Origin of the sequence: Acidovorax sp. NPDC077693, from assembly GCF_044542805.1 — a bacterium.
GTDB lineage: Bacteria > Pseudomonadota > Gammaproteobacteria > Burkholderiales > Burkholderiaceae_C > Acidovorax.
Map to the genome: position 1 here is coordinate 55,904 of NZ_JBITVD010000019.1, position 57,671 is coordinate 113,574.

Here is a 57,671-nt window from a genome sequence, read left to right on the forward strand (position 1 = left end):
GGCTGCGAGGCTTTTTGCCAGTCCAGCAGCGCATCGGTGGCCTGCTGGTACCAGGCGTACGCGTCCTGGGGCCGGGCGGGGTCCAGCAGCTCGATCAGGGTCTGGTGGCCCAGGTCGGACAGCAGCATGAAGCCGCCCGCCTCGTCCCAGGCCAGGATCTGCGGCACGTGCAGGCCTGCGGCGGCCAGAAGGGCCTGCACCTGCACGAAGGGCCGGCAGTTTTCCTTGTCCGGCGGCGCGTCCATCACGATGCGGCTCACGCCGCTGACACTGTCGATGCGCAGGTAGCGCCGAAAGCTCGCATCCGCCGAGGCGGGGCGCAGGGTGTGGGGCAGCAACTGGTGGGGCCCCACCAGCGGCGCGAGCCACGCATCGAAGGCGCTGTGGCGGGCTGCGTCAGGCCAGGCGACGGCCGTGGCGGCGGGGGCTGAGCCGCCCGGCGAGGCGGGTGGAACGGCGGGCAGGGAGGGGGATGGGTGGCTCATGGATAATCCGATTTTACAAACCGCTGTGGGCTCCCCTGCCGCGGTCTTCCTTTTGTCCGCCCTCTGCCCACCGCCCCACGTGCCACGCAGCCAGCCTTCTCCCGCGCAGACCCCCTCCCTCCGGACCCGGCCCGCCTCGGCACAGGCCGCTCGGTTGCGCCCGCCCGTGCCGCGGGCCCTGGCCTATGGCGTGGCGCTCGCCTGGTGCGGCCTGCCCCTGTCCGCCCTGGCCCAGGCCGGCACGGCGCCCGCCGGCAGTGCCTGGGATGCGCCGCCCGCGCTGCGCAGCTCGCCCCTGCTGCAGGAAAAGATCCCGGACGCGGTGCGGCCCCAGTTGCCCGTCTTCGTGCGGGGTGACCACATCAGCGGCCAGACCGACTTGAACGCGGTCATCGAAGGCAATGCCGAGCTGCGCCGGGGCGACACCGTGATCCGCGCCGACCGGCTGGACTACGACGTGCCCGAAGACTTGGCCAAGGCCCGGGGCCAGGTGCGCGTGAACCGCGCCGGCAACGTCTACGAAGGCACGGCGCTCGAGCTGCGCGTGGATGCGTTCGAGGGCTTCTTCAGCGACGCGCGCTACCGCTTTCTGGCCACGCAGGCGCACGGCGAATCCAAGCGGGTGGACTTTATCGACAAGGACCGCGCGGTGGTGCACAGCGCCACCTACACCACCTGCCAGGTGGGCGACGAAGCCAGCTGGCAGCCTGACTGGGTGCTGCGCGCCAGCGTCATCCGCATCGACAACGAAGAGTCGGTGGGCACGGCCGAGAACGCGGTGCTGGAGTTCAAGGGCGTGTCGCTGCCGCCCATCCCGTACATCAGCTTTCCGCTGTCGGACAAGCGCAAGTCGGGGCTGCTGCCGCCGACCATCGGCCTCGACAGCCGCGACGGCGTGGCCTATTCGCAGCCCTACTACTGGAACATCGCCCCCAACCGCGACGCCACGCTGCGCGCGGCGCTGATGACCAAGCGCGGCGCCAACCTGGGCGGCGAGTTCCGCTACCTGGAGCCCAGCTACAAGGGCCAGATCAGCGGCGACGTGATGCCCGGCGACCGGCTGCGCGACCGCATGCGCTGGAGCTATTCGGGCCAGCACCAGGGGATGCTGGATACCGGCATCGGCGGCGTGGGGCTCAACATCAACGTCAACCGCGTGAGCGACGACAACTACTGGCGCGACTTCGGCCGCGCGTCCGAGCCGCTGCGCCAGCGCCTGCTGCCCAACGACGCCAGCCTGTCGTGGGGCTCCAACGACATGAGCGCCTCGGTGCGCACCCTCAAGTGGCAGACGCTGCAGGACGTGAACTCGCCCATCGTGCCGCCGTACGACCGCATGCCCCAGATGCAGTGGCGCTACGTGCCCTCGCAGCTGGGCGGCGGCTTCGATGCCACGGTGGAACTGGACACCACGCGCTTTCAGGCGGCCCGGGCGCTGACCAACCAGCCCAACGCCGACCGCAGCTATGCCATGGCGGCGATCAGCCGGCCGTTTCTGGCGCCCGGCGGCTTCATCACGCCGCGTCTGCAGCTGCATGCCACCACGTACCAGTTCGACACGGGCCTGAGCAACGGCGACCGCTCGGCCAGCCGCACGCTGCCCACGTTCAGCCTGGACAGCGGCCTGGTCTTCGAGCGCGACGCGGCGTACTTCGGCCGGTCGTTCCTGCAGACGCTGGAGCCGCGCGCCTTCTACACCTACACGCCATACCGCGACCAGAGCCGCCTGCCCGTGTACGACACGGCCGCCAACGACTTCAACTTCGCGACCATCTACACCGAGAACGCGTTCGGCGGCAACGACCGCATCGCCGACAACAACCTGCTGACGCTGGGCGTGAGCACGCGCCTGCTGGACCCGAACACCGGCGCCGAGGCCGCGCGTTTCGGCATTGCGCAGCGCGTGCGGTTCTCCGACCAGCAGGTGACGCTGCCCGGCGGCGCGCCCGTGAGCGAGCGCCTGTCGGACGTGCTGCTGGGCGCGGGCATCTCCTGGACGCCGCAGTGGGGCTTTGACTCCACCGTGCAGTACAACCCCAAGACGGGGCGTTCGATCCGCTCGACCATCGGCGCGCGCTACAGCCCGGGCAACTACCGCACCGTGAGCGCCGCCTACCGCCTGCAGCGCGGCACCAGCGAGCAGATCGACATCGGCTGGCAATGGCCCTTGAACGACCTGTGGGGCGACAAGGGCCAGGACCTGGGCCGCGGCCGGGGCCAGGGCGGCAACCGCTGGTACACCGTGGGACGCCTGAACTACAGCCTGCAGGACCGAAAGCTCGTGGACACCGTGGTGGGCCTCGAATACGACAGCTGCTGCTGGATCGGCCGCGTGGTGCTCGAGCGCCTGCAAAGCGGCGTGACCACCTCCAACACCCGGCTGCTGTTCCAGGTGGAGTTCGTCGGCTTCTCCCGCCTGAGCCTGGGCTCCAGCCCGCTGGAAACCTTCAAGCAACATGTGCCGCGTTACCAGTACCTGCGCGAGCAGGTCAGTACGCCCAGCCGTTTCACCAACTACGACTAGGCGCTCGTGCGCCCCGGTCACCTCTTACGCTCCACACCATGAACCAACGAGCATTTGCCCTGGCCTTGGCGGCCGCCCTGGTTTCCCTCATGGCCCAAAGCGCCGCCGCGCAGGGCCTGCGGCCTTCAGGGGCTGCTGCGGGCACGGGGCTGTCGCGCCCGGCCGCCACACCGTCGATCACGCTGCCGCCTGAAAGCAGCGCCAGCGGCACCAGCAGCGCCGGCCCGCGCGCTGCGGACTACATCGTGGCGGTGGTGAATTCCGAGCCGATCACCAACAACGAAGTGCGCTCGCGCCTGGCCCGCGCCGAGGCCCAGCTGGCGCAGCAGGGCGGCGCCCAGCCCCCGCGCGACGTGCTGGCGCGCGAGGTGCTCGAGCGGCTCATCGTCGAGCGCGCGCAGCTGCAGCAGGCCAAGGAGTCCGGCATCAAGGTGGACGACTTCGCCGTGTCGCAGGCCGAGCAGGGCGTGGCCCGCCAGAACAACATGACCACCGACGAGCTGTACCGGCGCCTGGCCCGCGACGGCATGGGCAAGGAGCGCTTTCGCGAAGAGCTGCGCAACCAGCTGCTGCAGCAGCGCCTGCGCGAGCGCGAAGTGGAAGCCCGTGTGAAGGTCAGCGACCTGGACATCGACCAGTACCTGCGCGAGCAGCAAAAGGGCATGGACGTCGCGTCCATGGAAATCAACCTGGGCCACGTGCTGGTCCTGGTGCCCGAGAACGCCAGCCCCGTGCAGGTGGCCGAGCGCCAGGCACGCGCCCAGCGCGCCGCCGACCGCGTGCGGGCCGGCGAGGACTTCGCCACCGTCGCGCGCGAACTCTCCGACGCACCCGAAGGCCAGCGCAACAACGGGCTGCTGGGCCTGCGCCCTGCCGACCGCTACCCCGAACTGTTCGTGAACTCCACGCTGGGCCTGCCGGTGGGCGGCATCGTGGGCCCCGTGCGGTCGCCCGCGGGCTTTCACGTCCTGAAGGTGGTCGAGCGCGTGACCGCCGGCGTGCCCACCACCGTGACGCAGAGCCACGCACGCCACATCCTGCTGCGCACCAGCCCCCAGTTGACCGAAGCCGCCGCCGCGGCGCGCCTGGCCGACTACCGCCGCCGCATCCTGGCAGGCCAGGCCGACTTTGCCGCGCTGGCGCGCGAGCATTCGCAGGACGGCAGCTCCAAGGAAGGCGGCGATCTGGGCTGGGCCAACCCGGGCCGCTACGTGCCCGAGTTCGAACAGGCCCTGAACGCTTTGAAGCCCGGCGACATCAGCGAGCCGCTGGTCTCGCGCTTCGGCGTGCACCTGATTCAGCTGCTGGAGCGCCGCGAGGCCAAGCTCACGCAGCGCGAGCAGCGTGACATGGCGCGCGACACGGTGCGCGAGAAGAAGCTCGACGAGGCCTACGCCACCTGGGCGCAGGAACTGCGCGGCCGGGCCTACGTGGAATACCGCGACCCGCCGCAATGAAGAATCAGTGCATCCCCCTGAGGCGGTGCGCGCCTCGGCACCGCAGCCAGAGACAGCGGCTCTTCGGGCACGTCCAAGCCTGCGCAGGCAGGCTTGGAGCCGCGGCCCTCAGCCCCTTCTCTCCCATCGCTGCGCGACTCGGGGAGGAGGGGGACGCCGCCAGCGCACGCCAGCGAAGCGCAGCCTGCGCTGCCTGTGCTGCCAAGCGGCCCTTGCGCGGCGGCCGCTGGTCTGCGCGCCCTCGTCACAGCTCGCACATCGACCACACACGCGAGCCCATGGCATGAAACACATTCCCCGCAAGCGCTTCGGGCAGCACTTCCTGTCCGACAAAAGCATCATCGAAGACATCGTGCAGGCCATCGCGCCCCAGCCGGGCGACCCGATGGTCGAGATCGGCCCCGGGCTGGCGGCGCTCACGCAGCCGCTGGTGGAGCGCCTGGGCCGGCTCACGGTGATCGAGCTGGACCGCGACCTGGCCCTGCGCCTGCGGCTGCACGGGCAGCTCGACGTGATCGAGTCCGATGTGCTCCGGGTCGACTTCACGCAGCTGGCGCAGGACTTTCGCGCCAAGGCGGGCCAGCCCGACCTGCGGGTGCGTGTGGTCGGCAACCTGCCGTACAACATCTCCACGCCCATCCTGTTCCATCTGCTCGAACATGTGGAGGTCATCCAGGACCAGCACTTCATGCTGCAAAAGGAAGTGATCGACCGCATGGTGGCCCGCCCCTCGACCAGCGACTACGGCCGCCTGTCGGTGATGCTGCAGTGGCGCTACGCGATGGAGAACGTGCTGTTCGTGCCACCGGAGAGCTTCGACCCGCCCCCGCGCGTGGACAGCGCCGTGGTGCGCATGGTCCCGCACGCCGAGCCCGCAGCGCTGTCGGTGCCCCTGCTGGAAGAACTGGTGCAGGTGGCCTTCAGCCAGCGCCGCAAGCTGCTGCGCCACACCCTGGGCCGCTGGCTCGAAGCCCGCCAGTTCCCCGGCACCTTCGACACCCAACGCCGCGCCGAAGAAGTGCCCGTGGCCGAATACGTAGCCCTGGCGCAAGTTTGCTCTTGAATTGATAGCTGATAGCGCTTGCTGGACAAGCAGTAGCTGCCAATTTGACTAGTATTCGAGGAGTCTTAACGGCTCAGGCTGGCCGCGCAGCGGAGCAGCAGGCACGCCCACCAACGTCGCACCGGTCCCGACGCGATGCCAAACCCGTCGGTCAAACGTCAACAGGTTTGAAGCAGGCACGCGCTGCAGTCGTGTACGCTGATTTCGTCACTGACGCCGAAACTGGCGCGGCCAAGGCGAGAGACACCGCGCAAGGGCCGCCCCGTCGCGCTGGTGTCGTCCCCCTTCCCGAACGGCGCAGCCGTTCGAGAGGAGGGGCTGAGGGCCGCGGATCCAAGCCTGCCTGCGCAGGCTTGGACGAGCCCGAAGAGCCGCCGCCTCTGGCGGTGGCACCGAGGCGCAGCGCCTCAGGAGGATGCCCCTGCTACGCGGCGCTGAGCCAGTACCCGGAGTTGAAGGGGCTGCTCATGCGCAGCGCCATGGGCGAGACGTCCACGAGCTTGTCGGTCGGCATCTTCTCGCCGGAGGGATCGGTGGCAACAGCTGCTGCTGCGCTGCCGATGTCTATGACCTCGACACCCGGGGTGCCGTGAGCCTCGTTCGCCCGTTCTGCTTGGCTGGTGGATGCAGAACGGGCTACAGAAAAGAATAGAAACACCGGAAGGGGATCTTGCGGTCGCCCCAGTAGTCGGCAGCGTCCCGGAAGATGTCGAGCAGTTGCTCGCGGGCTTCCTTGTCGAACTTGCCGGTGGCGGGGATCTGCTCCAGCACCACGATGAAACCAGGCTGCGGGCCTGATTTGTGCAAGGGGTCTGTCATGCAGTCGTACAACGCGTCGAAGTTCTTGCCGAAGTGCGACGGGAAGGTGAATTGCCCGGCAATCAGGTCCAGCACATCCTGCTTGGACTGCGCGTGGGCCAGGTTGGCGTACAAGAAATGGTGACCCATGGAAGTGGCTGCATCCTGCAGGTCCTGCACGCGGAAGGCGCGGATGGACTGCACGATGTTGGTGCGCACGCCACGCAGTGGCGTTTCCAGGTCTTTACGAAGTGGCGTCTGCATCTCCGCTACTCTTTCTTTAGAAAGTCCACAAACTTCTGGCATCTCGCAGGGCTGCGAGGGCCAGCCTGCGATGGGTGAATTCAATGGGATACGGTGCAGGTTGCCAAGTTTCATTTGGCAGGTGTGCACCGCAACGGGTGTCATTTGGCGATTTCGCGAAAACTGGCGTAGTGGTCGCTGGTGTAGTAGCAGGCGTCCGGCGTCCGGGGCTTGCCACCGCACACGATGCGCCGGGCTCCCCGGTCGCGCGATCCTGGCGTTCTGACGGTGTATTCGCGGTAGTAGCCCCGCTGGTGGGCGGGCAACAGCCGCTCGCGATTGCCGAAAACCGATCCATCCTTGTCGTACGGAAACGGCCCGCCCTCAAGGATCAGCGCATACGTCGCTCGCCCTTGGGGCGGCAAGTCGGCCAGTGCAATGGGGGTGATGGACCCGTCTGTGGACGGGGATTTACGGGCGTGCCCCGCAACCGGGGACAGCACGAACGCAACACCCAGAACACACAAAACCCCTGCTTTGCGCGCCCGGGTGGCTACAGCCTTCAGCATCAACGAAACCTTTCACACGACTTATGCAATCCTGGACAGGCAAATCGCCTATCCCTGAAAACGCACTTCATGCCCCCTTGTTTGCATAAGTCCAGACTCCAGAAACCTACGGGTTAACCCGAAATTTCGACCCGCTAGTGTGACTCAATGGCCCCCAAAAAGCAAGCGTCTGCACAAAACTTGGGCAGACGCTGAAAGGGGGTGCAAGTGTTTTAAGTTAGCACTTGCTATCGGTTGGTGACTTACCGCAACGCGTTGGCATCGGCCACGGTCAGTGCGGTCATGTTCACGATGCGGCGCACGGTGGCGCTCGGCGTCAGGATATGGACCGGCTTGGCGGCGCCCAGCAGGACCGGGCCGATGGCGATACCGCCGCCCGCAGCTGTCTTGAGCAGGTTGTAGGCGATGTTGGCCGCGTCGATGTTGGGGAAGACCAGCAGGTTGGCGTCGCCCGTCAGTTCGCTGCCGGGCATGACGGCCGCACGGGCCTTGCCGTCCAGCGCCACGTCGCCGTGCATCTCGCCGTCCACCTCCAGCCACGGAGCCTGCTGGCGCAGCAGCTCCAGCGTCTGGCGCATCTTGATGGCGCTGGGGCTGTTGCTGGTGCCGAAGTTGGAGTGCGACAGCAGCGCGGCCTTGGGCTTGAAGCCAAAGCGCATCATCTCCTCGGCGGCCAGCGCGGTGATCTCGGCCAGCTCCTGGGGCGTGGGGTCGTAGTTCACGTGCGTGTCGACCAGGAACACCTGGCGGCCGGGCAGCATCAGGCCGTTCATGCAGGCGTACACCGGCACGTCCTGTTCGGTGCTGTCGGCGCCGCCCGCGTGCTTGCCGATCACCTGGTCGATGTACAGCAGGTGGTTGGCCGTGGTGCCCCAGGTGCCGCAGATCAGGCCGTCCACCTCGCCCTTGTGCAGCATCATCGCGCCGATCAGCGTGAGGCGACGGCGCATCTCGATCTTGGCGACCTGCTGGGTGATGCCCTTGCGCTCGGTCATGCGGTGGTAGGTCTGCCAGAAGTCGCGGTAGCGGTGGTCGAAGTCGGTGTTGACCACGTCGTAGTCCACGCCTTCCTTCAGGCGCAGGCCGAACTTCTCGATGCGCTGGGCGATGATGGCCGGCCGGCCGATCAGCGTGGGGCGCGCCACGCGCTCGTCCACCACGATCTGTGCGGCGCGCAGCACGCGCTCTTCCTCGCCCTCGGCGTACGCCACGCGCTTGCGCGCGGCGGTGCGGGCTGCATCGAAGATGGGCTTCATCGTCGTGCCGGAGGCGTAGACGAAGGCCTGCAGGCGGTCGCGGTACGCATCCATGTCGGTGATGGGGCGCTGCGCCACGCCGCTGTCGGCCGCCGCCTGGGCCACGGCCGGGGCGATCTTCATCATCAGGCGCGGATCGAACGGCTTGGGGATCAGGTACTCGGGGCCGAACGACAGCTTCTCGCCGACGTACGCTGCGGCCACCACTTCGCTCTGCTCGGCCTGGGCCAGCTCGGCAATGGCGTGCACGGCCGCGATTTCCATCTCATCGGTGATGGTGGTGGCGCCGCTGTCCAGCGCGCCGCGGAAGATGTACGGGAAGCACAGGACGTTGTTGACCTGGTTGGGGTAGTCCGAGCGGCCCGTGGCCATGATGATGTCGCTGCGCACGCTGTGCGCGAGCTCGGGCATGATTTCGGGGTTGGGGTTGGCCAGCGCGAAGATCACCGGGCGCTCGGCCATGGTGGCCACCATTTCGGGCTTGAGCACGTTGCTGGCCGACAGGCCCAGGAACACGTCGGCACCGGCGATCACCTCGGCCAGCTTGCGCGCGTCGGTCTTTTGCATGAACTGGCGCTTGTCGTCGTCCATCAGCTCTTCGCGGCCTTCGTACACCACGCCGGCCAGGTCGGTGACGAACACGTTCTTGCGCTGCACGCCCACCTTGAGCAGCAGGTTCAGGCAGGCCAGCGCCGCGGCGCCCGCGCCGCTGGTCACGAGCTTCACATCCTCGATCTTCTTGCCCGCCACCTTGAGCGCATTGACCATGGCCGCCGCCACCGTGATGGCCGTGCCGTGCTGGTCGTCATGGAAGACCGGGATCTTCATGCGCTTGCGCAGCTCGCGCTCCACGTAGAAGCAGTCGGGCGCCTTGATGTCTTCGAGGTTGATCGCGCCGAAGGTGGGTTCCAGCGCCGCGATCACTTCCACCAGCTTGGCGGGGTCCTTCTCGTCGATCTCGATGTCGAACACGTCCACGCCCGCGAACTTCTTGAACAGGACGCCCTTGCCCTCCATCACCGGCTTGGAGGCCAGCGCGCCGATGTCACCCAGGCCCAGCACGGCCGTGCCGTTGGTGATGACGGCGACCAGGTTGCCGCGTGCGGTGTAGCGAAACGCGTTGGCCGGGTCCTTGACGATCTCTTCACAGGGGGCGGCCACGCCGGGCGAGTAGGCCAGCGCCAGGTCGTGCTGGTTCACCATCTGCTTGGTGGCGGCAATGGCGATCTTGCCGGGCTTGGGAAACTCGTGGTACTCGAGAGCGGCACGGCGCAGTTGGGCGCGCTTGTCGGATTCGTTGTTGTTGTTCTCGTTCTGGGCCGTGGTGTTCTCGGGCATTCAGTGTCTCCAACTCAGGGGTGGGTGCAAAAAAACCGGGCTGCAGCGGCTCCGCGCGGGCTGTCAGCTTTGTAAGGGTCCGCGATTGTAGGACGATGCCGGTAAAAACCCTAGTAAGCGGATCTGCTTATGCGGGTGCATCAGTGATGACCTGCGCCGCTGCAATCGGCGCCCCCATGAAAAACGCCCCGCAGCCGAGGGGCTGGGGGCGCTGCAGGGTCAAATCAGCGGGTATCTGCGCTTATCTGCCGGCATCACCGGCTGCTGGGAAACGCGAACACCGCGCCCTCACGCACACCGGCGCTGGGCCAGCGCTGCGTGATGGTCTTGCGCTTGGTGTAGAAGCGCACGGCGTCGGGACCGTAGGCGTGCAGGTCGCCGAACAGGCTGCGCTTCCAGCCGCCGAACGAGTGGTAGGCCACGGGCACGGGCAGGGGCACGTTCACGCCCACCATGCCGACCTGGATGTGGTCGGTGAAGTAGCGGGCGGCTTCGCCGTCGCGGGTGAAGATGCAGGTGCCGTTGCCGTATTCGTGGTCGTTGATGAGCTGCATGGCCTCCTGCAGCGTCTTCACGCGCACCACGCCCAGCACGGGGCCGAAGATCTCTTCCTGGTAGATCTTCATGCCGGGCTTGACGTTGTCGAACAGGCAGGCGCCCAGGAAGTAGCCCTCTTCATGGCCCGCCACCTTCATGCCACGGCCATCGACCACCAGCGTGGCGCCCTCGGCCACGCCGCTGTCCACATAGGCAGTCACCTTCTCGAAATGCGGCTTGCTGACCAGCGGGCCCATGTCGTTGCCGCCGTTGTCGGTCTGGGTGCCGGGGCCGACCTTCATCTTGGCGATCTCGGTCTTCAGGCCCGCGATCACGGCGTCACCCACGGCGTCGCCCACGGCCACCAGCAGCGGGATGGCCATGCAGCGCTCGCCGCACGATCCGTACGCCGCGCCCATCAGGGCGCTCACCGCGTTGTCCACATCGGCATCGGGCATCAGCACCGCATGGTTCTTGGCGCCGCCCAAGGCCTGCACGCGCTTGCCGTGCTTGCAGCCTTCGGCGTAGATGTACTCGGCAATGGGGGTGGAGCCGACAAAGCTCACGGCCTCGACGCGCGGGTCCTGCAGCAGCGTGTCCACGGCTGTCTTGTCGCCGTTGACCACGTTCAGCACGCCCGGCGGCAGGCCGGCTTCGAGTGCCAGCTGGGCGATGAACAGCGTGCTGCTGGGGTCGCGCTCGGAGGGCTTGAGCACGAAGGTGTTGCCGCAGGCCACGGCCATGGGCCACATCCACAGCGGCACCATGGCCGGGAAGTTGAACGGCGTGATGCCTGCCGTGACGCCCAGCGCCTGGAACTCGCTCCACGAGTCGATGCTGGGGCCCACATTGCGGCTGTGCTCGCCCTTGAGCAGCTCGGGCGCATAGCTCGCGTACTCCACGTTCTCGATGCCGCGCTGCAGCTCGCCGTGCGCGTCGCTCAGCACCTTGCCGTGCTCGGCGGTGATCAGGGCGGCGATCTTGTCGGCGTTCTCTTCGAGCAGGACCTTGAGCTTGCTCATCACGCGCGCGCGCTTGAGCGGCGGCGTGTTGCGCCAGGCCGGAAAGGCCGCCTCGGCCGATGCGATGGCGGCCTCGACCGTCGCCTTGCTGGCCAGCGCCACGCTGGTGGTGGACTGGCCGGTGGCGGGGTTGAACACCGGCTGTGTGCGCTCGGTGTCGGCAACGAGCTGGCCGTCGATCAGGTGGCCGACGGTGGTGGTGACGTTCTTGTCGTGGTTCATGGCTGTTTTCAAGTAAAAAATGCCGCTAACGCTGGATGGGCAGGCGGCAGCAGCTATTGATTTAGGAGCGCGGGGTGTGGGCGTCGGTGGCCGGGCCCAGCGCTTACGCGGTCTCGCTGAGTGCGTCGCCCAGTGCGTTGACCAGGCGATCAATCTCGGCCTCGGTGCTGATGAACGGGGGCGCCAGTTGAATGGTGTCGCCGCCGTAGCGCACGTAAAAGCCCTTGTCCCAGCACTTCATCGCGATCTCGTACGGGCGGCGGGCCGGCTCGCCCGGCAGGGCGCTGATGGTGATGCCCGCGGCCAGGCCGTAGTTGCGGATGTCCGCCACGTGCTTGGCGCCCTTGAGGCCGTGCACCGCGTTCTCGAAGAACGGAGCCAGCGCCTTCACGCGGCCGGGCATGTCTTCTTTTTGCAGGATGTCCAGCACCGCATTGCCGGCCGCGCAGGCCACGGGGTGGGCCGAGTAGGTGTAGCCGTGCGGAAACTCCAGCATGTACTCGGGCCCGCCCTGGCTGATGAAGGTGTCGTAGATCTCCTTGGTGGCGATCACGCCGCCCAGCGGCTGCGCGCCGTTGGTCACCTGCTTGGCGAAGTTCAGGATGTCCGGAGTCACGCCGAAGGCCTCGGCACCCGTCCACGCGCCGCAGCGGCCAAAGCCGGTGATCACTTCATCAAAAATCAGCAGGATGTTGTTCTGCGTGCAGATCTCGCGGATGCGTTCCAGGTAGCCCTTGGGCGGGATCACCACGCCGGCCGAGCCCGAGAACGGCTCCACGATCACCGCGGCGATGTTGGATGCGTCGTGCAGCGCGATCACGTCCAGCAGCTTGTCGGCCAGCGCACGGCCGCCGTCCTCGGCCATGCCCTTCTGGAAGGTGCCGGCCGGTGGCTGGGTGTGGGGCAGGTGGTCGGCCTCGATGCCCTGGCCGAAGGTCTTGCGGTTGCCCACGATGCCGCCCACCGAGATGCCGCCGTAGTTCACGCCGTGGTAGCCCTTTTCGCGGCCGATCAGGCGGGTCTTGCTCGCCTGCCCCTTGGCGCGCCAATAGGCACGGGCCATCTTGAGCGAGGTGTCGGCCGACTCGGAGCCGGAGCCGGTGAAGAACACGTAGTCCAGGCCTGCGGGCGTCAGCTCCTTGAGCTTGTTGGCCAGCGCGAACGAGGCCGGGTGGCCGAACTGGAACGCGGGCGAGTAGTCCAGCGTGGCCGCCGCCTTGCCGATGGCTTCGGCCACGTCTTTGCGGCCATGCCCCAGGCCCGAGCACCACAGGCCCGACAGGCCGTCGAAGATCTTGCGGCCTTCGGCGTCGGTGTAGTAGGCGCCCTGGCCGCTCACGATCATGCGCGGCTTGGCCTTGAAGTTGCGGTTGCCGGTGAAGGGCATCCAGTGCGCATCGAGCCATTCGGCATCCATGCGGGGGCTGTCCGGGCCAGCGGCGGGTTTTTCGATGTGGACAAAGCTCATGGCGGTCTCCAGGGCGGCGGTGAATCGCGGGGTGAAATGACGGTAAGGGGCAGCGCAGGGCCTTGCGTGGCAAAGCCCGGCCGACAGCGCATTGTTGTGCCGCCTGTTAATCTCTCCAATAGTGCAATATCAATGTTTACTTGACGATTTATGCAAGTAAAAGACACCCCCAAGCCACCCTCCGTTCCCCCGGCCACATCGCTGTCCAGCCCCAAAGCCCGGCACCGCGCCGTGCTGGGCCAGCTCAGCGACATGGACCTGCGCCTTTTGCAGGTGTTCAAGAGCGTGGTCGAATGCGGCGGCATGTCCGCGGCCGAGCTGGAGCTGAACATCGGCACCAGCACCGTCAGCCGCCACATGAAGGACCTGGAAACCCGCCTGGGCCTCACCCTGTGCCGCCGGGGCCGCGCGGGCTTTGCGCTCACGGCCGAAGGCCAGCGCGTGTACGACGAAACCCTGCGCCTGCTGTCCGCCGTGGACGCCTTTCGCAGCAGCATCGACGACATCCACCGCCGCATGGGCGGGCGGCTGGAGGTGGCGGTGTTCGACAAGACGGCCAGCAACCCCGCCGCGCACATCGGCGACGCCATCGCCCTTTTCGCCACTCAGGCGCCCGAGGTCAGCCTGCAGATGCACGTGGCCAGCATCAACGCCATCGAGCGCGGGCTCATCGACGGCAGCTTCCACGTGGGCATCATCCCGGCGCACCGCGCGTCACAGAGTCTGGTGTACGCCAACCTGTTCACCGAGACCATGCTGCTGTACTGCGGCGCCCGGCACCCGCTGTTCGGCACCGACCATGCCAGCCTGACCTGGGAGGCCTTGCGCGCCTACCAGTTCGCCGGCCTGGGCTACCACTCGCCCAACATGGAACTCAGCCACAGCGCCCGCCTGCCGCGCAAGGCCACGGGGTTCGACCAGGAATCGATCGCCACGCTGATCCTGTCGGGCCGCTACCTGGGCTTTTTGCCCGACCACTATGCGGAAGGCTTCGAGCGCCAGGGGCTGATGCAGGCGGTGTCGCCCGCGCAGTTCTTCTACCGCTGCGAGTTCGTGAGCGTGCTGCGCAAGTCGCCCCAGCCGCCGCGGGCGGCCCAGGCGTTTGCGCAGTGCCTGGTGCAGGCGCACAGTGGATGACGCCTTGCATCCGGCAGGCGCCGGGCGGACAATCGGAGCCTTCTTCCTTCAGCGCATTGAGCGGAGCACACCATGGCCAGCATTTCCTCCATCGGCAGTTCCGGCCTGCAGGCCGCCCAGTTGCGCCTGGATGCCTCGGCCAACAACGTGGCCAACATGAACACGCCCGGCTACCGCCGCGAGGTGGTGGCCCAGCAGGAGGCCAAGGACAGTGCGGGCGTGCAGGCCACGGTGCAGCGCGGGCAGGACGCCAAGGGCGTGGCGCTGGAGCAGGAGGCGGTGGAGCAGATGTCGGCCACCTATGCGTTCAAGGCCAACCTGCAGACCATCAAGACGCAGGATCAGATGATGGGATCACTGCTGGACACCCGGGCCTGACCGGCAAGCAAACCGCCGTGGCGGGCGGCAGTTGCTTCTGGCCCCTTCTGTATCACCTGATGCCCCGATTGCGGGGCATCGTCGTTTTTGCGCCGGGTTTTCCGACGATGGCGTCAGTGCGTCGACGCCATGCGCGCCAGGCGGTCGACCAGCCAGCGCTGAAACGCCAGGCCTGCGGTCGAACGGCTGTGCAGAGGAATCTTGTACATGGTGGGCTCCTTGCGGGGTCGGTTGCTGATGGATGAAGGAAGGGCTCGGACTCTCGTCACCCGAGCTGTGCCGCAAGCGCTGCATGCGCACCACCGGGCGCTGTGCCTGCGGCTTTGCGCAGCTTGCGGTCCCAGGCCTTTTCATGAAAGAAAAACGCCACCGCCTGCACCGTAGGCTCGAGCAGGCTCAATGTCAGCGACGCCCAGAAATTGCCCGTCACCGCGTAGGCCACCATCGCGGCGACGCAGATGTGTACCAGGTAATAGCTGCCGGTTTTCATCAGCATGGTCTTGTTCTGGTGAGCGGCTTGGCGGATGCGGGTCATGGTGGGGCTCCTGTAGTGGCAACGCCGATCCCGGGTGTGGAACGGCTCGGGAAGGCATGGAGGGAATGGTAGGCATTCTCAATAGCGAACACCAATTGATTGCCGCTAATGCAGAGATAGCCGCTATGCACCGTGCCGAGCCTGTGCTGGCCGGTACGAGGACAGCGCAGGGTGTGAACTACTTCACGGCCGCGCCCTGAAAAAAGCGCCGGAGGCCTGCAGCCCCGTTGCTATGATGGCCGCTCTCTTCAACCCCCTTCTCTTTGCTTAGGGAGCAGACATGGCCCTCATGGACTTCATCAAGAAACAGTTCATTGACATCATTCAATGGACCGAAGAGGGGGACGGCACCCTGGCCTGGCGCTTCCCCATGCGCGACATGGAAATCCAGAACGGCGGCACGCTGGTGGTGCGCGAGTCGCAGATGGCCATCTTCGTGAACGAAGGCCAGGTGGCCGACGTGTTCACGCCCGGCACCTACAAGCTCACCACGCAGACGCTGCCGGTGCTGACGTACCTCAAGAACTGGGACAAGCTCTTCGAGTCCCCCTTCAAGAGCGACGTCTACTTCTTCAGCACGCGCCAGCAGATCGACCAGAAGTGGGGCACGCCCCAGCCCATCACGATCCGCGACAAGGACTTCGGTGCGGTGCGCCTGCGCGCGTTCGGCAATTACGCCTTCCGCATTGCCGACCCCAAGCTGTTCCACACCGAGATCTCGGGCACTCGCGAGTCCTACCCCGTGGCGGACCTCGAAGGCCAGCTGCGCGGCCTGGTGCTGCAGAACATCAGCAACGCCATTGCCGGCAGCGGCCTGCCGTTCCTGGACCTGGCGGCCAACCAGGTCATGTTCGCCGATGCGCTGACCAAGGAGCTCGCGCCCATCTTCGCCAAGCTGGGTTTGCTGATCGAAAACCTCACGGTGCAGAACGTCTCGCTGCCCGAAGAGCTGCAGAAGATCCTCGACCAGAAGATCGGCATGGGCATGGTCGGCAACGACATGGCCAAGTTCATGCAATACCAGACGGCGCAGGCCATCCCCAAGTTCGCCGAAAACAGCGGTGGCGGCAGCGGCATCGCGGGCGACGCCATGGGCCTCGGGGCCGGCGTGGCGCTGGGCCAGGTGCTGGCGCAGAACCTGCAGCAAGGCCTTCAGACGCCGGTGGCGCCTGCTGCCGCAGCGGCGGCCCAGGCGGCGGCTGCGCCCGCGGGCGTGCGGCCCGACGAGGTGATGGCCACGCTGGAGAAGCTGGGCGAGCTCAAGTCCAAGGGCATCCTGACCCAGGAAGAGTTCGACGCCAAGAAGGCCGAGCTGCTCAAGAAGCTGATCTGACCCGGTTGCTATCATAATAATAGCTGCCTGCGCACGAGGGACAAGCGCCAGGGCCTTCACCGGCCCTGCATCGCGCTGAACGGCGCAGCACCAACACAGCACGATGGCCACCGCCGACCCCACACAGCGTTACTACCGCGCGCCCTGCCCGGGCTGCGGCGCGCCGGTTGAATTCCGCAGCGCGCAGTCCACGCACGCCGTCTGCGGCTACTGCCAGAGCACCGTGGTGCGCAATGGCGACGTGCTGCAGCGCCTGGGCAAGATGGCCGAGCTGTTCGACGACCACAGCCCGCTGCAGCTCATGGCCAGCGGGCGGATTCAGCTCGATGGCAAGGACATCCCCTTCACGCTGGTGGGCCGCCTGCAGTACAAGGGCGATGCGGGGGTGTGGACCGAATGGGCGGCGTTCCTCAACGACGGCACCCTGGCCACGCTGGGCGAGGACAACGGCGCCTACGTCTTCACCCGCCCCATCGACCCGGGCCGCGAGATGCCCGCGGCCGAGCGCTTTCGCGTCGGCACCACCACCGCCATCAACGGCAAGCCCTACAGCGTGGCCTACACCGGCCAGGCATCGCTCATCTCCGCGCAGGGCGAGTTGCCCAAGCTGCCGCCGCTGGGGCACCCCTTCGGCATGGTCGAGCTGCGCAGCGCCGACGGCGAAGTGGTCAGCATCGACTACGGCCACACCCCGCCCAATGTGGAGCGCGGCAAGTCCGTGCTGCTCGAAGACCTGCAGCTGCAGGGCCTGAAGGACGAGTCCGCCAAGGACGAAAAAGGCCGCCAGTTCAGCTGCCCGCACTGCGGCGCTCCGGTGCAGGTGCAGCTGTCCAGCACCAAGAGCCTCACCTGCGGCTCGTGCGCGAGCATCATCGACCTCAGTGGCGGCGTGGGCGGCGAGCTGCGTTCTGCCGAGCAGGACGAGCCCGTGCAGCCCATCATCCCGCTGGGCAGCAAGGGACAGCTGCAGGGCGTGCACTGGCAGGTGGTGGGCTTTCAGCACCGCATGGGCGTTGCGCCCGGCGACGACGAACACTTCGGCTGGAGCGAATACCTGCTCTACAACCAGAAGCGCGGCTTCGCGTTCCTGGTCGATTCCGAAGAAGGCTGGAGCATGGTGCGCCCCACCACCGGCGCGCCGCAGCTGGCCGGCACCGGAAGCACCGCCACCTACCTGGGCACGACCTACAAGCTCAAGTACAGCTACGAGGCCGAGACGACCTACGTGCTGGGCGAGTTCTACTGGCAGGTCACGCGCGGCCAGAAGACCTTCAACCGCGACTTCGAGGGCAGCAAGGGCGTGCTGTCGATGGAGCAAAGCACCAACGAGATCACCTGGTCCGCCGGGGACAAGCTGGCCAGCGACACGGTGGCCAAGGCCTTCAAGCTCGAAGACAAGCAGGACGTGCTCAAACGCGACGACCCGGGCCCGTTCGTGGCCAAGTCGGGCCTGGGCTGCGGCACCATCATCATCATCGCGGTGGTGATCTTGATCCTGCTCGTGCTGCTCAGCCGCTGCTCCAGCTGCGACCCGCAACGGGAGAACTGCTCGTCGTCGTCCAGCTACCGCAGCTCGGGGGGCTCGTACGGTGGGTACTCCTCGGGCGGCAGCCACAAGTAGGTGCGGCGCTGGAGGCCACGGCTGGCGCACCGCCCCTCTTTTTTATTCAATCGACAGACAGACAACCGTTCCAAGGAGAACACATCATGATGGGAATCGAATGGCTCAAGCCCGCGGCGTTCCTCGGGTCCATCCTGTACGCACTGATCGGCGTGGTCATCTTCTGGGTGTGCTTCGTCATCGTCGACAAGATCACGCCGTACGACCTGTGGCGCGAAATCGTCGAAAAGCAGAACAGGGCCCTGGCCATGGTGGTGGCAGCGATGTGCCTGGGCATCAGCATCATCGTGGCGGCTGCGATTCATTGAATTTGGCAGTGCCGTACCCGGCATGCCGTCCGCACCCGCAGCGAACACACTCGCGGGGTCCACGCGAACAGCCTTGGCAGCCGCAATAGAAATTCAATGTATGGACGCGAATGCGTTGTGACATGTCCTCTGCGGAGCTGACGGCCCATCGAATTGCAGGCTCGGTTGCAAGCGCACTCTCCCTCGGAGGACGGGCGTCATGAGTGGACGGAATAGCGCACCTGACACACAGCGTGACCGGCCGCAAAGGCGACGATCTGGCGTCCTACGCCCTTGCCGGTTTATGCCTTGTTGCTCCCCCAACTGCTGATTCCTGAGTTGGCGTATCGCAAGGAGTATGTGAAGGCGTTATTCAACGAGGTGTCCAAGAAAGGGCATTCGGAATATCGGCGGGAAAACCAAGGCGGCGGCGGGCGCTGGGCTCGACTTTCGAAGCTTCCGCTCTCGCCACGTGATGCCACGATTCATGCTCCGCAGAGCTTCCAAAACCCGGACTGATCCCAAACAAAATGGATTTTCCCCAATGGGCTTCAAATAAGTCTTGGGCATCAATTGGTTGCGTTGAACTTGGCTCCCCAATCATCCCCAATCATCCCCAATCATCCCCAATCATCCCCAATCATCCCCAATCATCCCCAATCAGTCTCAGTCGGCTATTCATCGCGATTCATGAAATCACTCCACATCGTCATTCATCACGAGCATGCTGCAGAGCAGTTACGCCATAGCGCGGCAGGTATGCCTGATGCCCAGCGGCGCGGCACCACCGTCCCGCAACCGCAACCGCAACTCGCTGGGGTAGCGGGTTGACCATGGTGCAACCGTCGCCCGCACGACCGGCAGAACAAGCCTCGTCGCAGGGTGCCCGCCCCATCGACATCGCGCTGCTCATCAGCGTTTTCGTCGTGGCCGCCTGCGGCCTGCTGTACGAACTGGCCGCCGGGGCGCTCGCGTCCTATGTGCTGGGCGACTCGGTGCTGCAGTTCTCCACCATCATCGGCACCTACCTGTTCGCCATGGGCGTGGGCTCGTGGCTGTCGCGCTATTTCGAGCGGCAGCTGCCTGCGCATTTTTTGCGCATCGAGCTGCTGGTGGCGCTGGTGGGCGGGGCGCTGCCGGCCACGCTGTTCCTGGCCAATGCGTACACGCCGGGGGCGTTCCGGTTCCTGCTGTACGGCATGGTGATGGTGGTGGGCACGCTGGTGGGGCTCGAGATCCCGCTGGTCATGCGCATCTTGAAGCGCAACGTGGCGCTCAAGGACCTGGTCTCGCAGGTGCTCACCTTCGACTACCTGGGCGCGCTGGCGGTGTCGCTGGCCTTCCCGCTGCTGCTGGTGCCGCACCTGGGGCTGATCCGCACGGGGCTGCTGTTCGGCGTGATGAACGCCGCCGTGGCGCTGTGGGCCGTGTGGCTCTTTCGGCATGAGCTGCGCCGCCTGCGCGCGCACGTGGCCGCCTGTGCCATGGTGCTCGCGCTGCTGATCGCGGGCTTTGCCGGGGCAGACCACATCACCAGCTTTGCCGAGGACAAGTTCTACCAGGACCGCATCGTCTTCAGCACCGCATCGCCCTACCAGCGCATCGTCGTGACGCAGGGGCGGCTGGGCCACCGGCTCTACCTCAACGGCAACCTGCAGTTCGCGCAGGCCGACGAGTACCGCTACCACGAGGCCCTGGTGCACCCCGCCATGTCGGCCCACGGCCATCCGAAGCGCGTGGCCGTTCTGGGCGGCGGCGATGGCATGGCCGTGCGCGAGATCTTGAAGTACCCCTCGGTCGAATCCGTCACGCTGGTGGAGCTGGACCCGGCCATGACGCGCATCTTCAGCGAGAACCCCATGCTCGCGCAGCTCAACGGCAACGCGCTGCGCGACCCCAAGGTGAAGATCATCAACACCGATGCGTTCGGGTGGCTGCAGGGCAACACGGCCGAGCCGGGTGCCGAAGCGCAACCCCCAGCCGCCAGCGCCTCAGGCGCCAGCAGCACTGGGACTGCACCGCGCGTTCCAGCAAGTCCAGCAGCAATCCCTGCGGCGCTGGAGACCTTCGACGTGATCGTGGTGGACTTCCCGGACCCCACCAATTTTTCCATCGGCAAGCTGTACACCAACAGCTTCTACGCGCTGCTGGCCAACCGCCTGGCCGCCAGCGGCTATGCGGTGGTGCAGACCACCTCGCCGCTGGTGGCGCGCAAGAGCTTCTGGACGGTGGTGCAGACCATGGAGTCGGTGGGCCTGCAGACCGCGCCGTACCACGCCCACGTGCCCAGCTTCGGCGAATGGGGCTTCGTCATCGCCAGCCGCCGGCCCTGGCGCCTGCCCGAGACGCTGCCGGACCACCTGCGCTTTCTGACGCTGGACTCGTTGCCGCTGCTGTTCGACTTTCCGCGCGACATGGCACGGGTGCCGACGGAGGTGAACCGGCTGTCGAACCAGGCGTTGGTCCACACCTACGAGCGCGAATGGGGAAAGCACTAGATGCCTATTCCCTTTTTGCACCCCACGGCTTAGCGGCCCAGCAAGTTTTGCCAATGAAAGAACCGTTCACGCTGAGCTTGTCGAAGCGCCGCACAAGGCTTCGACAGGCTCGGCCCGAACGGTGGGGATGGTTGACTGCAGACCCGAATCCAGCACACTGACACCATGCAACGCCGCCACTTTTTAGCCACGGGTGCTCTTGCGACATCCGCAGTTCTGCTGCCGGGCTGCGACGAGGCGCCGCGCACGCTGCAGGGCGGCTTTGCCGGCATCGACATGCAGCGCGGCCATGCGCTGCGCGACCTGCTCAAGACCGGCAGCCTGCCCGAGCCCACGGTGCTGCGGCGCGCGCAGGTGATCATCGCGGGCGGCGGCGTGGCGGGGCTGGCGGCGGCGCGGTCGCTGCGGCTCGCGGGCGTGGACGACTTTGCGCTGCTGGAGCTGGAAGACAGCGCCGGCGGCAACAGCCGGGGCGGCTCGGTGGGAGGCATTGCCTGCCCGCTGGGCGCGCACTACCTGCCGGTGCCGGGCGACGATGCGCCCGAGGTGCAGAACCTGCTGGAAGAACTGGGCCTGCGCCAGCGCGTGTCCGGCCGCTGGCGCTACGACGAGCGCCACCTGTGCCACAGCCCGCAGGAGCGCCTGTTCTTCCAGGGTGAATGGCAGGAGGGCCTGCTGCCCGTGCACGGCGTGCCCGACACCACGATCGCGCAGTACCGCCGGTTTGCGCAGGCGGTGGACGATGCCACCCAGGCCGCGCGCTTCACCATGCCGATGATGCGGTCCCTGGGCCCCGGCCAGCCGCTGCCCCAGCCCCACCAGGCGCTCGATGCCGTCACGTTCGCCACCTGGCTGGATCAGCAGGGCTTCGACGACGAGCACTTGCGGTGGTACCTCGACTACAGCTGCCGCGACGACTACGGCGCAGGCACGGCCGTGGTGTCAGCCTGGGCGGGCATCCATTACTTCGCCAGCCGCCACGGCTTTCATGCGCCCGGCGAGGCGGCGGACGAGTCCCGCGAGAGCGTGCTCACCTGGCCCGAAGGCAACGGCTGGATCACCCGCCGCCTGGCGGCCCCGCTGCAGAACAATGCCCAGGGCGGCGGCCAGCTGCGCACCGCCACCAGCGTGCTGCGCATCACCGAAGGCCGCCACGGCGTGGAGGTGGACGCGTACAACCACGTCACCGACAGCGTGGAGCGCTGGCAGGCGCCGCGCTGCATCGTGGCGCTGCCGGTGCACATCGCCTCCCGCGTGGTGCGCAACCCGCCCACCTTCCTGACCGGCGCGGCGCAGCGCCTGACCTGGGCGCCCTGGCTGGTGGCCAACCTCCACATCGACAGCCCGCTGACCGACCGGCCCGGCGCCGCGCCCGCCTGGGACAACGTGCTGTACGCCGACGCCACGCCCGGCGGCCTGGGCTACGTGGACGCAGGCCACCAGCGCCTGGACACCCGCGCCACACTGGCCGGCCCCACCGTGCTGACGTACTACCAGGCCCTGGGCAGCGTGCCCGACGGCCGTCAGCAACTGGCGCAGCAGCCCTGGCAGCACTGGGCCGAGGGCGCGCTGGCCGCCCTGTCCGTGCCCCACCCCGACCTGCGCCGCCGCGTCACGCGGGTCGAGGTCACGCGCTACGGGCACGCCATGGCCATCCCCACGCCGGGGCTGGTCACGTATTTGAGCCAAATCGGCCTCTACCGCGCACCTGGCAAGCGCAACCAGCTATCAAAAGCAGAGCGTGCACTGGCCCTGCCCACGCCCGCCACGGCGCGCCTGGCGTTCGCGCACAGCGACTGGTCGGGCTACTCGGTGTTTGAAGAAGCCTTCACGCGCGGGCATGGGGCTGGCCTGGTGGCGGCTGCGGGGTAGGCGTGCCGTGGGCGCGGCGATCCACATCGCAATCCACATCGGCCGGCAGGAGCTGTGCCTGCTCGATGGCGACGAGGTGCTGGCCCGTTACCCCGTGTCCACCGCGCTGAACGGCGTTGGCGAGACCCACGGCAGCGGTTGCACGCCCCGCGGCCAGCACCGCGTGCGGGCCAAGGTCGGCGCGGGCTGCGCACCCGGCACAGTGTTCGTCGGGCGCCGGCCCACGGGCGAGGTGTATTCGCCCGACCTGGCCGCGCAGCACCCCGGGCGCGACTGGATCCTGGCGCGCATCCTGTGGCTCACCGGCTGCGAGCGCGGTTTCAACCGGGGCGGCGGTGTGGACACGCTGCGCCGCTTCATCTACATCCACGGCTGCCCGGACGGCACGCCGCTGGGCGTGCCCGCGTCGCACGGCTGCGTGCGCATGGCCAATGCGGATGTGATCGACCTGTTCGAGCGGGTGCCCGTGGGGACTCCGGTGCTCATCCAGGCCTGAGGCCCGGCGGGGGCTGCGGCGCGGCAGCCGCTGTGTGTCCACGCCCTGATGCGGCTTTTTGCCCAATTGTTCACGCTCCGGCCCCTGCCTGCGCGCGTACGGGTGCGCTGGCGGCGGCAAACCGGAGACACTCGCGCATCGCCCACTTTTTTGGAGAAAAGACGCCATGACGCTCATGCGCCGCCTGCTCGTATCGCTTGCCACCGCGGTGTCCGCGCTGGTCCTCGTCTCGCCCGCCTCGGCCCAGGACATCGCCGGGTCCAAGGACAACCCGCTGGTCAAACGCTTCGCCGGCTCCACCATCGTGGGCTACGACTACAAGCGCTTCGACGAATACGTCGTGCCCACCGGCACCTACAAGAAGTACGACACCACCACCACCAAGCGCTCGTGGGCCAGCACATTGCCGGTCGAGGGCGCGGTGACCCGCCTGTGGTACGAGGCGGCCGGCGACGCATCGCCCGCCGAGCTGGTGCGCAACTACCAGAACGAAGTGCAGGCTGCGGGCGGCACGGTGCTGTACGACTCCGGCAAGGACGATGCCTTCCGCGACCGCACCTGCTTTTTGTGCACCTACGGCTGGCGCAAGATCAACACCACGCGCTCGACCTACACCTTCACCCAGGCCGACACCGCCACCGCGCGCATCGCCAGCTTCAAGATCCCGCGCCCGCAGGGAGACATCTACATCGTGGTCGAGGCGGTCAGCTGGCCCAACGCCAGCAAGGACTACAAGGCCGTCAAGGGCGCCTACGCGGCGGTCGACATCATCGAGACCGGCGCCCTGCAGCAGAACATGGTCACGGTGAACGCGAGCGACATGTCCAAGGCCATCGCCACCACCGGCCGCGTGGCCCTGTACGGCATCCTGTTCGACACGGCCAAGGCCGACATCAAGCCCAAGTCCAAGCCCGCGCTCGACGAGATCGCCAAGCTGCTCAAGGCCGAGGCGACGCTCAAGCTGCGCGTGGTGGGCCACACCGACAACCAGGGCTCGCTGGATTCCAACATCGCGCTGTCCAAGCGCCGGGCCGAGGCGGTGAACGCCGCGCTCACCAGCCAGTACGGCATTCCGGCCACGCGCCTGTCCGCCTTCGGCGTGGCGGACCTGGCCCCGGTGGCCAGCAATGGCGACGAAGGCGGCCGCGCCAAGAACCGGCGCGTGGAACTGGTGCCGCTGTAAGCGGCGGCCCGCACTGGCCACGCTCTCCGCGCCGCCGCCGCAGTGGTCGGTGTGGTCAGCGCGCAGCGCCCCGGGCCTGCCGCACCGGCGCCCCACGGTCACACCCTCGTCACGGGCAGGCGGCATCGTCGCCGCTTCATCTGCTTTCACTGCCCCGAGCGACCATGTCCCGACTCTCCACCCTGGGTGCCTGCGCCCTGCTGGCGTGCACCGCCGCCGCCTGCTTCTCCACCTCTGCCCTGGCCCAGCAGGCCTACCCCGCCACGCTGGCCGGCCACGCCGTGCTGCCGGCGTTCACCGTCATCCCCGCACCCAAGGACGCACCGCAGGACCTGCAGGTCAGTGGCAAGTTCACCACCCCGCGCCGCGTGGAGGCCATCGGCACGGTGATGGGCCAGTCGGGCGGGCGCGACACCGGCGTCTCGCTGCCCTTCAAGGGCCAGCCCCTGCAGGGCCACTCGGGCATCAAGCGCATGGCCGACGGATCGTTCTGGATCCTCACCGACAACGGCGCTGGCGCCAAGGCCAACTCGGCCGACTTCATGCTGTACCTGAACCACTACACGGTGGACTTCCAGGGCGGCGAGTTCAAGCGCCAGAAGACGATTTTCCTGCACGACCCCGACAAGAAGGTGCCGTTTCGCATCACGCACGAAGGCACGGACCAGCGCTACCTGACCGGCGCCGACTTCGACCCCGAGAGCTTCCAGTTCGCCGGTGGCGCACTGTGGATCGGCGACGAGTTCGGCCCCTTCCTCATCAAGGCGGACCTGAATGGCAAGGTGCTGGGGGTGTTCGAAACCAAGGTCGACGGCAAGGTCGTGCGCTCGCCCGACGCCCCCGGCGTGCTGATGCCCGGCGCGCCAGACGCCAAGCCCACGCCCTTCGAGGTCAAGCGCTCCAAGGGCTACGAAGGCATGGCGTCGTCCAAGGACGGCAGCAAGCTCTACGCCCTGCTCGAAGGCCCGCTGTGGAACGAGGACGCCAAGGCGTACGAGAACGTGGGCGGCAAGCAGTACCTGCGCGTGCTGGAGTTCGACGTGAAGAGCGAGCAATGGACCGGCCGCCACTGGAAGTATGTGCTGGAGGCCAACCACCACGCCATCGGCGACTTCAACATGATCGATAGCAGCACGGGCCTGATCATCGAGCGCGACAACGGCGAAGGCACGGCCGACAAGGCCTGCCCCGCAGACCAAAAGCGCACCGACTGCTTCCACGACCTGGCCAAGTTCAAGCGCGTGTACAAGGTCGAGATGAGCGACGCGAACGTGGGCGGCGAGATCCGCAAGGTCGGCTACATCGACCTCATGAACATCCAGGACCCCAAGCGCCTGTCGAAGAAGCCGCTGACCAACGGCGTGCTCACCTTCCCGTTCTTCACCATCGAAAACGTGGACGTGGTGGACGGCACGCACATCGTCGTGGGCAACGACAACAACATGCCTTTCAGCAGCAGCCGCGAGCCGAACAAGGCGGACGACAACGAGCTGGTGCTGCTGGAAGTGGGCGAGCTGCTGCGAGCCAAGTAATCGGGGTGGGCAACAGCCGCGCGGTGTGTGACGACCGCTGGGGCTACCCCATCGGCCGTTGTGAGATCTCCACAGCCCCTCAACCGTTCGGGCTGAGCTTGTCGAAGCCAGGGCAAGGCTTCGACAGGCTCAGCCCGAACGGTGATAGGGGCTAAGGCTTGAGGCGCAGCCTGCGAGATAGACGGATGGCAAAATTCGCCTTTGCCCATCCGCGGGCTCCACCTCCGCTCCCCACCATGTTCACAGGCATCGTCCAGGCCACGGCAGGCATTGCCGCCATCCAAGACCGCGCAGGCCTGCGCACCTTCACGCTCGACTTTCCCGCAGGCTTCTGCCAGGACCTGGCCATCGGCGCCAGCGTCTCCACCGACGGCGTGTGCCTCACGGTGACCGAGATCCTGTCGCCCACGCAGGCCAACTTCGACGTGATGCTGCAAAGCCTGAACATCACCACGCTGGGCAGCTACGCCGAGGGCGACCGCGTGAACGTGGAGCGCGCTGCCAAGGACGGGGCCGAGATCGGCGGCCACCCGCTGTCGGGCCATGTGGACTTCACCGGCACGCTGGTGCAGCGCCGCGAGTTCGACAACAACCTGGTGTGGCGCGTGGCGGTGCCCGAGGCCTTTCGCCGCTATATCTTCGCCAAGGGCTACATCGCCATCCACGGCGCCAGCCTCACGGTGGCCGAGGTGAACCGGCCAGAGGGCTGGTTCGAAATCTGGATGATCCCCGAGACGCGCCGCGCCACCGTGTTCGAGGGCAAGCGCGAGGGCGATGCGCTCAACATCGAGATCGAGCGCAGCACCCAGGTGGTGGTGGACACCGTGCGCGAGGCGGTGCAGGAAAGCCTGGGCCGCCTGCAGCCCGTGCTGGAAGCCTTGCTCAAGGAAAAGGGCCTGTCGCTCGACGACTTCGTGCAGGCGCCGGTGCTGAAGTGACGTGGTGAGGGTGAGGGCCTGCAGTGCAGTCCTGACGCCGCCTTGCTTCGCGTTGCGCCGTGTCGCAGTCAGGCCCCGGCGACATAGTCGAGAAAACCGGTCACTTTGCGCAGGCGGCCGTGTGCGTCGACCTCCGCCATATCCGTGCCGCGCGCCACGGGCTCTGCGCCATCGGCGGCCAGCGCCCACGAAAAACGCACGACATCATGGTGCCCCTCGGGCGTGCCCAGCAGGGTGAAACGGTGACCCGCAAAGCGCTGCTGCGCACCAGCGATCAATGCGGCCAGGCCATCGTGGCCCTGGCCTTCCATCATGGGGTCGCGGTACTGCACATCGCTGCTGAAAGTGCTGCGCACCAGATGGTCGCGCTGCGCGCCGTCGGTGGCGTTCCAGGCGGCGATGTAGCGCGCGGCCAGCTCGGGGCAACCGTGGCGGCGGTGGGGATGGTGGTGGCGTGCTCCGGGGTTTCGACGGTGTTCATGGCAAGGCTCCTTTTGAGGGTGTGGATACAGGTGGGTCGGCCGCACAGGACATGCGCGTGCGGCCTGGGGTCATTGTTCAAAAGGGCGTGAACGGCGTCGATGACCCGGCAGGTCATGCACGTCCCTATCATTGAGGACCTGGCCATTGCTGACCACCGTGCCCTGATGCGCTCAACTCCACCTCACGTTCGCCCCCTCTCTCTGCGGGACCTGCCCGGCCTGCTGGCGGTGCAGCTGGCCTGCTACGGCGAGGGCTTTGTGGAAAGCGGCGAGGTCTTTGCCCGCCGCCTGGCCAGCCCCGCCAACTGCTCGCTGGTGCTGGAGCGCGCGGGCGTGGTGTGTGCCTACCTGGCCGCCTACCGGTCGGTGCGGCACAAGGTGACGCCCCTGCACGGCAGCTTCGAGGCGGTGCCGCAGCCCGACACGCTCTACCTGCACGACATGGCCGTGCTGCCCGACTGCGCGGGCCAGGGCCTGGCGCGTGCCCTGCTGCAGCCGATGTGGGACGCAGCGCGGGCGCAGGGCCTGCAGCACACGGCGCTGGTGTCGGTGCAGGGCTCGCAAGGCTACTGGGAGCGCCAGGGCTACGCCGTGCAGCCGCTGGCCGATGCGGTGCAGCGCGCGCGGCTGGCCAGCTATGGCGAAGGCGCGGTGTACATGGTGCGAATGCTGTAGGCAACTGGCGCCAAGGCAGCGCCGCCGTGGCCCCTGCGCGACAGCAGCATGTGGCGTGCTACAGAGGCTGTTGGCAGCACGTCATGCTGCCTCGTCATAATGCGCGCCATGCCCCACCGCTGGAAACCCAACGTCACCGTGGCCGCGCTCGTCGAGCGCGACGGCCGCTTTCTGCTGGTCGAGGAAGAGACCACGGACGGCCTCAAGCTCAACAACCCCGCGGGCCACCTGGACCCGGGCGAGTCGCCCATCCAGGCCTGCGCGCGCGAGGTGCTGGAGGAAACGGCCCACGACTTCGAGCCCACGGCCCTGATCGGCGTGTACCTGAACCGCTTCACCAAGACGCGCACCGGCGACGACATCACCTACATGCGCTTTGCGTTCGCGGGCACGCTGGGCACGCACCACGACTGGCGCACGCTCGATACCGGCATCGTGCGCACGGTGTGGATGACGCCCGACGAGATCCGCGCCTGCCCGGAGCGCCACCGCAGCCCGCTGCTGCTGCGCTGCCTGGAGGACTACCTGGCGGGCCAGCGCTTTCCGCTGTCGCTGGTGCACACCGATATCTCGGTCACCGAGCCGGCGTCGCAGCAGGGCTAACTCAAGGCCCCGGGTGCGGGGGAGTTCACTCCGCCGTGAGCTTGCGCTCCTTGATGATGGCGGCCCACTGCGCGGATTCCTTCTTCATGAAAGCCGTGAGCTCCACGCGCGTGGTGGGCTGGGGCGTGAGGCCGTGCTTGTTCAGCGCCTCTTTCACGCCCGCATCGTTCAGCACCTTCACGATCTCCTGGTTCCAGCGGTCCAGGATGGCAGGCGGCGTCTTGCCGGGGGCGACAAACGCATACCAGTTCAGCGCCTCGAAGCCCGGGTAGCCCGACTCCGCCACGGTGGGGATGTTCGGCAGGTAGGCCGGGCGCGTGAGGCCCGTGGTGGCCAACGGGATCAGCTTGCCCGTCTCCACATGCGGCATGGCCGTGGGCGGCGCGGCAAAGTACGAGGTGATGCGCCCGCCCAGCAGGTCCTGCAGCGCCGGCGCGCCGCCCTTGTACGGCACATGGGTCATGTCGATGCCCGCGCGCTGGTTGAACAGCTCGCCCGCCAGGTGCGACGCCGAGCCCGCGCCGGTGGAGGCAAAGTCCACGCTGCCGGGCTTCTTCTTGGACAGCTGCACGAACTCGGCCAGCGTTTTGGCGCCCGCGTCCTGGTGCACCACCAGCACGTTCGGAAAGTTCACCCCGCCCGACACCGCCGCCAGGTCCTTGAATGGGTCGTAGGTGAGCTTCATGAGGTGCGGCGCGATGGTCAGCGGCCCCACCGAGCCCAGCAGCAGCACCGTGCCATCGGGCACCGCATTGGCCACGAACTGGTGGGCGATGTTGCCGCCCGCCCCGCCCTTGTTGTCCACCACCACCGGCTGGCCGATGTTCTCGCCCAGCTTCTTGGCGATCAGGCGCGCGGCGGCGTCGGCCGCGCCGCCGGCGGCAAAGCCGACGACCAGGGTCACGGGCTTTTTGGGCGGGAAGTCCTGGGCGTGGCCGGCGCCACCCAGCAGCAGGGCGGTGGCGGTGGCGAGGGCGTGCAGGGCAGCGCGTTTTTTCATGGTGGTCTCCTTCATCGTGGTGTTGTGGATTCGTGTTGTCGTGTGGTTGTCGGTGGCGTCACCGCACACCGGGGCGCTTCGCCACGCCCGTGCTCAGTCGGCACCCAGTCCGATGGGGTGGGGCTGGCGCTTTTCCACCGCATGGCGCAGCAGCGCTGCGGTGCGGAAGATGCCGTGCGCGAACTTGCCGTAGGGCAGCGTGGCGAACAGCGCCATCACCGCGCCCAGGTGCAGGCACAGCATCAGCGCCAGGGCCGGCGTGCCGCGCGCGGCCCAGAGCAGCAGGCCGCTGGTCGCGGTGAGGAACAGCAGCGCGATGAAGCCGCGGTCCATGGGCTTTTGCGCGGCATCGCCCTGCGCGGGGTGGCGGCGCAGGTTCAGCCACCACAGGCCCGCGGTGCCTATGGCCAGGCTGACGCCGCCCACGCCGCCCAGCAGTTTGGGCAGGCTGGGCAGGTCGTACGGTGCGGCCTGGCCCAGCAGGTAGTGGTACAGCGTGGCCACGCTGGTGGCGGCAAAGCACAGCATGAAGCCGTAGAACGTGAGGTGGTGAAACCGCCGGCGCGACAGGGTGTACGCGTCGTCCTCGTTGTGGCAGCCCTCGCCGTGGCCGCCGTCCAGGTATTTCAGGCGCAGCACGGCATCGGTGGCCTCAGCGGTGGCGGGGGCGCTCAGCGGCGCACCGCTGGTGGCGGGCGTCACGTCGCGCCAGAAGCGGCGCACGCCCAGCGCCAGGGCCAGCGTGGCGAACAGGAACACCGGCGCGAACAGGCCCACCAGCAGGTTGTGCGGAAAGATGCCGTAGAAGCCGCCCTGCGGCGTGCTCCACAGCGCCGCCAGGCCCTGCCCGTGCAGCGCCACGGCCAGCACCAGGAACAGCGCCAGGCTCGCCGCCAGCGCGAGCGACAGCGTGAGGCCGTTGCGCTGGTAGAGCGCGCCCAGCGCCGGGGGCCACGCGTAGTCCGCATACGTCTGGCCGCGCACCTGCGCCATGGCCTGCGGGATGTTCACCGCAAATTCGTGCGGCGGCGCGTACTGGCAGGCGTGCAGGCAGGCGCCGCAGTTGTGGCACAGGTTGGCGATGAAGTGGATGTCGGCCTTCGGGAATTCGAGCCGGCGCGTCATGGCCGGGAATACGGCGCAAAAGCCTTCGCAGTAGCGGCAGGCGTTGCAGATCTGCAGCTGGCGCGCCACCTCGGCTTCGGCGCCCGTCAGCGGCAGTGCAGGCACCACGTCGCCGTTGGCCAGCGCCCGGGCATCGCGTGTCAGGGCTTCAAGCGCTTGCATGGGGTACTCCTGTTTTTATAGCTGCTTGCGCTTGCTGGGCAAGCGGTAGGGCCTGTTTTGATGCCAAAGCCGCCTGTGCGCCCGCGATGCGGCCGAAGGCGGTGCCGATGCTCATGCCCACCCCGGCCGTGTAGCCCTTGCCCAGCACGTTGCCGGCCATCATTTCGCCGGCCACGAACAGGTTGGGGCTGGGCGCGTTGCCAAAGCGCACGGCGGCGGTCTCGTCGGTGTGCAGCCCCAGGTAGGTGAACGTCACGCCGGGCCTCAGTGCATAGCCGTAGAACGGCCCGGTGGCGATGGGCCGTGCCCAGTGGGTCTTGGCGGGCGCGATGCCCTCGGTGTGGCAGTCGTCCAGCGTGGTGTGGTCGAAGGTGCCCACGCGGCAGGCGGCGTTGTAGGTGTCGAGCGTGCGCATGAAGGTGTCCACGGGCAGGCCGAGCTTTGCGGCCAGCTCGGGCAGGGTGTCGGCCTTCACGCCCGGGAACACGGGTGGCATGAAGCGGCCGATGGCCTGGCTGTCGATGACCGAGTAGCCGATCTGCCCCGGCTGCTGCGCCACCAGGCGTCCCCAGATGGCATAACGCTTGGGCCAGAAGTCCTCGCCCTCGTCGTAGAAGCGCTCGCCCTCGCGGTTGACCACCACGCCCAGCGACACGCAGTCGATGCGCGTGCAGATGCCGCCGTCGTACAGCGGCGCGCGCGCGTCGATGGCCACCATGTGGGCCTGCGTGGGGTCGCCGATGCGGTCCGCGCCGTGGTCGTCGAGCAGGTGCCGGAGCAACACGCCCCGGTTGTAGGCCGTGCCGCGGATCAGGAAGTTGTCCGACGGCCACTCGCCGCGCTCGTTCTGGCCCCAGGCCTCGCGCAGCCATTCGCGGTTGGACTCGAACCCGCCGGCCGCGAGCACGCAGCTCCTGGCGGTGATGCGCTCGCCGCCTGCCAGGTGCGCCGCGACGAAGCGGCCGTTGTCGATATCCAGGCGCTCCACCGGCGACTCGTAGCGCACCTGCACGCCCAGCGCCTCGGCACTGCGGTAGTAGGCATTGACCAGCGCCTTGCCCCCGCCCATGAAGAACGCGTTGGTGCGCGCCACATGCAACGTGCCCGCCAGCGCGGGCTGAAAGTGCACGCCGTGGCTGCGCATCCAGGGGCGGCAGGTGGCCGACGCGCGGATCACCAGGCGCGCCAGGTGCTTGTTGGTGAGGCCGCCGGTGACCTTGAGCAGGTCCTGCCAGAACTCCTCTTCGGGATAGCTGCCCACCAGCACGTCCTGCGGTGCATCGTGCATGCAGCGCAGGTTGCGGGTGTGGGCCGAGTTGCCGCCGCGCAAGGCCCGCGGGGCCGATTCGAGCAGCAGCACGCTGGCCCCCGCCTCGCGCGCCATGAGCGCGGCGCACAGCGCGGCGTTGCCGCCGCCGATGACCAGGACATCCACGCTCATGGCCGTGGGCCCGTGCGGAAGCGGCAGGTGCAGGCCGTGCTGCGGGCAGGCGTGGTGGGATGGGGTGTGGGGCCCATGGTGGTGTCTCCTGGCGTAGTCGCCGTGTCGTTCATCGTGTGACGGCGACTGTAGGGAGACGGCGGGCCGTCGTGCAGCGGGCTCAGGTCATGGGGGTATCACAGATCGAGATGGCAGCGTGGCCGTTGAGGGCGCGTGGCCGGTTCAGGCGGCTGCGCCTTCGCCGCCGATCCACGTCGTCCCGAACCACTGGCCGCTGGTGACCAGCTCGCGCACGCAGTCCGCCATGACCACGCGCGTGGCCAGTGCGGCGGGCGAGAGTTCTTCGTCCGGAAGGCTGCACAGCAGGTTCACGCGGCGCGCGGGCGCGTCGGTCAGGCGCGCGCACTGAAAGCGCTCGGCCGCGTCCGGGTAGCGGCCCATGGCGGCCCAGGGCTGCACGGTGGAGCCCAGGCCCGCGTCCACGGCGGCCATCACCATCGCCAGCGAGTCCACCTCCAGCACCACGTGCGGCGCCACGCGGTCGCGCGCGAAGGCGGTGTCGAGCGTGCTGCGCAGGCCGTGCGGGCCGGTGGGCAGGATCAGCGGCTCGTCGCCCAGCTCGGCCACGGTCAGGGTCTTGGGCAAGGCACGGCCGCCGGGGTTGCCAGGGCCTCGGCGCGCGCAGATGAGGAACAGGTCTTCTTCCAGCAGCGGCGCCATCTCCCAGCGCCGCGCGCCCGCGGCCTGCCGGGCCTGGTGCAGGCGGGTGTCGAACAGCACGGCCAGGTCCAGCTCGCGCGCGTTGAGCATGGCCGTGAGGTGGCCCGACATGCTCTCGACCATGTGCAGCCGCACGTCGGGGTAGCGCGTGCGCATGGCCTGCATCAGCGGCAGGCCCAGCACGCCCGCGGTGGTGGGCGCCAGGCCCACGGTGACGGTGCCCGACAGGCGTGCCTGCTGCGCGGCGCGCACGGCCTGGTCGGCATGGCGCAGGGTGAGCTGCGCCTCGCGGAAGAACGCCAGGCCCGCCTCGGTGGGCGTCACGCCGCGCGGCGTGCGCTGCAGCAGGCGCGTTGCCAGCTCGCCCTCCAGCCGGGTGATCTGCTGACTGAGCGCGGACTGCACCACGTCCAGGTCCAGGGCGGCGCGGCTCATGGAGCCACGCTCCACCACGCGCACGAAATAGCGCAGTTGTCTCAGTTCCATCGCAGGGCCTCGTGGGCGAATGCCATCACGGTGTGTGATGGCGCGGATGTTCGCACACTCGGGTGGCGCTGCTTTTTGGTGAAAAACGGGCCCTGCCGCTGGATGGTCAAGCGCAAGCAGCTACTGTTTTTGTAGCGTGGCGCCGTCAGGGAAAGAAGCGACGGCGCGCAGGTGCCATGCCGCCCGCATGGGCCAGAAAAGAAACAGGCTGCGCAGCCCCACCAGACGCTGCGCAGCCGGGCCTTGCGACCTCAGAAGCTGTGCATCACGCCGGCAGACACGCCGCTGGCCGTGCGTTTGTTGGCCGCGCCCTGAAAGCCGTTGCGCCAGCGCGTGTGGTCCAGCTCGGCGTACACCCGGGTGCGGCGCGACAGCTTGTACTCGGCAAACGCGACCATGCGGCCGTAGCCATCATCGGCCGAGCCGGTGCGCTCGCGGTCCACCTTGTAGTAGGTGGCGGTCAGGTCCAGCAGCGGCAGGGCCGCCCAGGTGGCACCTGCCGAGAGCACGCGCTGCTCGGTGTGCGTGGCCGCACCGGTCTGCGCCTTGCTGCGCCCCGCATTGGCCGCCAGGCGCACGGTGCCCCACTGGTAGGCCGCGCCCAGCGTCGCGCCGTCCAGCGAGCGGAGGTTGGCGTCCTTGAAGTTCTGCACAGCGCCCGACACGGTGAAGCCGCCGTCCGCATAGGCCAGGCCCACGCCGCGCGAAGACAAGGGCGAGGTCTGCGACGCCACCTCGCCCAGTCCCAGCATGGCCCGTGCGGTGAATCCGCCGAAACGGCCGGTGTACTTGATGGAATTGTCCAGCCGGTACGAGCCCGAGTTGGCGCCCGCGCTGCCGTACTCGATGCCCAGGCCGTGCTGGCTGAGCGCGGTCACGCCGATGTTGGGGTTGAAGCTGGCAAAGCGCATGGCCAGCGGGTCCACGGGCGATATGGCGTCGGCCAGCGTGGTCGTCTGCCGCCCCAGCGCCACCGTGCCCCACCCGCCCTGCAGGCCCACCCACGAGGCGCGGTCGAAGTACTTGCTGCTGTTGGCGGGCGCGCCGGTGTCGGCGTTGAGGCCGCTTTCCAGGTTGAACAGCGCACGCAGGCCGCCGCCCAGGTCTTCGGTACCCCGCACGCCCCAGCGGCTGGTGGTGTGGATGCCGCTGCCCAGGCTGCGGCTCGACCCCGGCGCGGGCGCGTTGGCGGCCGAGAGGCCGCTGGCCTGGCGCACGCCCAGGTCCACCACGCCGTAGAGCGTGAGCGCGGAGGATGGGGTGGAGGCTGCGGGCGTCGTCTGGGCGAAGGCGGGCGCGCACGCCAGCAGGGCGCAGAGTGTGAAGGGCGCGGACAGGGCGTACGGCGCCGCGGTCTTTGTTGTCATGGTGTCTCCTCGGATCGGTGTGTTCTTTGGGGGGCGGGGTCAATCAGCCGTCAGTTGGGCCTTTTGCACCACGCCGCGCCACTTGGCGAGCTCCTGGCGCACGGTCATGGCCAGCGCTTCGGGCGTGCTGCTGTCCACCACGGCGCCCTGCTCTTCGATGCGGCGCGCGACGTCCTTGTCGGCCAGGGCGGCGTTGAGCGTCTTGTTGAGCTGCTCCACCACCGCCTTCGAGGTCTTGGCCGGGGCGAACAGCGCGTACCACTGCGTGATCTCCACGCCCTTGATGCCCGCCTCTTCCATCGTGGGCACGTCGGGCATCAGCGACGAGCGCTTGGGGCCGGCCAGGGCCAGCGCGCGCAGCTTGCCGTTCTTGACGTGCGAGGAGGCCGAGAACAGGCTGGGGAACATCACCTGCGTCTGGTTGGCCATGGTGTCGTTCATCGCCGGGGCCGAGCCGCGGTAGGGCACGTGCGCCATCTGCGCGCCGCTCTCCAGCTTGAACATCTCGGCCGAGAAGTGCGGCGCGGTGCCGTTGCCGGCCGATGCGTAGTTGTAGGCGGTGGGGTTCGCCTTGGTCAGCGCCACGAACTCGGCCACGGTCTTGGCGGGCACCTTGGGGTTGATCACCATCAGCGTGGGCGAGTAGCAGACCATGCCGATGGGCTCGAACTGGGTGATGGGGTCGTAGCGCAGCTTTTGCAGCGCGGGGCTCATGCCGTGCGTGCCGATGTAGCCGAACAGGATGGTGTGGCCGTCCGGCGCGGCGCGGGCCACGAACTCCGCGGCGATGGCGCCGTTGGCGCCCGCCTTGTTCTCGACGATCACCGACTGGCCCAGCAGCTGGGACATCTTCTGGGCCACCACGCGGGCCATGCCGTCGTTGCCGCCGCCGGCCGCGGTGGGCACCACGAGGGTGATCGAGCGCTCGGGAAAGGCAGCGTGCGCAGCCAGCGGCATGCCGGCTGCGAGAGTGGCCAGGGCCAGCCCGGCGGCCAGCGTGCGCCGGCGTGAAAGGGGTGCAGAGGGCTGTGTGGGTGCAGTGTGGCGAGTCATGTCTTGTCTCCTGTGATGTAGGTATGGAATAGCGAAAGCGGAAAGCGGAAAGCGGAAAGCGGAAAGCGGAAAGCGGAAAGCGGAAAGCGGAAAGCGGAAAGCGGAAAGCGGAAAGCGGAAGGGTTGAGGGTTGAAGAAGGGCGGCGCGGGACGTGCCCGCGGTACGCCGCGTTACGTATCGATGTGCCCGCCGCACGGCAGTACGGTCTCGGTGTGGGAGCCGGGGGGCGTCAGTCGTGCGGCTCCAGCGTGTGGTGCGCCACGAACAGCGTGCCCTCCAGGATCTTTCGGGCCGTGCGCACCAGGGCGGCCTGCACCAGCGTGCAGTGGCCGTCCACCAGTGCGAGCTCCACGTCCACGTGGATGCGGCCGGCCGGGTGCAGCACCTCCACCCGGCGCGTGCCGGCGCTGGGCGCGGTGCGGGTGTCGGTGGCCACGGTGCCGGGCAGCACCATCGCGGCGGCCACGCCGATGGCGCCGGTCACTGCGTGTGAGCGGTGGCAGCGGCGGGGCGTGAAGTAGCGCGAGGTGATGCTGCCGGGTACCGTGCCTTCGGAGACGATCACCGGCTTGGGCAGCACGCTGTCCGACACATCGCCCATGCCCATGCGCAGCCCGGCTTCGCAGCGCAGGGCTTCGAGCCGGGCCAGCAGGGCCGTGTCGGCGTCGAGTTCGGCAGGCGTTTCGTCGCCGCGCAGGCCCAGGTCAGCGGCGCGCACCAGCACCATCACCTGGGCGGCGTCGATGCAGGTCACTGGCAGGCCGTGGAGGGTGTCGATGCGCTGGCCGGTCGGAAAGATCTGGCCCGTGACGGCGCCCCAGGCGTCGAGGAAGTTCATCAGCACCGGGGCGGCCGTGCCCTGCACGCCGTCGATGTGCACGTCGCCTTCGTAGTGCACCCGGCCGCCGCGGGTCTGCACCTGCACGTCGATGCGCGAGCGGGTGTTCACGTTGTAGACCCGCACCCGCGTCACGTCACCGGTGGCGCTGGCGGGCACCAGGCCTTGCTCGATGGCGAAGGGCCCCACGCCAGCGAGCATGTTGCCGCAGTTGGGGCGGGTGTCCACGCGGGCCTCGTCCACGCTGACCTGGGCGAAGAGGTAGTCCACATCGCAGTCGGCGTGCACCGACCGCGAGACGATGGCCACCTTGCTGGTCAACGAGTTGCCGCCGCCCAGGCCGTCGATCTGCAGCTCGTGCGGCGAGCCCAGGGCCGCTATCAGCGTGCGGTCACGCTGGGCGGTGTCCTGCGGCAGCCAGTTGGCCAGGAAGAAAGGGCCCCGGGAGGTGCCGCCGCGCATCAGAACGCAAGGAAGGTTGTAGCTCATGGGTCCGCATGGTGCGGCGCGGCGACTTGTTTGTGAATTGCATTGTTGGCAACGATTGATGCATGCTGTGCAATAGATGCCGCGTGCTTTTACGTGCTGAAATGGCATCTGTAAATTGCAACTTTGCGAAGCATTGGTGCACACGGAGCAATGGTTTTCGGGCCTTGGGCCCGCGTCCGCCGCACCTCTTTCAATTACCGCCAGAACGCCCAGCACCGCAGGACCGCCATGAACCAGAAATTCGATCTCGCCGACATCCAGGCCTTTGCCGCCGTGGCCGAGCTGCAGAGCTTTCGGGCCGCGGCCGAATCCATCCACCTGTCGCAGCCGGCCTTCAGCCGCCGCATCGACAAGCTGGAAGAGGCGCTGGGTGTGCGCCTGCTCGACCGCACCACGCGCCGCGTGACGCTCACGGCCGTGGGCCGCGACTTCGCGCGCAAGACGCGCGTGTGGCTCGACGACCTGGATGGCATGCTCATGGGCCTGGGCGACGTGGCGGCGCGGCGCATGGGCGAGGTGACCATTGCCTGCGTGCCCTCGGCCGTGTATTACTTTCTGCCGCAGGTGGTCAAGCGCTACCACGAGCGGTTTCCGAAGATCCGCGTCAAGGTGCACGACGCCAGCGCCAACGAGGTGCTGGTGGCCGTGGCGCAGGGCGATGCGGATTTCGGCCTCAACTTCATCGGCAGCCAGGAGGCCGAGATCGAGTTCAAGCCGGTGCTGGCCGAGCGCTTCGTGGCGGCCTGCCGGCGCGACCATGTGCTGGCGCGGCGCAAGAAGGTCTCCTGGGCGGAGCTGGGCCAGCACGACTTCATGTCGGTGGGCAAGACCTCGGGCAACCGCCTGCTGATGGACCTGGCGCTGGCCAACGTGCCCGACCGCCCCCAGTGCCTGTACGAGGCCAAGCACGTGACCACGCTGCTCGGCTTGGTGGAGGCGGGCCTGGGCGTGGCGGCGGTGCCCAGCCTGGCGATGCCCGGCAAGGACCACCCCACCCTCGTCAGCATTCCGCTGGTGGACCCGGTGGTCACGCGGCAGATGGGGCTCATCAAGCGCCGGGGGCGGTCGCTGTCCCCGGCGGCCCAGCAGCTCTATGACCTGCTGGTGGCTACGCGTACTGCGCGGCCGCGCAGCGCCGGGGCGTCCGCAAAAATACAATCGCAGGGATGACAGCATCCCCCAAGCAGCGCGTCGTCGTCGGCCTCTCCGGCGGCGTCGACTCCGCCGTGACCGCCCACCTGCTCAAACAGCAGGGCCATGAGGTGGTCGGCATTTTCATGAAGAACTGGGAAGACGACGACGACAGCGAGTACTGCTCGTCCAACATCGACTTCGTGGACGCGGCCGCCGTGGCCGATGTGATCGGCATCGAGATCGAGCACGTGAACTTCGCGGCCGACTACAAGGACCGCGTGTTCGCCGAGTTCCTGCGCGAGTACCAGGCCGGCCGCACGCCCAACCCGGACGTGCTGTGCAACGCCGAGATCAAGTTCAAGGCGTTCCTCGACCACGCCATGCGCCTGGGTGCCGAGAGGATCGCCACGGGGCACTACGCCCGCGTGCGCCAGAACGGGGCTTCGGGCCTGTTCGAGCTGCTCAAGGGGCTGGACCCCTCCAAGGACCAGAGCTACTTCCTGCACCGCCTGAACCAGGCGCAGTTGTCCAAGACGCTGTTCCCGGTGGGCGAGCTGCACAAGACCGAAGTGCGCCGCATCGCCGAGGAGATCGGCCTGCCCAACGCCAAGAAGAAGGATTCCACCGGCATCTGCTTCATCGGCGAGCGGCCGTTCCGCGAATTCCTGAACCGCTACATCAGCCACGAACCCGGCCCCATCCAGGACGACCGGGGCCGCACCCTGGGCAAGCACGTGGGCCTGTCGTTCTACACGCTGGGCCAGCGCCAGGGCCTGGGCATCGGCGGCATCAAGGAAAAGGGTGCCCAGCGCGGCGGCGGCGAGCACGAGCCCTGGTTCGTCGCCCGCAAGGACCTGGCCAGGAACACGCTGCGCGTGGTGCAGGGGCATGACCACCCCTGGCTGCTGTCGCACCAGCTCTCGGCCCAGGACGCCAGCTGGACAGCGGGTCACCCGCCGGCGCCGGGCGCCTACGCCGCCAAGACCCGCTACCGCCAGCAGGACGCGGCCTGCGAGCTGAGCGGTGCACAGGCGGACGGCTTCGGGCTGCGCTTCTACCAGGCGCAATGGGCCGTGACGCCCGGGCAGAGTGCGGTGCTGTACGACGGCGAGGTGTGCCTGGGCGGCGGGGTGATTTCAGGCGCTTCGGACTGAAACATTTACACACTACGATAGTTGCAAAAAACTATTAAATTCAGCATTTAATAGTTTTCTTGATGGTTGGTGTGGTTTGGTACCTACAAACCGGTCGGTAGTTGCCGGCAGTTGAACCAAGTTGACCTTTGGATGCAGGCCGAAAAGGGCGTGTGCGGATCAAGGCTTCTAAAATTCCGGCACGCTGATTGAAACCATGTGTATCAATCGGTGGTTCTGGTTTACCCTTAGTTCGGTCAATCCTGCGCCGGCCCGCCGCCGGTCTGATGTTCCTGCCTGCGCCATGTCCACTTCCGCCGCTTCCTTCCCCAGCCCAGAGATCGCCGAGCACCTGGCCACGCAGCAGTGCGCAGCGCAGTGGAGGGGGTTCCTGCAGGCGCTGACGGAAGAATTCGCGTCCTCCCTGGCCCCCGAGGATTTGCATGCGCTGATGTTCCGCGTGGGAACGCGCTTTGCGGCCGCGAACCCCCTGGCGCCCGCTGCCACGCTGGACGAGCTGCAGCGCGGCATGACGGCGGTGTGGGAGCGCATCGACTGGGGCTGGGTGCAGCTGTCGCAAGAAGCGGCGCGCTTGAACATCCAGCACAGCCTTTCGCCCGTATCTGCAGCATTCGGGGCGCGCCACGTCCAGTGGTCGGGCGGTTTCCTGGAGGGGGTGTACCAGAGCTGGATGGAGCAGGCCGGCTCCGGGGCGCTGCGCGTGGTCCAGGTGGCTCCTGCCGACGCCTGGGGCTGCGTGCAGTTCCAGCTGGCGCGCTGAACTGTGGCCCCGCACGCAACAACGCACAGACGGTGATTGACCTATGAAGCCCTCCGATGACGTCGTGAACCTCTTTCAACAGTTTGGCGCCAAGCCCGGCCCTTACCAGGAACTGGCGCGCCAGCAGGAGCACCAGCTGTCGCGTGACCGCTGGCCGCTGGTGACGGCGGTGCATGGCGCCGTGGCCGGGGACATCCCGTCGGTGGTGCGCCGCGGCGATGCCGCGGAGGCGGCTCCAGTGCCCGCGGTCCGGCCGAACGCTGTGCCGGCCGCCGCTCCCGCGGGTCCGGGTCCTGCCGCATGGGCGCAACTGGCCCCTGCGCCTGTATCGGCGCCCGCCCCTGCCCCTGCGGCCCTGGCCCCGGCTGCCGCTTCGGTGGACGCCTTGGCGCAGCCCGCACCCGTCGCCGCCCCCTTGATGTCTGCGGACCACGCGCCAGGCTACCGGGCGGCAACGCCCGTTTCTCCGGCCCCGGTGGCCGCATCGGCGCTGGCGTCGCGCTCGCCGCTGTCGGGCCTGGCGGGCCTGCGCTCCGGCGCTCCCGCCGCCGAAGCCCCTGCGCCCGCAGCCGGCACATTGCCCACGGACCTGCCCTCCGTGTTCGCCCGTTTGGCCGGGTCGGCCGCAGCCGCTCCGGCCGCCCCGCAAGCCGCACCCGCGCCTGCTCCGGTCTGGCAACCGCGCCGAGGTCCGTACCCATGAAGGTGATCGCTATCGTTTCCGCCAAGGGGGGCGTGGGCAAGACGACATTGACGGCGAACCTGGCCACGGCCCTGCAAAGCCAGGGCGTGGGCACGCTCCTGGTGGTGGACATGGACCCGCAGAACGCGCTGGGCCTGCACTTCGGTGCCGACCCGCGCGCGCTGGGCGGGGTGTCCCGCGCCAGCCTGGAAGGTGAACACTGGGGCGCTGTCTGCGTGCGCAGCCTCTCGGGGGTGAACGTGCTGCCCTTCGGGATGGTGAACGAGTCGGACCGGGTGGCCTTCGAGCGCCACCTGGACGCCCACCCTGCCTGGCTGGTCGAGCAGCTGCAGCGCCTGGAGCTGCCGCCCGACGCCGTGGTGCTGGTCGACACGCCGCCCGGCCCGTCGGTGTACATGCAGCAGGCGCTGTCGGCCGCGCAGGCGGCGGTGATCGTCAGCCTGCCCGATGCGGCCTCCTATGCGGCCCTGGCGCTCATGCAGCGCCTGGTGAATACATATTGCGCTCCCCGACCGGACTTTGTGGACGCGCTGTACGTGGTCAACCAGGTCGACAGCGCGCGCCAGCTGGCCAAGGACATCACGCGCGTCATGCAGGACAACCTGGGCGAACGCCTGGTCGGTGTGATCCATGAAGACCAGGCGGTGCGCGAAGCACTCGCCTACGACCAGAGCGTGCTGCAGTACGACGCCCACGGCCAGGCCGCCGACGACCTGCGCAAATGCGCGCGGGCGATCACCCAGCGCCTGCGCCTGCCGCTGCTGCCGGGAGCGCCGCGATGAGCGTCGACCAGCGCCCCCGGGCGGACGAAGTCGCCGACGCCGATTCGCACAGCCCCCAGGCGCACTGGCGCACGGTGGTGCATGCCATCACGGCGTGGGAGATCTGGACGCATCCTCTGGCGCGCGTGGCGGCGGTGGTGTTCAGTGCGCTGCTCATGGGCTTGGTCATCAGCGTGCCGCTGGACCTGCAGGGGCAGGTGCTGTTCTCGCTGGGCTCGTTCGGCGCCGCGCTGCTGCTGAGCAAGACCCCGGGGCGGCTGTCGACGCTGGCGATGATCGTGCTGTCGATCTCGGCCTCGTCGCGCTACATCTACTGGCGCTTCACCGACACCATCGGCTTCACTAACTGGGTGGACGCCGCCTTCGGCTACGGCCTGGTGCTGGCCGAGCTGTACGCGTTCGCCGTGCTGCTCATCGGCTACCTGCAGACCGCCTGGCCGCTGCAGCGCCGCCCGGTGCCCATGCCCGCGGACGTGAGCACCTGGCCCAGCGTGGACGTTTTCATCCCCAGCTACAACGAGCCGCTGGAAGTGGTGCGCCAGACGGTGTTCTCGGCCATGAGCCTCGACTGGCCCCAGGACCGCCTGCACGTGTACGTGCTGGACGACGGCCGCCGCCAGGACTTCCGCGAGTTCTGCGAAGAGCTGGGCGTGGGCTACATCATCCGTGACAACAACCACCACGCCAAGGCGGGCAACATCAACGCGGCGCTCAAGATCACGAACTCCGAGTACATCGCGATCTTCGACTGCGACCACATCCCGACGCGCTCGTTCCTGCAGGTCTGCATGGGCTGGTTCTTCAAGGACACCAACCTGGTGATGCTGCAGACGCCGCACGTGTTCTTCTCGCCCGACCCCTTCGAGCGCAACCTGGACACCTTTCACCGCATGCCCAACGAGGGCGAGCTGTTCTACGGCATCGTGCAGGACGGCAACGACCTGTGGAACGCGTCGTTCTTCTGCGGCTCCTGCGCCATCATCCGCCGCAAGGAGCTGCTGGAGGTGGGCGGCATCGCGGTGGAGACCGTGACCGAAGACGCGCACACCGCGCTCAAGCTCGCGCGCCTGGGCTACAACACCGCCTACCTCGAAGTGCCGCAGGCCGCGGGCCTGGCCACCGAGAGCCTGTCCGGCCACGTGGGCCAGCGCATCCGCTGGGCGCGGGGCATGGCGCAGATCGCCCGCACCGACAACCCGCTGTTCGGCAAGGGGCTCAAGTTCGGGCAGCGGCTGTGCTACCTCAATGCGATGCTGCATTTCTTCTACGGGCTGCCGCGCCTGGTGTTCCTGACCGCGCCGCTGGCCTACCTGTTCTTCGACGCGCACGTGTTCCAGGCCACGGCGCTCATGATCACGGCGTATGCGCTGCCCCACCTGGCCCACGCCAGCGTCACCAACTCGCGCATCCAGGGCCGCTTTCGGCACTCGTTCTGGAACGAGGTGTACGAGTCCGTGCTGGCCTGGTACATCATGCGGCCGGTGATCGTGGCCTTCATCAACCCCAAGCTGGGCAAGTTCAACGTGACGGCCAAGGGCGGCGTGATCGAGAAGGCGTACTTCGACTGGACCATCGCGCGGCCCTATGTGGTGCTGCTGCTGACCAACCTGGTGGGCATCGCCGTCGGCATCTGGAAGCTGTTCTACGCGGACGGCGACGAGACGACCACGCTGGTCATCAACATGGTCTGGACGGTCTACAACATCATCCTGCTCGGCGCGAGCGTGGCGGTGGCCAGCGAGACGCGCCAGATCCGCGGCACGCCACGCGTGGCGGCGGCCCTGCCGGCGGTGATCCGTTTCGAGAACGGCCGCACCCTGGTGTGCAAGACCGAAGACTTCTCGCAGCACGGCCTGGGGCTCACGGTGCCGCCCGAGAGCGACATCCCGATGGGCAGCAAGCTGTCGGTATCGCTGTTCCGCTCCGACGAGGAGGGCGTCTTCCCGGCGGTCGTCACCTTCAACGGCAAAGGCCGCCTGGGCGTGAAGTTCGACAACCTCACCCTGGCCCAGCAGGCAGAGCTGGCATCGCTGACCTTTGCGCGCGCCGACGCCTGGATCGCCACCTGGGGCACCGGCCAGCGCGACAAGCCGCTGCGCTCGCTCGGGAGCGTGATCACGATCGGACTGCGCGGCATGGGGCAGCTGGCCTCCACCGCTGTCAAGTCGCTGAAGCCCCGGTAGCCGTTCCGTTTCCTGTATCCGAAGATTCCACACATGACCTCCACACGACAACCGACAGATCGGCTGCCGCGCCAGCGCATGCTCCCCGCCATGCTGGCCCTGGCGCTGGCAGGAACGGCCGCCCCCGTCGCGCAGCTCGCTGCGGCACCTGCACCCGCACCGGCTGCGGAGACCACCGCCGGGTCGCTGCCGGCAGCAGGCGGCGTGCGTGTGCAGCGCAACAGCTTCAAGGAACTGGGCGCCCTGTTCCCGCTGCAGTTGCGCGGCGTGGACGGCACGAGCGGCGTGGCCTTCAGCGTGCGCAACGACGAAGTGGTCACGGGCGCGAAGCTCAAGCTCAACTACTCGTACTCGCCGGCGTTGCTGACCAACCTGTCGCACATCAAGGTGATGGTCAACGAGCAGGTGGCCGCGACCATTCCCGTCACCACGCAGCAGGCGGGCGAGAACCTGCAGCGCGAGATCACCATTCCGCCGCGGCTGATCACCGAGTTCAACCGGCTGAACCTGCAGCTCATCGGCCACTACACGATGGAGTGCGAAGACCCCCTGCACTCCAGCCTGTGGGCCAACGTCGGCAACGACAGCGTGCTGGAGCTGACCGTGGCCCCGGTGGCGCAGACCAACGACCTGGCGCTGCTGCCCCAGCCCTTCTTCGACCGCCGCGATGTGCGCCCGCTGGAGCTGCCCATCGTGTTCAACGCGGCGCCCAACACCGCAGCCCTGCAGGCGGCGGGCACGATGTCGTCGTGGTTCGGCGCGCTGGCGGGCTTTCGCGGCGCCAAGTTCCCGTCGCTGATCGGCGAGCTGCCGGCACGCGGCAACGCCGTGGTGATGGTGGCGGGCCGCGCGCAAGCCCCGGCCGGCCTGTCGCTGCCGGACATCCAGGGCCCCACGGTGGCGGTGGTGAGCCACCCCGCGGACCGCAACGGCAAGCTGCTGCTGGTGATGGGGCGCGACGATGCCGAACTGGCCGTGGCGGCCAAGGCGCTGGCGGTGGGGTCTTCGGCCCTGTCCGGTTCCATCGCGCGCATCACGGAGGTCACGGAGCTCAAGCCCCGCAAGCCCTACGACGCGCCCCACTGGCTGCCCAACGACCGGCCGGTCAAGTTCGGCGAACTGGTCGAGGCGTCTGCGCTCGACGTGTCCGGCTACTCGCCCGACCTGATCCGCGTGAACTTCTTCCTGCCGCCCGACCTGTTCGCATGGCGCCAGAAGGGCATTCCGGTGGACCTGCGCTACCGGTACACCCCGCGCCCCAACGCCGACAAGTCCACGCTCAACATCAACGTGAACCAGCAGTTCCTGCGCTCGCTGCCGCTGCGTTCCGTGACCCACGAGGAGCCCGGCACGTTCGACCGCCTGCTGACCAAGGTGCTGCCGCTGAGCGAAACCGGGCCGGAGCGCGAGAAGTTCCACATCCCGCTGTTCAAGCTGCCGTCGCAGTCGCAGCTGCAGATGCATTACTACTACGACGTGGTCAAGCAGGGCGCCTGCAAGGACGTGCCGCTGGACAACGTGCGCGGCTCGGTGGACGCGGATTCGACCCTCGATATTTCCGGCTTCAAACACTTCATCGCCATGCCCGACCTGGCCGCGTTCGGCAACGCGGGCTTCCCGTTCACCCGCATGGCCGACCTGTCGGACACCGCGGTGGTCATGCCCGACAAGCCGGGCCTGGCCGAGTACGGCACCTACCTGGGCCTGATGGGCATCATGGGCCGCGTGACCGGCCACCCCGCCATGGGCGTGACGGTGGCGCAGGCGCAGCAGGTGGACAAGCTCTCCGACAAGGACCTGCTGGTGATCTCTTCGGGCGGCGGCAACCAGCCGCTGCTCAAGCAGTGGGCCAGCTCCATTCCCGCGGCGCTGCAGGGCGACGCCAAGAGCTTTCAGCTCGCCGACCTGGCCCGCCGCCTGATGCGCTGGTGGGGCTTCGAGGAAGAGGCCGGAGTGCAGACGCGCCGCAACCAGGTGGCGTTCTCGAGCAGCAGCACCGATGCTTTCATCGCGGGCTTCGAGTCGCCGCTCAAGAACGGCCGCAGCGTGGTGCTGGTGGCCAGCAACCAGCCCGCCGGGCTGTCGCAGGTGGTGGATGCGCTGCTCGATGCCGATTCGCTCACGCACGTGCAGGGCAGCACCACGGTGATCCGCGGCAAGCAGGTCGACAGCCTGCTGGCCGAGAAAAACTACTATGTGGGCCAGTTGGGCCCGCTGCTGTACACACAATGGTTCCTCTCGCGCAATCCGCTGCTGCTGATCCTGCTGGGGGTGTCTGCCGCGGTGCTGGTGGCCATCGTCATGTACCTGTCGCTGCGTGCACGTGCCAGGGCCCGCCTCAAGCAGAAGGCCTGATGACGCCGCGCGGCGCATCGGCGCCCGCTGCGATGTTCTGAAACAAGCAAATCGTTCCCGGCCCCGTTGTGGGCCGGGGCCATCTGGGAGAAGGAAGGCATGGCCTCCAAACACCGTCGTCACCACACACTTGCGCTGGGGCTGATGGCCTCGATGATGGCGCCCGCGGCCTGGGCCCAGACCGGGGCCGAGCAGACGCTGCTCGACCAGGGCCAGTACTGGCAGGAGCGCGGAGATACCGACCGCGCGGGCGAGGCCTGGCAGAAGCTCTTGCGCATCAATCCCCAGAACGCCCAGGCCCTGTACGGGATGGCGCTGGTCGAGCTCAACGCGCAGCGCCCCGAGGGCGCGCAGCGCTACCTGACGCAACTGCAGGCGGCCCACCCGCGCAGCCCGCTGGTGAGCCGGCTGCAGGAGTCCATCCGCAACGGGCGCAGTGCCCCGCAGATCGAGACTGCACGCCAGCAGGCCCGCAGCGGCCAGGCCAGCCAGGCGCTGAGCACCTACCAGGCCGCGCTGGGTGACCGCGCGCCCACCGGCCCGCTGGCGCTGGAGTACTACCAGACCCTGGGCGCCACGGCGGGCGGCTGGGACGAAGCGCGCCGCGGCCTGGGCCGGCTGGCGCAGGAGTCCCCCGAAGACCCGCAGATCGCCCTGGCCCTGGCGCAGCACCTGACCTACCGCGACGCCACGCGCCGCGAGGGCATCGGCCAGCTGGCGCGCCTGGCGGGCCGACCCGACGTGGGCAAGGCCGCCACGGAAAGCTGGCGCAAGGCGTTGGCCTGGACGGGCACGCGCTCGGCCGACATCCCGCTGTACGAGAACTTCCTGCGTGCCAACCCGGGCGACACGGCCGTGCAGACGCGGCTCACCCAGGCGCAGAACCTGCAAAAGCAGGCGCAGAGCTCCGGCCGCCCGGCCGCAGGTGCCGACCCGCTGCGCCAGCGCACCACGGCCGGCTTCCAGGCGCTGGACGATGGCGAGCTCGATGCGGCGGAGACCGCCTTCTCGAGCGTGCTCGAAGCGCGCCCCGCCGACGGCGATGCGCTGGGTGGCCTGGGCATCCTGCGCTTGCGCCAGGAGCGCTTTGCCGACGCGCGCGGCCTGCTGGAGCGCGCCTCGCGCGCCGGCTCGGCCAGCCGCTGGAAGCAGGCGCTGGACAGTGCCACTTACTGGAGCCTGGTCGAGCAGGCCACCAGCGAGCGTGAGCGCGGCGACACGGCGGCCGCCCAAAAATCCCTGGAGCAGGCCGTGCGCCTGAACCCGGCCGAGGTCACGGCACAGACCGACCTGGCGGACCTGCTGGTCGAGGCCGGGCAGTACGACGCCGCCGAAGCCGCCTACCGCCGCGTGCTGGCGCGCCAGGCAGACAACCCCGATGCCGTGCGCGGCCTGGTGGGGGTGCTGGCCCAGAACAACAAGGCGGCCGAAGCGCTGGCCCTGGTCGAGAAGCTCTCGCCCTCGCAGCAGGAAAAGGTCGGCGCCCTGGGACGCCTGCGCGCAGCGCAGGCACTGGGCCAGGCCCGCGCCGCCACCGAGCGCGGGGATACCGCTGCGGCCCGCGTGGCGCTGGAAGACGCGCTGCTCAACGACCCCGCCAGCCCCTGGGTGCGCCTGGACCTGGCGCGCCTGTACCTGCGCATGGGCGCGGTGGCCGAAGCGCGCGGCGTGATGGACGGCCTGCTCATCTCCAACCCCAACATGCCCGAGGCGCTGTACGCCAGCGCGCTGCTGGCCTCCGAAGCCAGCGACTGGCCGGGCGCGCTGGCGCTGCTGGACCGCATTCCCGAGAAGCACCGCACGCGCGACATCGCGGCCCTGCAAAAGCGCGTGTGGGTGCATGTGCAGGCCTCGGCCGCCTCGGCCCTCGCGGCCGAGGGCCGCCAGTCCGAGGCCCTCGCCACGCTGGCCCAGGCCGAGTCGTTTGCCACGCAGGACACCGAATTGCTGGGCGCACTGGCCCTGGCCTATGCCGACGCCGGCGAGCCCCAGCGCGCCCTGGGCATGGTGCGCCAGGTGCTGGCGCGCACCCCGCGGCCCGACGTGGGGCTGCGGCTGCAGTACGCGGCCACGCTGCTCAAGACGCAGCAGGACGTGGAGCTGGCCGGCATATTGCGCCAGCTGCAGACCGCGCCGATGAACGACCGCGAACGCAAGAGCTTTGCCGACATCCGCCGCGCGTACATCGTGCGCCAGGCCGACGGCCTGCGCGAGGCGGGCGACCTCGTCGCTGCGTACGACACCCTGGCGCCGCTGCTGGCCGAGCAGCCCGACGAGCCGCTGGCCATGGCGGCCCTGGCCCGCATGTATGCGGCCAACAACGACTATGCGCAGGCGCAGGCGCTGTATGCGCGGCTTTTGGAGAAGTCGCCCAACGACGTGCCCCTGATCCTGCAGACCGCAGCCATGGCCACGGGTGCCAAGGACTACGGCTACGCCGAGTCGCTGCTGTCCGTGGCGCTGGCGCGCGCGCCGCGCGACCCCGAGGTGCTGACCGCCGCGGGGCGGCTGTACCGGGCGCAGGGCAAGAACAGCAAGGCCACCGAGTTTTTCACCGCCGCCGTCGCTGCAGAGAACGCGCAGCGCGACGCCGTGCTGGCCGCCAGCGGCGTGTCCACCGGCCCGGCCCGCATGGGCAATCCTTTTGCCCAGCGCGCAGCCCTGCAGCGCACCAGCAGCGGCCTGTCGGTGCCTGGGTCTGCGTCCGCTGGTGCCATGGCGCGCACCCCGCTGGGCTACACGCCCCTGCAGTACGCGCCCCAGCCTGTGGCGCGCAGCAATGCGCCGTCGGGGCTGTACATCCCGGATCCTGCCGGTGCGAGCCGTTTTGCGCCCGCGCCCCAGATGGTGGTCCAGGCACCGCCCATGACGCCGGCCAGCTACTACCCCGAGCTGGCCACGCCGGCCCCCGCTGCCGAGAGGGCCGCATCGCCATCCACCAATGCGCGGCGCAACGCGGCGGCGCCCACGGCGGGCCGCACCGCCGTGGCGCCCGCGCAGCGGCAGGCACCGGCGTCATCCGCCGCCGCTGCCCCGGCCGCGGGCGGCACTGGCGCGGCCAGCGTGCCCGCCTATGCCCCTGCCTACGCGCCCGCAGCGGTGCCGGCGCAGCAGAACGCCGCGGCAGGCTACATAACCCCCGCGCAGGGCTATGCCGGTTACCCGGGCATGCAGCCTTCTGCACAGCTGCAGCAACAACAGCAGCAGCGGGCGCAGGCGATGGCCCCGCAGCCGTCGGCATGGTCCACCGCAGGCACGTTGAACGCCGTGCCGGACCCCACGCGCCCGCGCACGGCGCGCGATGAGCTGCGCGAGGTGCAGCAAAGCCAGATCAGCAGCTTTTCCGTCGGCGCTACGGCCCGCGCCCGCCAGGGCGAGGCGGGCATGAGCCAACTGTCCGAGATCGAGGCGCCGGTGCAGCTCAAGATGAGCGTGGGCGATGGACACCTCATCCTGGGCGTGACGCCCACCGGTGCCAGTGCGGGCTCGCCGGGCACGCCGTACGGCACCGTCAGCCGTTTCGGCGGTGGGCCGGTCACGGCGCTCGACATGCCCGAGCGCGCTCCGGGCTCGCAGAGCGACAGCGGCATCGGGCTGAGCGTGGGTTACGAGTCCGGCAACTTCAAGGCCGACATCGGCACCACGCCCCTGGGCTTCGGCCAGGCGGACGTGACAGGCGGCGTGCGCTACCGCATGCCCATCAACGACGACCTGACCATGGCCGTGGACCTGTCGCGCCGCCCTGTGACCGACAGCCTGCTGTCGTTCGCCGGGGCGCGCGACGCCCGCACCGGCGACCGCTGGGGCGGCGTGTCGGCCACCGGGGGCCGCGTGGACCTGACCTGGGACGACGGCGAGCTGGGTGTGTACGGCTACGGCTCGCTGCACGGGCTGACCGGTGAGCGGGTGCGCAGCAATGCGCGCGTGGAAGCCGGTGGCGGCATGTACTGGCATGTGCACCGCACGTCCAACGCCGACCTGACCGCCGGCCTGAGCTTCACGGGGCTGTCCTACCAGCGCAACCTGCGGTACTTCACCGTGGGCCATGGCGGGTACTTCAGCCCGCAGCAGTTCCTCTCGTTCGGCATTCCCATCGAGTGGGCGCAGCGCAATGGCCGCCTGTCCTACCAGCTCAAGGGTTCGGTGGGCGTGCAGTACTTCAAGGAAGATGCCGCGCCCTACTTCCCCAACAGCCCCTCGCGCCAGGCGGCAGCGGCGGCGGCGGCCAGCGATGCGCTGGCGTTCGGCGAGACCGGCGCCACCGCCATCTACCCCGGGCAGTCGCGCACCGGCCTGGGCTACAACCTGGGCGCTGCCATGGAGTACCAGATGCATCCGCAGGTGTTCCTGGGCGGCCACCTGTCGCTCAACAACGCGCGCAACTACCGCGAGTTCGCCGGCGGCCTGTACGTGCGCTATGCGTTCCAGCCCTACACCGGCCTGCAGGCGTTCCCGGTCAACCCGCTGCGCTCGCCCTACGCCAGCAACTGATCACCGCGCCCCACGGTGCGGCGTGCCGGGCCGCTGCGGGCCGGTCCCGCCAGGACAAACCTGAAAAAGCCCCCCATGCCAGAAGCATGGGGGGCTTTTTTTTCAGCTCCTGCTGCGCGCAAGGCTGGAGGGTGGAGCGGGTGCCTCAGGCACCCCCTCCGATTCCACCGGCGCTCAGCGCGTACCGATGAAGATCGTCTGGAAGCGCTGGCCTGTCAGCGTGCGCGCAGCTGTCAGCACGCGCAGGCCCGTCACGGTCTGCCCTGCGGCATCAAAACGGGCGGACGCCACGCCCGTCTGGTTGGGCGAGCTGTTGAAGGGGCAGCCGCCGCCGGTGTAGGCCAGGTTCTGCACGCGGTAGAGATTGTTGCCGCCGCCTTCATACGCAGTGACCACGCCCGTGAGCGCGCAGCCGTTGCTGGTGGTGCCCTTGATCTCGCCCAGCGCGTTGAGCGTGAGGCTCATGCTCGTGCCGCCAAAGCCGATGGAGGGGCTGCTGTAGGTGCCTGCCAGGCGCGCGACCGACGAGGACAGCATCGCGTTGTACGGGAAGGTGGTGTCGGGCACCATCGAGAACGACGTCGCCGCGCTGCCCTGGGCGGGGTTGGCGTAGGTACCGGCAAAGCTCACGCCGGTGCGCGCGTCGCCGCTGAGCACCATCGACTCGGTGTACTGCGTCGCCAGCGTATTCTGGTGGTTGAAGTAGGCACCGTCGTTGGAGCTCACGAGGCTGCTGCCGGGCGTGACCAGCAGCGTGCCGTACAGCGCGTCGTAGCCCGCGCCGATGGGGCGGTAGAAGAAGTAGCCGCCGTCGGGGAGCACGGCCGCGGACACCGACGTGGCGCCCGAGCCGCTGACCGTGCCGGTCCAGTTGCCCGCCGCGCTCTGGGCCGTGGGGGCGGGCGTGGGGTTGTTGGGGCTGTCTGCCTTGCCTTCCAGCACGAAGGTGTTCGCCGGGCCGGTGGCGTTGCGGGTCATCATCCAGATGCCGCTGCGCTCCGTGGCGCTCACGTCGAACTTGAGCACCGCGACGCCGGCCTGCGTGGTGCCGGCGCCCGCGCACAGGGTTTCATTGCCCGAGAGGTTCATCGACACGCCGTACACCGCGGAGTCGCTGGCGCGCGGGATCACCGTGCCGGTGACCGTGCAGGCACCCACCGATCCGGTGAGTGCGCCTTGCGCCGTGATGGACAGCACCCAGTTGCCTCCGAACACACCGCCGCCGCGGTAGGTGCCTTCCATGAGCGACAGGCGTGCGGGGTGGTTGTTCAGGTCGCTGTAGTTGAGCTTGAACGTGGTCGTGGAGCCGGTGGCGGCCGCCGTGGCCACAGGGTCGCTGTAGTTGCCGCTGATGGCATTGGTGCGGCCCGTGGTCGCGCTGGCCGATGCGGTGCCGCGCAGCGTCACGTTGGTGGCGAACTTGCCGTCGCGCACCGAGAAGTACGTGACCCCGGTGGCCAGCACCGTGGTGCGGTCCACGTTGAGCCGGCCGTAAAGGCCGTCGTACCCGGCAGAGCTGGCCGCCTCGCGCGCCAGGTAGAACTCGCCGCCGGTGCCCGTCGGGCCGGGGTCGATATAGCCGAACACCTGGCGCTGCAGGGCGCCGGTACCGACCGTGCCCGACCAGACACCGCCCGGATACTGCTGCACGCCGGGTGCGGGGCCCACGTCCCCCCCGTCGGAGGAGCCGCCGCCGCAGCTGGCAAGCAATGCCGCACATGTCAGGGAGAGCCAGGAGAATTTGCGCATGATGGACTGGAAAGAAGATGCTGGAAATGACGGGAGTTCGGGGCGTGGCACTCTGCGGCAGCGTGGACTTGTCAGCCGCCTGGTGGCCGAGGCCAGCGCAAAAGACAGCGAGAGCAATGCCCGTCCAGCCCGAGAGACCGCCCGGCCAAAACACTGCGTGCGGGGCCGGGCTGCTGTATCCAATTGTGCCAGCTATGGGTAAAAAGGCCTTCTAAAAATCGCTTCCAGGCGTAGCGGCGGCCCCGGCGGGAATGACTGCCGTGGGCCCAGGCCGACGTGATCGATGGCTACGGTGTGGTAGCTATGAAATGTGTAGCAATAAAGGCAATCACAACAAGCGGCAGGGGCATTTTTGGCGTGTCCACCGCCGCCAAAAGAAAAGGCCGGGCACCCTTGCAGGTGTCCGGCCTTGTCAGCCTGTGGTGCCGCACCGTGTCTGGCGCGGGCTCGGCTGGGGGTATCAATCGTCGTTGGTCGCCAGGCTGATGAGGATGCGCAGCACGTACCAGAGCATCAGTGCGATGGAGGCGAACAGGTGCAGCGCAGCGCCTGCAGGGCGGTCGGCCGGGTAGTCGTGGATGATGCGCGAGGTGTCGTACAGCACGCAGGCGCCGGCAAACAGCACCATGATCCCGGAGAACCAGATACCGAGCTTGAAGCCGAAGATCGCACCGGCCACGATGGTGCCCAGCGCCACCAGGCCGCCCACCTTGAGGATGCCGCCCAGGAACGAGAAGTCGGACTTGCTGGTGAACGCCGTCCAGGTGAGCGCCGCCACCATCAGCAGCGTGATGAACGCTGCCGCACCGATGGCGCCGGGCACCAGCAGCTGGGCGATGCCGAACATCGGCGCGAAGATCAGGCCTTCGGCGAGCACGTACAAGCCCAGGCCCATGAGCTGGGTCTGCGGGTTCTCGGCGTTGTCGGCCAGGTGGGACGCCAGCCAGCCCACCAGCATGAAGGCGCCCATGACGCCGAGCCAGATGAACTTGTTGCCGCTGCCCATCAGCATCTTGGCGGTGGCGGTGGAAAAGCCGCTCATCATCAGCACGGCCGAGAGCACGACAAAGGCCAGGATGGCCGCGCCCAGGTGCTTGTACGTCGAGACGATGAAATCGCGCCGCTCCAGCGGTGCGCCGGCGGGTGTCTGGGGTGACAGTGCGTTGGGATTCATGGTGTAGGTCCTCCGGTGATGAAACTTATGGTTGCTGTGATCACGTTGTGCGGGAGGGGCGCGCGCCGGGCGCTACCCCTCCCTCCCTCTCGTGTTGCTGGTGGCGTGCCGCCATGCAGGTGCATGGCCGGGGCGCGCTGGAGGCATCAGGCGGCTGCGGCCTGTGCGTCTTGCTGGTCTTCGCTGCGCCGCAGCTTGCGGTTGGCCCACACGCCGCCCGCGCCGATCAGGGTCAGGAAGATCGCGAAGATCCACGTGCCCGCGCCGCCGAACGACTTGGCGTTGGACTGCGCTTCGGAGAGCAGGCGCTGCTTGCTGGCTTCGTAGGCGATCACGGGTTGGCCGCCGGTCACGATTTCATAGACGAGGTCGTTGTCGCTGGAGTCGAACAGCGCGGTCACCTTTTCATCGATCAGGTTGCCCACCAGGGTGGGTTGCGTGCTGTGGTCGATGCGCAGCTTGCGGTCTTCGCCGCCTGCTTCGGGCTTCACGGTGATTTCGTAGTACTTCTTGGTGGTGCGGCGCTTGCGCGTCACGGTGACTTCAGAAGCGCCCGTCACGGTGCCGGCCAGCGACGTCAGCTGCTCGCGCGGCTTGTAGGCGTGGTCGCCGTCGGCTTTCCACTGGCTCCAGACCGACATGCCGATCAGGCCCGGGCCGGCCAGCAGCAGCAGCCAAGCGTAGCCGGTGATGAAAATCAAGATCTTGCGGACGAATCCCATTGAAAACTCCCTGTGTGTGTTGTGTGTGTTTTTTCCTGTCCACCCGCTGGCCGATCAGGCCACGTGACGGAAGGCCTTTTGGCGAGAAAACGCCAGGTCCGCGATGATCTGCGAGTTATGTGTGAGGTATGTTTCAAAGTGTTGCGCGCGTAGCATGGATGCCGCAACTTGACAAACATGCCCTTCCCCGTCGCATGGAATTCGTGTAAGCCGTGGGTCAGTATCCAGGCCGCTTCAGCCTGCTGCCCGTCCGGCGTGGTGTGCCGTGCTGCTGGTGGCGGGGTGACAGGTGAGCGTTCGAACGCTCGCCCCACGGCACGGCACTGAGCGAGCACAGCTTTCACAAAGGACAAGGGGTGGTCCAAGCCTGTCGCAGGGGTCTGCTGCGGCGCTGCGTTGCACAGCGCTGGCTTGCTATGGGGGAGGGATCAGAGCCCGGCCGCAGGCCGGGTCGCTGTGCTCAGCGGTCAGGGTGCGCACCGGTTGCGCCCTGCCAACCGCTGGCCGGTCGTGGTCAGAACGGAATGTCGTCGTCCATGTCGTCGAACCCCGACGCGGCACGCGGTGCCTGCGCTGCGGGCGCAGGAGCCGGGCGCTGTGCCGGTGGGCGGGCTGCCTGCTGCGGCGCAGGAGCTGCACGCCGTGGAGGGGGCGCTTGGTCGTAGCCGCCGCCCTGGTCGCCACCATAGCCGCCACCGTCGTCATAACCACCGCCGCCGCCTTGCTGGCCACCGCCACCGCCGCCCATGCCCTGGCGGCTGCCCAGCATCTGCATCTGGTCGGCACGGATTTCGGTGCTGTACTTTTCCACGCCGCTCTGGTCGGTCCACTTGCGGGTGCGCAGGGATCCTTCCACATACACCTGCGAGCCCTTGCGCAGGTACTGGCCGGCGATCTCGGCCAGGCGGCCGTTGAAGACCACGCGGTGCCACTCGGTCGCTTCGCGCATCTCGCCGCTTTGCTTGTCTTTCCACTTGTCGGTGGTGGCAATCGTCACATTGGCCACCTGGTCGCCGCTGGGAAAGGTGCGCATTTCAGGGTCTCGGCCCAGGTTGCCGACGATGATGACTTTGTTCACGGATGCCATGCTGCTCTACCTCGAAGTTAAAGGGCGCCCGTCGTTGAGAAGGAGTCCGGGCGCCAAACGCTCCATTGTGCCGCAACGCCGCCAGCCCGGGCCACAAAGCAAAGCGCCTGGCCGGAGGAGTTGGTCAGCGTTTCACGGGCCGCAAAGGCCAGGTCAGCACCAGCCACAGGGCCGTCAGTCCTGCGGTCACCGCGAACAGGCCCGGTGCCCCCGCCCACTTCACCAGCGCGCCGCCCAGGGCGCCACCGGCAAACAGGCCCAGCGACTGCAAGGTGTTGTAGCTGCCCAAGGCCGCGCCGCGCAGCAGCGGCGGCGCCATGCGCGAGACCAGGCTGGGCTGGCTGGCCTCCAGTGCATTGAATCCGCAAAAGAACACGAAGAGCAGCGGCCCCAGCACCCACAGCGTGGCCGGCATGCCGCTGGCGGCCAGCGCACCCAGGCCCACCTGCACCAGCAGCACCAGCGCAATGGCGCCCAGCAGCGCGGCCCGCAGGCGCCCCGCCCGCTCCAGCGCGAACAACCCGCCCATCGCCGCGAACGACAGCACCACGGCGGGTAGGTACACCTGCCAGTGGTGGTCCTTGGCCAGGCCCGCCTGCACCAGCATGGCCGGCACGGCCACCCACATCGACAGTTGCACCGTGTGCAGCACGAAGACGCCCAGGTTCAGGCGCAGCAGATCCGGGTGGGCCCACACATCGGCCAGGCGGCCGCGGGGGGCGTTCTGGTGTTGCAGGGGCTCGGGCGGCACCCACCACAGCACCACCGCGATGCCTGCCAGGGCCAGGGCGCAGGTCAGGCCGAACAAACCCGCCAGGCCGATGTGGGCCGTCAGCACAGGTGCCGCCACCAATGCCACGGCGAACATCAGGCCGATGCTGCCACCCACCAGCGCCATCGCCTTGGTGCGCACCGCGTCGCGCGTCTGGTCGGCCAGCAGCGCCGTCACGGCGGCGGACACGGCACCGGCGCCCTGCAGCGCACGGCCCACCAGCAGCCCGGTCAGGGAGTCGGCCAGCGCCGCCAGCAGGCTGCCGGCAGCGAACACCAGCAGACCGAGCACGATCACCCGCTTGCGGCCCCACCGGTCGGATGCCATGCCCAGCGGCAATTGCAGCATCGCCTGCGTGAGGCCGTAGATACCCATCGCCAGGCCCACCAGCGCCGGATCGTCCCCACCGGGATACTTGCGGGCCTCCAGCGCGAACACGGGCAGCACCAGGAACAGGCCCAGCATGCGCAGCGCGAAGATGAGTGCCAGGCTGAGGCTGGAGCGGCGCTCCAGCGGGGTCATGGTGGTGGAAGGTGTCACGGGCGCGGAAGCGGCGGTTGGCAAGGGCTGGGGCACGTCGGGGCGCACGGATGGGGGCGTGGGTGAAAGCAAGCGAAGCCGCGATTTTCGCCCATCGCCTCGCGGGGGCTCCCAAACCGGTCTAGACCGGGGCTGATTCACGCGGGTTATGTGCCCCAAACAGGCGTGTGCTGTGGCGGTGGCCGCAAGCATCCTCTCTTGCACCGCATCCGCGCGGCGGGCCCGTGCCGAGCAATGCGGCCCGCTGGCCTGCGTGTCGGCGTCTCTTCAGGCGGCATGCGCAGCACGCGGCACGCGCATCCGGCTACCGTCCCTCCATGCCGCACCCCCTGGCTGTCAGCATGGGTGCGGCGATGGTGCTGCGCCTCAGCCGGCGCGGCGTTGGCGGTATCTCACTCCCAGCCAGCCGACGATGGACGCCATGAGGGCCAGCGCCCAAGGGTTGTCGACAGGGATTCCCACAGCGCCGCTTCCAGGTGCGGCCAGGGCGGGTGCGAACGGGTCGCGGATGGTGCCCAGCGCAGAGTCGGAATCGCCGACGCCGTTGTCGGTCACTGTGTAGACCACCGTACGGCGGTCGGGGCTCAAGGTGGCGCCGGTCCAGGCGAACCAGGTGGAGGTGAGCGCGCCGGGCGTGGCTGGCCCGAGCTTCCAGAACTGCACACCTGCCGGGAGGGGATCCGGATAGTTCAGCGTGAGGGTGACATTGCTCGTGCAGCCCGTGGCGAGGAATTGGAAGCCGCCATGGGGAAGCGTATAGCCTCCCGGTGTACTGCCAGGCGTGATGAACGCTGTGCCGCCGCTGTTGAGCGTACAAGCGGCGCCGCCGCC

At 68.3% G+C, this 57,671-nt stretch carries 46 protein-coding genes (2 of these 46 running past the window's edge); 25 read left to right on the forward strand and 21 right to left on the reverse strand.

Features of this window, described 5'->3' with window-relative positions:
* Positions 1-485: the 5' end (the start) of an aminoglycoside phosphotransferase family protein gene (locus ACIGHN_RS23190; protein WP_396506365.1), read on the reverse strand. 694 nt of this gene lie to the left of the window's left edge; the window shows 485 of its 1,179 coding nt (coding positions 1-485); its start codon is at positions 483-485; its stop codon lies beyond the left edge, outside the window.
* Positions 486-639: 154 nt separating this feature from the next.
* Between ACIGHN_RS23190 and ACIGHN_RS23195 the strand changes: the two genes are divergently transcribed.
* The 3 genes from ACIGHN_RS23195 (at position 640) to rsmA (ending at position 5,529) form a co-directional block, all read left to right on the forward strand.
* The gene (locus ACIGHN_RS23195) at positions 640-3,009 is read left to right on the forward strand and encodes an LPS-assembly protein LptD (protein WP_200912364.1); all 2,370 of its coding nucleotides are present in this window, start codon (positions 640-642) and stop codon (positions 3,007-3,009) included.
* A gap of 38 nt (positions 3,010-3,047) precedes the next feature.
* The gene (locus ACIGHN_RS23200; protein ID WP_396506367.1) at positions 3,048-4,466 is read left to right on the forward strand and encodes a peptidylprolyl isomerase; all 1,419 of its coding nucleotides are present in this window, start codon (positions 3,048-3,050) and stop codon (positions 4,464-4,466) included.
* 283 nt (positions 4,467-4,749) lie between these two features.
* The gene (gene rsmA, locus ACIGHN_RS23205; protein ID WP_396506369.1) at positions 4,750-5,529 is read left to right on the forward strand and encodes a 16S rRNA (adenine(1518)-N(6)/adenine(1519)-N(6))-dimethyltransferase RsmA; all 780 of its coding nucleotides are present in this window, start codon (positions 4,750-4,752) and stop codon (positions 5,527-5,529) included.
* A 636-nt stretch (positions 5,530-6,165) separates the two neighbouring features.
* Here the strand turns inward: rsmA and ACIGHN_RS23210 are convergent.
* The 5 genes from ACIGHN_RS23210 to ACIGHN_RS23230 form a co-directional block, all read right to left on the reverse strand.
* A complete protein-coding gene (locus tag ACIGHN_RS23210; protein WP_010464776.1) occupies positions 6,166-6,591 on the reverse strand; it encodes a barstar family protein in 426 nt (141 codons plus the stop codon).
* Positions 6,592-6,731: 140 nt separating this feature from the next.
* Positions 6,732-7,139, reverse strand: a complete 408-nt coding sequence (locus ACIGHN_RS23215) for a ribonuclease domain-containing protein (RefSeq protein WP_056171418.1) — start codon at positions 7,137-7,139, stop codon at positions 6,732-6,734.
* 242 nt (positions 7,140-7,381) lie between these two features.
* Positions 7,382-9,733 carry an NADP-dependent malic enzyme gene (locus tag ACIGHN_RS23220; protein WP_056410948.1) on the reverse strand — a complete coding sequence of 784 codons (2,352 nt, stop codon included), beginning with the start codon at positions 9,731-9,733 and terminating at the stop codon, positions 7,382-7,384.
* A gap of 254 nt (positions 9,734-9,987) precedes the next feature.
* The gene (locus ACIGHN_RS23225; RefSeq protein WP_396506374.1) at positions 9,988-11,514 is read right to left on the reverse strand and encodes a CoA-acylating methylmalonate-semialdehyde dehydrogenase; all 1,527 of its coding nucleotides are present in this window, start codon (positions 11,512-11,514) and stop codon (positions 9,988-9,990) included.
* 103 nt (positions 11,515-11,617) lie between these two features.
* Positions 11,618-12,982, reverse strand: coding sequence for an aspartate aminotransferase family protein (locus ACIGHN_RS23230; protein ID WP_396506376.1), 1,365 nt, complete (start codon positions 12,980-12,982; stop codon positions 11,618-11,620).
* A 150-nt stretch (positions 12,983-13,132) separates the two neighbouring features.
* Here ACIGHN_RS23230 and ACIGHN_RS23235 point away from each other — a divergent pair, with 150 nt between their 5' ends.
* Positions 13,133-14,119 carry a LysR family transcriptional regulator gene (locus ACIGHN_RS23235; RefSeq protein WP_396506378.1) on the forward strand — a complete coding sequence of 329 codons (987 nt, stop codon included), beginning with the start codon at positions 13,133-13,135 and terminating at the stop codon, positions 14,117-14,119.
* Between the two features lie 72 nt (positions 14,120-14,191).
* Positions 14,192-14,497: a flagellar basal body protein gene (locus ACIGHN_RS23240; protein ID WP_396506380.1), complete on the forward strand. Its 306-nt coding sequence runs from the start codon at positions 14,192-14,194 to the stop codon at positions 14,495-14,497.
* A gap of 265 nt (positions 14,498-14,762) precedes the next feature.
* On the opposite strand, the gene ACIGHN_RS23245 is transcribed toward ACIGHN_RS23240, so the two are convergent.
* Complete coding sequence (locus ACIGHN_RS23245) at positions 14,763-15,032, reverse strand: DUF2061 domain-containing protein (RefSeq protein WP_396506382.1); 270 nt, start codon at positions 15,030-15,032, stop codon at positions 14,763-14,765.
* A gap of 280 nt (positions 15,033-15,312) precedes the next feature.
* On the opposite strand from ACIGHN_RS23245, the gene ACIGHN_RS23250 reads away from it, so the two are divergent.
* The 10 genes from ACIGHN_RS23250 (at position 15,313) to ACIGHN_RS23295 (ending at position 26,792) form a co-directional block, all read left to right on the forward strand.
* Complete coding sequence (locus ACIGHN_RS23250) at positions 15,313-16,365, forward strand: SPFH domain-containing protein (protein WP_056410959.1); 1,053 nt, start codon at positions 15,313-15,315, stop codon at positions 16,363-16,365.
* A gap of 103 nt (positions 16,366-16,468) precedes the next feature.
* Complete coding sequence (locus tag ACIGHN_RS23255) at positions 16,469-17,986, forward strand: DUF4178 domain-containing protein (protein WP_056410962.1); 1,518 nt, start codon at positions 16,469-16,471, stop codon at positions 17,984-17,986.
* Between the two features lie 86 nt (positions 17,987-18,072).
* Entirely contained in the window at positions 18,073-18,294 is a 222-nt protein-coding gene (locus tag ACIGHN_RS23260) for a DUF350 domain-containing protein (RefSeq protein ID WP_056171400.1), read from the forward strand.
* Positions 18,295-18,567: 273 nt separating this feature from the next.
* A complete protein-coding gene (locus tag ACIGHN_RS23265) occupies positions 18,568-18,792 on the forward strand; it encodes a hypothetical protein (RefSeq protein WP_396506385.1) in 225 nt (74 codons plus the stop codon).
* Between the two features lie 314 nt (positions 18,793-19,106).
* Positions 19,107-20,771 carry a polyamine aminopropyltransferase gene (locus ACIGHN_RS23270; RefSeq protein WP_396506387.1) on the forward strand — a complete coding sequence of 555 codons (1,665 nt, stop codon included), beginning with the start codon at positions 19,107-19,109 and terminating at the stop codon, positions 20,769-20,771.
* Between the two features lie 165 nt (positions 20,772-20,936).
* Positions 20,937-22,643: an NAD(P)-binding protein gene (locus ACIGHN_RS23275; RefSeq protein WP_396506389.1), complete on the forward strand. Its 1,707-nt coding sequence runs from the start codon at positions 20,937-20,939 to the stop codon at positions 22,641-22,643.
* Positions 22,588-23,139 (forward strand): L,D-transpeptidase family protein, encoded by a 552-nt coding sequence (locus tag ACIGHN_RS23280; RefSeq protein ID WP_396506391.1) that lies wholly within the window; start codon positions 22,588-22,590, stop codon positions 23,137-23,139. Before ACIGHN_RS23275 ends, ACIGHN_RS23280 begins: the two co-directional genes overlap by 56 nt.
* A gap of 166 nt (positions 23,140-23,305) precedes the next feature.
* On the forward strand, positions 23,306-24,322 hold the full coding sequence (locus ACIGHN_RS23285) for an OmpA family protein (RefSeq protein ID WP_396506392.1): 1,017 nt from the start codon (positions 23,306-23,308) through the stop codon (positions 24,320-24,322).
* A gap of 164 nt (positions 24,323-24,486) precedes the next feature.
* Positions 24,487-25,854 carry an esterase-like activity of phytase family protein gene (locus tag ACIGHN_RS23290; protein WP_396506394.1) on the forward strand — a complete coding sequence of 456 codons (1,368 nt, stop codon included), beginning with the start codon at positions 24,487-24,489 and terminating at the stop codon, positions 25,852-25,854.
* 236 nt (positions 25,855-26,090) lie between these two features.
* Positions 26,091-26,792: a riboflavin synthase subunit alpha gene (locus ACIGHN_RS23295; protein ID WP_396506396.1), complete on the forward strand. Its 702-nt coding sequence runs from the start codon at positions 26,091-26,093 to the stop codon at positions 26,790-26,792.
* 68 nt (positions 26,793-26,860) lie between these two features.
* Here the strand turns inward: ACIGHN_RS23295 and ACIGHN_RS23300 are convergent, their stop codons facing one another.
* Positions 26,861-27,319, reverse strand: a complete 459-nt coding sequence (locus ACIGHN_RS23300) for a nuclear transport factor 2 family protein (protein WP_396506398.1) — start codon at positions 27,317-27,319, stop codon at positions 26,861-26,863.
* Between the two features lie 120 nt (positions 27,320-27,439).
* Here ACIGHN_RS23300 and ACIGHN_RS23305 point away from each other — a divergent pair, with 120 nt between their 5' ends.
* Positions 27,440-27,949 carry a GNAT family N-acetyltransferase gene (locus ACIGHN_RS23305; RefSeq protein WP_396506452.1) on the forward strand — a complete coding sequence of 170 codons (510 nt, stop codon included), beginning with the start codon at positions 27,440-27,442 and terminating at the stop codon, positions 27,947-27,949.
* 108 nt (positions 27,950-28,057) lie between these two features.
* Positions 28,058-28,552, forward strand: a complete 495-nt coding sequence (locus ACIGHN_RS23310; RefSeq protein ID WP_056171731.1) for an NUDIX hydrolase — start codon at positions 28,058-28,060, stop codon at positions 28,550-28,552.
* Between the two features lie 25 nt (positions 28,553-28,577).
* Here ACIGHN_RS23310 and ACIGHN_RS23315 read toward each other — a convergent pair whose 3' ends face one another.
* The 7 genes from ACIGHN_RS23315 to ACIGHN_RS23345 form a co-directional block, all read right to left on the reverse strand.
* Complete coding sequence (locus ACIGHN_RS23315; protein ID WP_396506400.1) at positions 28,578-29,552, reverse strand: Bug family tripartite tricarboxylate transporter substrate binding protein; 975 nt, start codon at positions 29,550-29,552, stop codon at positions 28,578-28,580.
* Positions 29,553-29,645: 93 nt separating this feature from the next.
* On the reverse strand, positions 29,646-30,839 hold the full coding sequence (tcuB, locus tag ACIGHN_RS23320) for a tricarballylate utilization 4Fe-4S protein TcuB (protein WP_396506402.1): 1,194 nt from the start codon (positions 30,837-30,839) through the stop codon (positions 29,646-29,648).
* Positions 30,826-32,280: an FAD-dependent tricarballylate dehydrogenase TcuA gene (tcuA, locus tag ACIGHN_RS23325; RefSeq protein ID WP_396506404.1), complete on the reverse strand. Its 1,455-nt coding sequence runs from the start codon at positions 32,278-32,280 to the stop codon at positions 30,826-30,828. Before tcuA ends, tcuB begins: the two co-directional genes overlap by 14 nt.
* A 222-nt stretch (positions 32,281-32,502) precedes the next feature.
* A complete protein-coding gene (locus ACIGHN_RS23330) occupies positions 32,503-33,486 on the reverse strand; it encodes a LysR substrate-binding domain-containing protein (protein WP_396506406.1) in 984 nt (327 codons plus the stop codon).
* Positions 33,487-33,737: 251 nt separating this feature from the next.
* A complete protein-coding gene (locus tag ACIGHN_RS23335) occupies positions 33,738-34,853 on the reverse strand; it encodes a porin (protein WP_396506408.1) in 1,116 nt (371 codons plus the stop codon).
* Between the two features lie 39 nt (positions 34,854-34,892).
* On the reverse strand, positions 34,893-35,906 hold the full coding sequence (locus tag ACIGHN_RS23340) for a Bug family tripartite tricarboxylate transporter substrate binding protein (RefSeq protein WP_396506410.1): 1,014 nt from the start codon (positions 35,904-35,906) through the stop codon (positions 34,893-34,895).
* Positions 35,907-36,136: 230 nt separating this feature from the next.
* A complete protein-coding gene (locus ACIGHN_RS23345) occupies positions 36,137-37,234 on the reverse strand; it encodes a 4-oxalomesaconate tautomerase (RefSeq protein ID WP_396506412.1) in 1,098 nt (365 codons plus the stop codon).
* A gap of 228 nt (positions 37,235-37,462) precedes the next feature.
* Between ACIGHN_RS23345 and ACIGHN_RS23350 the strand changes: the two genes are divergently transcribed.
* From ACIGHN_RS23350 to ACIGHN_RS23385, 8 genes are all read left to right on the forward strand, one after another.
* Entirely contained in the window at positions 37,463-38,404 is a 942-nt protein-coding gene (locus tag ACIGHN_RS23350; RefSeq protein WP_056410997.1) for a LysR family transcriptional regulator, read from the forward strand.
* The gene (gene mnmA, locus ACIGHN_RS23355; RefSeq protein WP_396506413.1) at positions 38,401-39,522 is read left to right on the forward strand and encodes a tRNA 2-thiouridine(34) synthase MnmA; all 1,122 of its coding nucleotides are present in this window, start codon (positions 38,401-38,403) and stop codon (positions 39,520-39,522) included. Before ACIGHN_RS23350 ends, mnmA begins: the two co-directional genes overlap by 4 nt.
* 283 nt (positions 39,523-39,805) lie before the next feature.
* A complete protein-coding gene (gene bcsD, locus ACIGHN_RS23360; RefSeq protein WP_396506415.1) occupies positions 39,806-40,282 on the forward strand; it encodes a cellulose biosynthesis protein BcsD in 477 nt (158 codons plus the stop codon).
* Positions 40,283-40,325: 43 nt separating this feature from the next.
* Positions 40,326-40,985, forward strand: coding sequence for a cellulose biosynthesis protein BcsP (gene bcsP, locus ACIGHN_RS23365; RefSeq protein WP_396506417.1), 660 nt, complete (start codon positions 40,326-40,328; stop codon positions 40,983-40,985).
* Complete coding sequence (gene bcsQ, locus ACIGHN_RS23370) at positions 40,982-41,767, forward strand: cellulose biosynthesis protein BcsQ (RefSeq protein ID WP_056411008.1); 786 nt, start codon at positions 40,982-40,984, stop codon at positions 41,765-41,767. Before bcsP ends, bcsQ begins: the two co-directional genes overlap by 4 nt.
* Entirely contained in the window at positions 41,764-43,950 is a 2,187-nt protein-coding gene (bcsA, locus tag ACIGHN_RS23375) for a UDP-forming cellulose synthase catalytic subunit (RefSeq protein ID WP_396506419.1), read from the forward strand. Before bcsQ ends, bcsA begins: the two co-directional genes overlap by 4 nt.
* A gap of 33 nt (positions 43,951-43,983) precedes the next feature.
* Positions 43,984-46,305, forward strand: coding sequence for a cellulose biosynthesis cyclic di-GMP-binding regulatory protein BcsB (gene bcsB, locus ACIGHN_RS23380; protein ID WP_396506421.1), 2,322 nt, complete (start codon positions 43,984-43,986; stop codon positions 46,303-46,305).
* Between the two features lie 99 nt (positions 46,306-46,404).
* Positions 46,405-50,796, forward strand: coding sequence for a cellulose synthase subunit BcsC-related outer membrane protein (locus ACIGHN_RS23385; RefSeq protein WP_396506423.1), 4,392 nt, complete (start codon positions 46,405-46,407; stop codon positions 50,794-50,796).
* A gap of 174 nt (positions 50,797-50,970) precedes the next feature.
* Here the strand turns inward: ACIGHN_RS23385 and ACIGHN_RS23390 are convergent, their stop codons facing one another.
* The 6 genes from ACIGHN_RS23390 to ACIGHN_RS23415 all read right to left on the reverse strand — a co-directional run.
* Positions 50,971-52,545, reverse strand: coding sequence for a hypothetical protein (locus ACIGHN_RS23390; RefSeq protein WP_396506425.1), 1,575 nt, complete (start codon positions 52,543-52,545; stop codon positions 50,971-50,973).
* Between the two features lie 460 nt (positions 52,546-53,005).
* A complete protein-coding gene (locus ACIGHN_RS23395; protein ID WP_056411015.1) occupies positions 53,006-53,719 on the reverse strand; it encodes a Bax inhibitor-1 family protein in 714 nt (237 codons plus the stop codon).
* 146 nt (positions 53,720-53,865) lie between these two features.
* On the reverse strand, positions 53,866-54,441 hold the full coding sequence (locus ACIGHN_RS23400) for a hypothetical protein (RefSeq protein ID WP_396506427.1): 576 nt from the start codon (positions 54,439-54,441) through the stop codon (positions 53,866-53,868).
* A gap of 514 nt (positions 54,442-54,955) precedes the next feature.
* Entirely contained in the window at positions 54,956-55,528 is a 573-nt protein-coding gene (ssb, locus tag ACIGHN_RS23405; protein WP_056411021.1) for a single-stranded DNA-binding protein, read from the reverse strand.
* 124 nt (positions 55,529-55,652) lie between these two features.
* Entirely contained in the window at positions 55,653-56,822 is a 1,170-nt protein-coding gene (locus ACIGHN_RS23410) for an MFS transporter (protein ID WP_396506454.1), read from the reverse strand.
* A 384-nt stretch (positions 56,823-57,206) separates the two neighbouring features.
* A protein-coding gene (locus ACIGHN_RS23415) for a DUF4347 domain-containing protein (RefSeq protein ID WP_396506429.1) crosses the window boundary here: on the reverse strand, positions 57,207-57,671 show its final stretch. The gene runs 3,888 nt beyond the window's last position; 465 of the gene's 4,353 nt are visible here — the last part of the coding sequence; its start codon lies off the right edge, out of view — the gene reads right to left on this strand; it ends in the stop codon at positions 57,207-57,209.

Bases quoted from the DNA above. Each gene is read 5' to 3' on its own strand.
- ACIGHN_RS23200 (WP_396506367.1), top strand. From the start codon at position 3,048: ATGAACCAACGAGCATTTGCCCTGGCCTTGGCGGCCGCCCTGGTTTCC.
- rsmA (WP_396506369.1), top strand. From the start codon at position 4,750: ATGAAACACATTCCCCGCAAGCGCTTCGGGCAGCACTTCCTGTCCGAC.
- ACIGHN_RS23210 (WP_010464776.1), bottom strand. From the start codon at position 6,591: ATGCAGACGCCACTTCGTAAAGACCTGGAAACGCCACTGCGTGGCGTG.
- ACIGHN_RS23215 (WP_056171418.1), bottom strand. From the start codon at position 7,139: ATGCTGAAGGCTGTAGCCACCCGGGCGCGCAAAGCAGGGGTTTTGTGT.
- ACIGHN_RS23220 (WP_056410948.1), bottom strand. From the start codon at position 9,733: ATGCCCGAGAACACCACGGCCCAGAACGAGAACAACAACAACGAATCC.
- ACIGHN_RS23225 (WP_396506374.1), bottom strand. From the start codon at position 11,514: ATGAACCACGACAAGAACGTCACCACCACCGTCGGCCACCTGATCGAC.
- ACIGHN_RS23230 (WP_396506376.1), bottom strand. From the start codon at position 12,982: ATGAGCTTTGTCCACATCGAAAAACCCGCCGCTGGCCCGGACAGCCCC.
- ACIGHN_RS23235 (WP_396506378.1), top strand. From the start codon at position 13,133: ATGCAAGTAAAAGACACCCCCAAGCCACCCTCCGTTCCCCCGGCCACA.
- ACIGHN_RS23240 (WP_396506380.1), top strand. From the start codon at position 14,192: ATGGCCAGCATTTCCTCCATCGGCAGTTCCGGCCTGCAGGCCGCCCAG.
- ACIGHN_RS23245 (WP_396506382.1), bottom strand. From the start codon at position 15,032: ATGACCCGCATCCGCCAAGCCGCTCACCAGAACAAGACCATGCTGATG.
- ACIGHN_RS23250 (WP_056410959.1), top strand. From the start codon at position 15,313: ATGGCCCTCATGGACTTCATCAAGAAACAGTTCATTGACATCATTCAA.
- ACIGHN_RS23255 (WP_056410962.1), top strand. From the start codon at position 16,469: ATGGCCACCGCCGACCCCACACAGCGTTACTACCGCGCGCCCTGCCCG.
- ACIGHN_RS23260 (WP_056171400.1), top strand. From the start codon at position 18,073: ATGATGGGAATCGAATGGCTCAAGCCCGCGGCGTTCCTCGGGTCCATC.
- ACIGHN_RS23270 (WP_396506387.1), top strand. From the start codon at position 19,107: ATGGTGCAACCGTCGCCCGCACGACCGGCAGAACAAGCCTCGTCGCAG.
- ACIGHN_RS23275 (WP_396506389.1), top strand. From the start codon at position 20,937: ATGCAACGCCGCCACTTTTTAGCCACGGGTGCTCTTGCGACATCCGCA.
- ACIGHN_RS23285 (WP_396506392.1), top strand. From the start codon at position 23,306: ATGACGCTCATGCGCCGCCTGCTCGTATCGCTTGCCACCGCGGTGTCC.
- ACIGHN_RS23290 (WP_396506394.1), top strand. From the start codon at position 24,487: ATGTCCCGACTCTCCACCCTGGGTGCCTGCGCCCTGCTGGCGTGCACC.
- ACIGHN_RS23295 (WP_396506396.1), top strand. From the start codon at position 26,091: ATGTTCACAGGCATCGTCCAGGCCACGGCAGGCATTGCCGCCATCCAA.
- ACIGHN_RS23305 (WP_396506452.1), top strand. From the start codon at position 27,440: ATGCGCTCAACTCCACCTCACGTTCGCCCCCTCTCTCTGCGGGACCTG.
- ACIGHN_RS23310 (WP_056171731.1), top strand. From the start codon at position 28,058: ATGCCCCACCGCTGGAAACCCAACGTCACCGTGGCCGCGCTCGTCGAG.
- ACIGHN_RS23315 (WP_396506400.1), bottom strand. From the start codon at position 29,552: ATGAAAAAACGCGCTGCCCTGCACGCCCTCGCCACCGCCACCGCCCTG.
- tcuB (WP_396506402.1), bottom strand. From the start codon at position 30,839: ATGCAAGCGCTTGAAGCCCTGACACGCGATGCCCGGGCGCTGGCCAAC.
- tcuA (WP_396506404.1), bottom strand. From the start codon at position 32,280: ATGAGCGTGGATGTCCTGGTCATCGGCGGCGGCAACGCCGCGCTGTGC.
- ACIGHN_RS23330 (WP_396506406.1), bottom strand. From the start codon at position 33,486: ATGGAACTGAGACAACTGCGCTATTTCGTGCGCGTGGTGGAGCGTGGC.
- ACIGHN_RS23335 (WP_396506408.1), bottom strand. From the start codon at position 34,853: ATGACAACAAAGACCGCGGCGCCGTACGCCCTGTCCGCGCCCTTCACA.
- ACIGHN_RS23340 (WP_396506410.1), bottom strand. From the start codon at position 35,906: ATGACTCGCCACACTGCACCCACACAGCCCTCTGCACCCCTTTCACGC.
- ACIGHN_RS23345 (WP_396506412.1), bottom strand. From the start codon at position 37,234: ATGAGCTACAACCTTCCTTGCGTTCTGATGCGCGGCGGCACCTCCCGG.
- ACIGHN_RS23350 (WP_056410997.1), top strand. From the start codon at position 37,463: ATGAACCAGAAATTCGATCTCGCCGACATCCAGGCCTTTGCCGCCGTG.
- mnmA (WP_396506413.1), top strand. From the start codon at position 38,401: ATGACAGCATCCCCCAAGCAGCGCGTCGTCGTCGGCCTCTCCGGCGGC.
- bcsD (WP_396506415.1), top strand. From the start codon at position 39,806: ATGTCCACTTCCGCCGCTTCCTTCCCCAGCCCAGAGATCGCCGAGCAC.
- bcsP (WP_396506417.1), top strand. From the start codon at position 40,326: ATGAAGCCCTCCGATGACGTCGTGAACCTCTTTCAACAGTTTGGCGCC.
- bcsQ (WP_056411008.1), top strand. From the start codon at position 40,982: ATGAAGGTGATCGCTATCGTTTCCGCCAAGGGGGGCGTGGGCAAGACG.
- bcsA (WP_396506419.1), top strand. From the start codon at position 41,764: ATGAGCGTCGACCAGCGCCCCCGGGCGGACGAAGTCGCCGACGCCGAT.
- bcsB (WP_396506421.1), top strand. From the start codon at position 43,984: ATGACCTCCACACGACAACCGACAGATCGGCTGCCGCGCCAGCGCATG.
- ACIGHN_RS23385 (WP_396506423.1), top strand. From the start codon at position 46,405: ATGGCCTCCAAACACCGTCGTCACCACACACTTGCGCTGGGGCTGATG.
- ACIGHN_RS23390 (WP_396506425.1), bottom strand. From the start codon at position 52,545: ATGCGCAAATTCTCCTGGCTCTCCCTGACATGTGCGGCATTGCTTGCC.
- ACIGHN_RS23395 (WP_056411015.1), bottom strand. From the start codon at position 53,719: ATGAATCCCAACGCACTGTCACCCCAGACACCCGCCGGCGCACCGCTG.
- ACIGHN_RS23400 (WP_396506427.1), bottom strand. From the start codon at position 54,441: ATGGGATTCGTCCGCAAGATCTTGATTTTCATCACCGGCTACGCTTGG.
- ssb (WP_056411021.1), bottom strand. From the start codon at position 55,528: ATGGCATCCGTGAACAAAGTCATCATCGTCGGCAACCTGGGCCGAGAC.
- ACIGHN_RS23410 (WP_396506454.1), bottom strand. From the start codon at position 56,822: ATGACCCCGCTGGAGCGCCGCTCCAGCCTCAGCCTGGCACTCATCTTC.